This window comes from uncultured Methanobrevibacter sp., assembly GCF_902788255.1.
Taxonomy (GTDB): Archaea; Methanobacteriota; Methanobacteria; order Methanobacteriales; family Methanobacteriaceae; genus Methanocatella.
Genome location: NZ_CADAJR010000022.1, coordinates 1 through 42020, shown reverse-complemented (window position 1 = coordinate 42020; position 42020 = coordinate 1). Strand labels below are relative to the sequence as shown.

The window sequence follows — 42020 nt, the reverse complement described above, 5'->3', positions numbered from 1 at the left end:
ATAGAACAAGGACTTTTAACAAGATTCATGCTAAAACTAAATCATTGGAACATAAAAAATGAAAAAGAAAAAAATCACACAAGTTTTTGAAAGAGCCTAATTGAAACATTTAATAAATATTAATTGTAAAAATTAATAATGTAACAAAATCTTGTAAAAAGATTTTTGAGATAAATTTAAAATAGGAGATAATTAATGATTGTAGGAACACGCGGTAGTCAATTAGCATTGGCACAAACAAACCAAGTATGTGCTGATTTATCTAAAATAACCGGAGAATCAATAGATGTAGAAATTATCAAGACCAAAGGAGATAAAATTACTACATCCCAATTATACAACATGGATTCAAAAGGCCTTTTTACAAAGGAATTGGATATTGCCCTTCTAGAAGAGGAGGTTGATTTTACCGTCCATAGTTTTAAAGATTTGCCGACAGAATTAGATGAAGATTTGGAAATCGTTGCAGTTCCTAAACGTGAAACTCCTAATGAAGTACTTATTTCTAAAAAAGACTGGAATGAATTAGGTCCAGGTTCAAAGCTTGGAACCAGCAGCCTTAGAAGAGAAGCATTCTGTAATCATTACAATAAGGAATTTGAACTTAAACCTATCAGAGGCAACATTGAAACCAGAATTCAAAAGGCCCTTGAAAGTGATTTGGATGCAACCATAATGGCACAGGCAGGATTGAAGAGATTAAATCTGACAAAATATATCAAAAATGTATTTCCGCTAGATTACATCACTCCACCAGCAGGCCAGGGAGCATTGGCAATCATCACACGTAAGGATAGCGATAAAAAAGAAGTAATTTCTAAACTAAATGATTACATTTCAATGCAGGAAGTACTGGCAGAAAAGAAAGTTCTTGAAGAACTTGGCGTTGGCTGTCAATGGCCAATAGGTGCAATTGCACAAATGAATGACAATAAGTTTAATATTTATTCAATCTTATTAACCAAAGAAGGAGAAATCCTTAAAGAGCAAACTGAAAATGGATCCGTTAAAGATGCAGTTGAACTTGGCAGACGCATCGGAAAAATTTTCACAGATTACGTTTAGACGGAGGAATTAAATTGAAAACTATTAACGTAGGAGTTGTAGGAGTAGGTGCGATGGGTGAAAACCACGTTCGTGTCTACCACAAAATGGAAGAAGCTAATTTAGTCGCTGTAAGTGACGTAAGTGAAAGAGCCCTTAAGAAAATTGAAAAGAAATATGGTGCAAAAGGATTTACAGATTACAGTGAATTACTTGAAAACCCTGAAATAGAAGCGGTCAGCGTATGTGTACCAACCACATTCCACCATGACGTGGTTATGGAAGCCATTAAAAATGGAAAACATGTCCTGGTTGAAAAGCCAATAGCTTTTACCGTGGAAGAGGCTGAAGAAATGATTGCTGCCGCTAAAGAGGCAGGAGTTCTGCTTGCAACAGGACATGTTGAGAGATTTAATCCTGCTGTTCAAAAAGCTAAAGAACTTATTGATGACGGAGTTATTGGAGACGTAGTATCCGCTTTTGCAAAAAGGGTCGGTCCACTCCCACCAAGAATAAAGGACGTTGGTGTTTCAATAGATTTAGCTATTCACGATTTAGACATTATGAACTATTTGTTTGAAGAGGAAGTAACCCAGGTTTACGGTACCATGAACTGCAGTTTTGACGACAGTGAATTTGAAGACCATGCAGAGATTATGGTCAACTTTGACAATGAGTCAACAGGTATCATTGAAGTAAACTGGTTAACACCATACAAACGTAGAGAACTGGAACTTACTGGTACTGCAGGAATCATATCAGTCGATTACATCAAACAGAGTATCGAAGTGTACGGTAAGTTTGCCCAAGATATTCAAATTAAACATGAAGAACCACTTAAAAGTGAGTTAAACTCCTTCTTAAATGCAGTAATGAATAATGAAGAGCCAGAAATAACTGGTGAAGACGGACTTAAAGCTCTTAAAATGGTTATTGCTGCAAATCGATCCTCCAAAGAACATAAGCCAATCAGATTTGAAGAACTCGAATAAGGTGATAATGTGAAACAAAAATTAATAGAAAAAGCTCAAGAACTCAGACAACACGGTTTTACTACCGGTGAAATAGCTGATGAACTCAATGTAAGTATGGACACCGCAAGATGGTTAACCCTTCAAAAAGCAGCTGAAGTGAAAGCTGAAGCACCAGTGGATTTTGCTATTAATTGGAAAAGTATTGGAGGAAACTCAACCCGTTTGAATTATGTTTCCGGTGCTTTAAGTGACATGGCATTATCACATGGAGATGTCGACACAGTTGTAGGTGTTGCAGTAAGTGGAATTCCATTTGCAACCGTAATGTCTGATCTGATTGAAGACATGAGCGGTTTAGATACCTCACTGGCAATATTCCACCCTCACAAACACAGAAAAGATGCCGATGAAAGTGATGACGAAGGTACAATCAGTACCAACTTCGGCAGTGTTGAAGGCAAAAAAGTGGTAATCGTTGATGACGTAATTACCAGTGGAAAAACCGCAAAAGAAGTTATTCATACTGTAAAAGACTTAGGTGGAGAACCTACCTGCGTTACAGTATTGATTGATAAGGCAGGACTTTCAGAAATTGAAGGCATACCTGTTGAATCTTTAATTAAAGTAAGTAGATTATAATCTACTACATTTTTTCTTATTTTTTCGAACACCACACAATTTTTTCAAAAAGGATTAAAATGAATATTTTACTATTGCAAAATATGTCAATAATCCTTATTACAGCTGTAATAGTATTATTGATATTTAACAAACTAAAATTACCTACAATGATAGGGTTATTTATAACCGGAATTGTATTAGGATACGTAGTTAATGATACAAGTATCATATCCACATTTTCAGAGTTAGGTGTGATATTTTTACTGTTCATTATTGGACTTGAGTTTTCTGCAGAAAAATTCTCGGCAATCAAAAAGTATGCATTGATTGGAGGCATACTCCAGGTAGTGATTACTGCCGCCCTGATTTCAATATTGGGATTGGCTTTGAAACTTAGTTTAAACAGTGCGATATTTTTAGGACTGCTGGTTGCCTTTTCATCAACCGCTATTGTCATGAAGGTAATGCAGCAAAAACACATTACCCATTCAGTTCAGGGAAGGGTGAGCTTGGGTATCCTGATCTTCCAGGACATTGCGGTTATCATCGTTATTCTGATTACACCTCTTCTGGGAGGACAGGCCTTAGACCTGCATACATTACCCACATTACTGGTTAAGTTCATAGGACTAGGATTGATAATAATTGCCGGAGCAAAATGGTTTATACCATTAGCCCTAAGAGATGCGGCAAAAACTAAAAACCGAGATTTATTCGTGCTTTTGACATTATTCATCTGTATGGGTACAACATTTGCAACCAGCCTCATTGGAATCGGGCCGGAACTTGGAGCATTCATAGCGGGACTGCTCATTTCAAACACTGAATACTCCCATCAAACATTAGGTTATATCCAACCGTTTCAGGACGTTTTCATGAGCCTTTTCTTCATAAGTATAGGTCTAATGGTAAATCTGCATCTATTCTTATCAAACATATTTATCATCGTTGCGCTGACAATAATAATACTCCTGATTAATTTTGCTGCAACATTCATAACAGGAATGGCTCTGAAACTGCCTGTAAAAATATCAGTCAGCATTGCAATCCTCTTAAGCCAGATAGGGGAATTTTCATTTGTCCTTGCAAAAGAGGGTATGAAATATGGGCTTATGAACAATGAGTTTTTCAGCATATTTTTAGGAGTGAGCATACTCACCATGTCTGCAACCCCATTCCTAGAGAAACTGACTCCAAAAATCGTCAAGGAATTCGGTAAAATTTCCTACTTCAAAGTTGATGAGGAACTTAAAACATTGCCGGAAGAACTGGAGAGTCCAAAGGAAATCAAGGACCATGTTATTCTGGTTGGTATGGGACGTAACGGAAAGCAAATTGCAGAGGCATGTAAACAGTTCCATATTCCAATTCGCATTGTTGACATGAATCCCGTTATCGTTGAAAACCAGCAGGCTTTAGGTTTGCCAATAATTTATGGAAAGGCATCAAATGAAAGTGTATTAAAGGAACTAAACATCACTTCCGCACAGTGCATCGTCATTTCTGCCTCAACATATGAAGAGACAATGAAAACAATTGATGCCGCAAGGCGTCTGAATCCTGATATCCACATTATCGTGCGTACAAAATCCCTGAAAAGCATTGATGACGTTATTGGCGCCGGTGCAGATGAAGTCATACCTAAGGAATTCGAAACAAGTATACTTATGTTTACAAGAATAATGGATTACTACAATAAGGACATCGATGAGATTGCCGATGCCGTGAACGATTTGAGATCAGACAATTATGACGCATTCCGAACCGTTACTTCCGAGGACATTTCAACCTATCTAAACTACAAGTATACCGATTTGGAAATCGACTCCCTTAGAGTGGATGAAAATGCACATATTGATGATTTTCCTTTTAAAGAAAATAATTTGAAAGTAACTGGAGTTGTCAGGGGAAAAGACACATTCATTGAAATCAAACCGGATTTTAAATTCTTTGAAGACGATTTAATACTGTTTATCGGACATAGGGAAAACATTAATAACTTCTTTAACTCAATTTAATTACAGGTGATATGATGTTTATTACAGTGATGGCATTTAACAATTTTCATGGAGACAAACCGCTTAAACTGGGCGGAATCATAAAATTAGTAAAGGAACCAGACAACAAGCATGATACAGAAGCGATAGCCTGTGAAATGAGATATTTTGGAAAAATAGGCTACGTTGCAAACAGTACCAATACTGTCATTAAAGGATGCATGAGTTCCGGAAGAGTTTTTGACAAAATCACAGATGAATATTATGCCAAAATTAAATTCATCACAGGCAGTACAGTAATTGCCAAAATATTATCAGCAGATGAATTTATAAAGGAAATTGAAAATCCTGAAAGTGATGTTCACTACCTAAGTGAAAATCCTTCAAAAATAGATATCGAATACATTAAAAATCATTACATACCAGATGATGAAAATGATGAGTCTTGATAATGACATTGAGCTTTTAGCACCGCAGGTGCATGAAAACTTAGCAGTTATTCCTTTAAAAACACAAAGGTCATACATTGATATGCTGACCCTTAAAAAGGGCATGGAACTGGGATTGGTTGAAGTCAAGGAATGTGAAACATCCCAGGTAAACACAGTAATCGTTAAAAACAATGCAGTTGCACCACTGATTCTGATTGACGGTGAAGAGATAATCGGTGGTGACCAGAATCGTATCATCAATTCAACCATTCTACTCGAGGCAAACAGTGAAATGGCAGTCCCTGTAAGCTGCACAGAAAAGGGAAGATGGGCCTACAAAAGCGAGTTCAAGCAATCAGAATATATGGCAAACTACAATACCAGAAAAGCAAAAAGGTATGCTGAAAAAACCAGTCAACATACACAGGACGTAATCTGGTCATCAATCAACCAGCTTGAAGTTGAAAACAGCTTCGCATCACCTACAAGTGCAATGGAAGAGAGTTACGAGAACTTAAAAAGCACCCATGAATCAATAATCCATGAATTTGAAGTTGAAAGTGAACAGAACGGTGTTTTAATTATATTAAATGGGGAAATTCAAGGTTTTGAAATATTTCTAAATCCTGAAATCTATAGGGAATTTCACAAGAAAATCCTAAAAAGCTACATTATAGATTCAAAAATTGAAAACAACACATTTGCGGTAAATGTTGATGAAGCAAAAGACATAATTTCAAAAACATTCACCTCATCATATGAAAAAAGGGAAAACCTTGGTCTTGAGGAGATCTTTGAATTTGAAAATGATGACGGCATCGGCACAGTATATGCATATCAAAATAAGATCATACACATGTCCTATTTTCAAAAACTAAAAAAAGAGATTGAGGATGAAATCGACGAAGGCATCTCACTTGAATCTGATACCTAATTCATCCATCATTTTTTCAATTTTTATATCCAGTTCATTGATGTTTGAGTCAATTTCCTGCTTTTCAGCCACCAAATCATCAAGAGATATGAACTCACCGTCAAATGTATCCACATAACGTGAAACTGACAGATTGAACTGATTGTTTTCTATTTCATCAATGGAAATCAGATTGGAATATTTATCAATGCTTAACTTGTTTAAAAATACATTTTCCATTTTGGAAAGAGTTTCATCATCCAGAACCAGATTTTTTCTAAATAAACCAGGATAGGTCAGTCTGCTGCGCTGTGTTTCATAGTCTGATGACATGTCTATGAACAGAACATCACTATTTTGCCTGTTTTTCTTAAATACCATGACTACTTCAGGTCGTGAGCGTGAAAACTCATTTGGAACACGGATAACTGTATCGATATAATTCTTCTCTAATGTAAGATATTTCCTCAATATTTCAAGTGATGGTTTAAACAGGAAATTTTCTGAAATGCAGATAGTCATGATTCCATCGTTTTTAAGTGCTTCAATCAGATTAATCAGGAATAGAAACTCACTGTCCTGAAGTGATTCATATTGGCCTTTGAAATTGGAATTGGAATCATCTTCAAAGCCTATTTCTTCAACAAGATTTTCCAATGCCTGATTCAATTTGAGATTCTGTTTGAAAGAGTCCTCAGTTATATCCAATTTTTCAAGCAATAGATTTTCCACTTCACTGCGCTTGTTTCTTTTTGCAATTTCCATACTTTGATTGAAATTGGAAGTGTGATAGTTTTTTATTGAAATTGGAATTCTGGACAATATCGCATCAAAAGATCTTCCATTGAAATCGATTGAATCAAATGCATCTTCCCTTTTTAAAAAGACATTGTTTAGAGAAAAATTGCTGATAAAGAATTTTACAACATTGTAAACATAATTTATATTGTGAGAGTCCTTACCGTAGCAGTATCTCAATTCATATCCAATTTCCTCACGTAACTTCATTAGAGTGTCTCCATTTTTAATAAATGGATCATAAGCTGAATCAATGGACTTTTTCTCACAAACCACCAGTTTGGACAAAATTTGCGTAATCAATTCGGGATTTGAATTGACATGGACAAATCGTGAAGCTGAAACTATATCGAACACGTCTTCAAATGGAAACTCATCTCCAGTGACCTCCAGTCTTGAAATCAGCACGATTATTTCACACAAATCATTAACCTGTGAATCGTTTAATTGAGATATATCAATGCCCTCACGAATGATATTGAAAAAATCCTTGAAATATTTTAGATTATGATATTCTGAGTTGAATATGATATTTCTTGGAAAAACTCCTAAAAATTCTTCTAAAAATCTGCGCTTTGAGGTTTTGCTGTTAACTAATTCATCAATGAAAGCATCAGATTTTTTTATAAAAAAACCATTCATGTGCAGTGAATCAAACAGCAGCTGTTCGTAAGAGATTTTATTCCTGTAAGCCTCATCAATGGTCAGTTCCTTGTCCTTTAGTTCATCCATTAAAAAATCTTTTATAGAATCTGAGCAGTATTTGTAAAAGAATGCATAAAGAACGGCATAATTGGTGTTAAAATGGGATTCTGCCATTCTTAATTTGGACATGATGCGTTTTAAAATCTTATAATTTACAGGTTTTTTAGCAATCATCGTCTTCACCCCATAAATCATTTAAGATTGCTTCCTTAAGATGCCTGTCATAATCAACCTGGCGCAAATCTTCCATTATCTTTTCATCAATGGTGTTTAAAAGTTCCCCGTATTTGACTTGTGTTTTAAAATCAGGAACAGTAAGCATGAGCTGTTTTATTTCTTTAAGGGAAGTGTGCGGCATCTTACCGCTACCTCCCATTATATGGAGTTGTTTTTGAATATGAGCATTTGCAAGTAAATGAGTGATAAATTCCGGATCGTATCCATTTTTAAGCCTGATTATTGCGATTCTGTCACTTATCAGGAGATCCTTATCCTTTACACAGACCACCTCATAGGGATGGGTCATCTTCATCAGTATGTCATTTTCCTGTGTAAAATATCTTTCCTTAATATCGTGTTTAAGAGAGATTTCTTCAAAATCAGATAGTTTTCCATCTCCACTAAAGGATCTTTGAACTATGATTTTGAATTTATCCCCGTCATCATTCAGGTATCTCCTATAGGACAAGCCTGATATGATTTCCGCTATTTCTTCTAACATCACTTTTTGCATTTTAATCCCTTTCAAAGAAAGTTATTATTAATAATGGTGGTTGAATGAGCATTAGTTTTGGTGGTGAGCCAAAACTAAGCTATTGGTAAAGGCCTGCTACATCATCGAGCAGTGGTGTTTCATCAGGAACTTCTGATGGGTCGATTTTTTCTGCAGAAACGCCTCCAATGACGCCAACACTTTGAATGTTGTCCTTTAAAACTGCTGTGGAGGTGATTCCAGGTCCTTGTGGTGAAAGGACAAATAAATCCAGGAACACTTCATCTTCACCTACAATGAATGCAGGTTCGATTGATTCAGCAGATTTGGTTTGGACCTTAATCAAGATGTGTTTTGCTTCATTGTCATCTTCAATACCAATCTCTTTTCTTATAGTTTCGTCTAAATTTTTTACTTTTTCGCTCCAATTAATATTTGAGTTCATATCATTACCTCTTTTACTTTTTTTATATATCACCTTAAAATACAATGGTGTGGATTTGATTGATGCATTTTATGAAAAGTTATGCACTTTGTAATATAACATTAATTTTCATAGTATATAAACTTAACTGTTTAATGTATATTTTTTTGAAAATTACAGTTTTTTGGACTGCAATATAGTATTATAATTAGGATATATATAAAGTTTTTGTATTTTTTGAAAAAATACACAAAAATGAAAATGCATAGAAGCACAAATACACAAAGATTTATATTCTTTCAAACCCTATTTAGTTTATGGAAGTTAGAAAAAATTGTTGAATAACAATTTTACAATGTTTAAACCAAATATATACAAAAAAAGCATTACCAATGTAAACACCAAAAATACAAATGATTTATAACTTCCTAAATTAAGAAGTGAAAAAATGAGTGGAAGAGACATCAACAATATTGTTGAAATTATGAAAAAGGACTTTAAGGCAGCAATTTCAAATCCGATTGTTATAATCGTATTGCTTGTCATAATAATCCTGCCTTCCCTTTACGCTCTTATTAATATCCAGGCATGTTGGAACCCATATGAAAATACAAACGAAGTCCAGTTTGCAATAGCAAACCTTGACGAGGGAGCTTCATATGAGAATACAACACTGAATGTCGGAAACGAATTGGTTAAGGAACTGAAAAACAATGACAAGTTTGACTGGGTTTTTGTTACTGAAGATGAACTCCGGCAGGGCGTTCATGATGGAAAGTACTATGCGGGAATAGTAATACCAAAGGATTTAAGTAAAGATGTGACCTCAATTACAAGCGACAATCCAAAATCCGCAAAATTAAATTATATTGTAAACATCAAGGCAAATCCGGTAGCAAATAAATTAACTGACAGTGCTGCAAATGCCGTTTATACTACAATGAATGCAAAAATTGTTGAATTCATCAATTTGGCGGCATATGGCAGGTTAGGTGAACTGCAGGAAGGACTGGCTTCCGGAGCAGGTCAGCTTTCAAGTGGAGCAGGCCAACTATCCAGCGGAGCCGCACAGGTGTCTTCCGGTGCTAGTCAAGTATCTTCAGGAGTTGGAGATTTGAATGATGGGGCAGACAAGGTAAAATCCGGTGCATCACAAGTTAACAGTGGTGCCGATAAGGTTAAATCCGGTTCAAAAGCGGTTGATGACGGTGCAAGTAAAGTGTCTTCATCTGCGGACCAGATAAAATCCGGTTCCCAACAAGTCCAAAAGGGAGCAAGTGATCTGGAATCAAAGGCCAATCCATCTGTACTGCCAAGTCCAGTTAAAGAAGTTGTTGAGGGATCAGTGCAGCTTGCCAATTCAAGTTCACAACTGGCCGGAGGGTCAAGTGATTTGGCATCAGGTTCAGTGGAGCTTGCAAGCAGCTCATCAAAACTGGCAAATGGAGCAGGAGATGTTGCAAGTGGAGCCAATGATGTGGCAAATGGTGCAAGTGACCTTGCAGACGGTTCAGCAGAATTGGCCAAAGGTGCATTAAGCCTTGCAGCAGGTTCCGAACTGTTATCAAACTCAGCGGCACAGGCATTGTTTTCCGCAGCAAGTGCACTGTACGGAGCATCATCTTCACTATCCCAGGTAACCGGCGTTAACGAGTCTCAAGTTGGAGATTATATCTACTCTCCAATCCAACTGGAACGTGATGAAGTGTATCCTGTTGATGATTACGGATCAAATGTTGCTCCATTTTACATTGTACTATCAATGTGGGTTGGTGCAGTAATAACCTGCGTAATGCTCAGGCCAGGAACAAGTACCAATACCAAATACTCCCCACTGGAAATGTATTTCGGTAAATTATTGTTATTTGTAATAATGAGCTTACTTCAGGCTGCAGTTACTATCATAGGATTATTCATATTGGGAGTTGAAATAGTGAATCCTTTAACGTTCATATTTTCTGCGGCGCTGGTATCGGTTACATTCATGGTTCTGATGTACTCCCTAGTTTCCGCACTGGGACATGTCGGAAAGGGTATTGGAGTTATCCTTTTGGTACTTCAAATTTCCGGAACAGGAGGAATATATCCTATTCAGATTATGGACAACCTATTCCAATGGCTTTATCCATTTTTACCGATGACCTATGCAATTAATCTAATCAGGGAAGCACAACTAGGATTGGTATGGTCCAATTATCTGCCTTCATTGGCAATTTTAATTGCAATAAGCATCATAACCATCATAGTTGCAGTCATCATTAAAGAAAAAGCGGATGATGCATCCCATTACTTCGAAGAGCGTTTGGAAAAAACAGGTTTATTTTAAAGGGATTGAATCTTAAATCCTAAAGTCTAAATTAAAAAAATAGTAAAGTTGAGACAATTATGCCTCAGCTTTTTTCTTTTTATCTTTTTTATCTACAATTACCATCTTTTGTTCTTCTTCGTCAACTTCCATGACAATTGGATCAGCTTCCAAAGCTCCAGGGTCTTTTTCTACACATTCATTGATTTTTGATTGAATTGCTCCAATATCTTCTGTGTCAATCAAGTCAACAATTTCTAATTGTTGCTGGAATCTTTCAACACCCTCAAGAGGAACGTTTTCAACAAATGGAATCGCACCTGTAGCTCCGATGATTTTCTTCTTGTCGGGATCTGCTCCATTTTCATGCAATGCCTTGAAACTTTGACCGGTGATGTGACCTTGAACTTCAGCACCAGCCAGAATTAAGAATCTAATGTTCGGATTAGATATTATATTTGCAACTACCTTTTCAATTCCGAGATTTTCTGTCTTACATGGTCCTGCAATAGCCGCTCCAGATAATTCGGCTTCAATATGGGAAGCAAGAGTAGTTACTGCTACTGGACTTTCAGGATCTCCTACAATATAGTCTCCACTGATTACTGGCCAACCATCTGCAGGAGCTTTTTTATCAGCCATTTTGATTATCCTCCTAATTTAATGATTGTAAATATATTTGAATATAATTAAATACTTTTTGATTAATAGTAAAGTTCTGAAGGCTTGCCAATGTATTCGAAATCATCCTTATTTTCAAGGTATTTGACACCAATCACTTTTCCGTCAGGGAATTTTGTCACAACACTCATTCCATCGTTGACATCAATGAGAATCAATTTTGTATTCTTTTCTCCTTCAGCCTCTATTTTAATGATATCATCATTTTGAAGAAGTTCGGCATCCTCAAAATCATTGCTGATATCTGTTGAATACCAGTGCTGAGGCAATTTAACTCTTATATCTAAACCATCTAACAAATCTTTAACATGCATAATTTTTCCCCCATATTATCTATATAAAAATTTATTTGAAATGCTTATAAACATTTTGTAACTTGTTAAGGGTTAAAAGTAACTAAACTAGAAAATGTATCTTATTTTTATCAATGTCATCTATGCTGTGAGCCTTAGGAATATTATCCGAATGGCCCAAAGCAAGAATACCCACAATTCTGTAGTGATCGTCAATTTTCAGGATATCCCGAACAATCTCTTCTGAATCCCTGCCATCCTTACTTCGCAAGTGTATTTGAACCCAGCAGCTTCCAAGATCCAACTCAGTTGCCATCAGATGCATATGGGTAAGAGCAATGGAGGAATCCTCAATCCAAGTATCTGCAATCATAGTGTCTGCCACCACAACAATGGCCTTATCAGCACCTCTGATTAAATCCGCACCATGGTCTTTAGATTTTGAAAGTTCATCCAATGTTTCCTTTCTTTCTACCACCATGAAATTGCAGGGTTTTCTGTTCATGCTTGTCGGTGCAAGCAACGCCGCCTGCAGAATCTTATCCAGTTCATCTTTGGTTATCGGCTCATCGTTGAATTTCCTTGTACTTCTTCTTTTAAGCATCACATCAATTAGTTCCATGACAATATTTTTAGAAAATTGAGTAATTATATATTGTGATATAGATTACCTAAAATTAAAAATTAGAAATTATTCAACAAATTCAAATAATTAATAGTATACTGAATTAAAATATCATGGACAATAGAAATAGCATTTTAATTAATCGAAAATTGAATTAAAGTGATGGAAAAAATTGAGTGGCAGATGAAATTATAACTGGTTATAATATTCATCGCTTACAGGTTCCAGCCATTCGTTAGAGGTTTCCTCACCAGGTACCTCAACGGAAATATGGCTAAACCATGAGTCCTTTTGAGCACCGTGCCAATGTTTAACGTTAGGAGGAATTTCAACGACGACACCAGGCTTCAATTCCTGAACCTCACTTCCCTCCTCTTGGTAGAAACCTTTACCCGCAACACAAATCAAGAGCTGTCCACCGCCTTTTTTAGCATGATGAATATGCCAATTGTTTCTGCAGCCCGGTTCAAATGTCACATTGGCCACAAACAAAAGATTATCCTCCATATCCACCAACGGATTTAAAAATGACTTGCCTGTAAAATATTCATCAAACATTTCGTTGAATTCACCTTTTCCAAATATATTCTCATCATCAAAACTTGACATAATATCACACATACTGTTGCGATTTGCAACAATCAATCTTGTATAAAAAAATTTCAGAGTTGCGGCAGTGCAAACTCTGAAATTAAAATTTTTCACGACTTGTTAATCAGTCACTTTAATAATATTACTTTCATCATTTATAAAGTAAATGGTTTTAAAAAATAATCAGAAAAAATTAAAATAATACAGAAATCACTAAAATTGAAACGGGAAAAATAGATTTAATTTACTGAAAATTTAAATGACAATTATCACCAAATATAAATTTAAAGATTATGTAACAGTCAAATTTGAAAAAAAATAACAATCCTCCCCATTTAAAATCTTAAAAATTGTAAAAAATATCCAAAAATTGGATTGAATAATTATTACCTGACCATTCACAAAATCGACCATTTAAAAAAAATTGAATTTTTACAAGTTAAAAACAATATTGATAACACTTTATTTTCTCTATAAGTTCCCAACAATATTGTAATCAATAAAAACATAACTTTAAAAGCAATAAGAAAAATACCAACCTATTACAAAACGAATTGGTGAAAAATATGGAGAATAAAACAGATACTAATATTGAAAATATAAGACGAATGAATGAAATTGCACGAATCTATGATGCAACAAGGCAAAGGGAAAAATCTGAAATGTATCACAGAGCCATACTAAATCTCTGTGATGAAACACCAAAAAGCGAGACCGCCCTACAGTACAAAATCCATTCACTCAACTGTTTGAATAAACCATACAAATCCCTAGAAACCACAGGAGAACTATTAAACCTAAACCCAAATAACCTTATGGCATTAATCAACATTGCGAATTTCCTTAAAGGAGGATCAAATGTTTAAAAAATCAAAAATCACCAAAATCATTGAAAAGGGAAACCAGCATTATGAAAAAGGTGAACTGATTGATGCAAAAAAGATGTACCTGAAGGGCCTAGCGATGGAACCTGACAATATTGTGATTATTAATAATCTCGCCGAAATCCATAGCCGTTTAGGTGACGATTCCAAAACAAAAGGATACAGCAAAATTCTTTTAAAAAATTGCAACAAGCTTTTGAGCCACAAAAAGACAAAGGAACTTCTGATTATCAAGGCAATGCACTATTATATCTTGAAAAGGGCAATGAGATAAACGAAGTTCTGGACGAAATACTTAAAATCGACCCTGACAACATGACCGCCCTCTTTCACAAATCCCACCATCTGGAAAAAAACAGACAACACCGGGAAGCATTAAAATACAATGAAAGAATCCTAAAAAAGTATCCATATGACATCATTGCACTCCTTTCAAAGGGCCGAAATCTCGTTGAGCTAAACGAATTTGACGAAGCGGAAGTGTGCTATAACATCATCCTTGAAATAGATCCTAAAAACAAGGCGGCAATAAATCTTAAATCGACATTATTTAAAAAGAAGAACAATTGGACAATAACTGCCCATGATCTGATGTTCAAGGCCATCGAAAACTTTGAAAGGGAGCATTTCAGCACATCGGAAACCTATTTCAAACAGGCAATCGAGATGAATCCGAATTTCGATGAAATCTGGTTTGCTCAGGGAGAGCTTTTCATCCGAACGGGAAAAATAAACAAGGCCATAGAATCATTTGAAAAGGCATTCGAAATCAATCCGACAAGCGGCGGAATAAAAGATAAAAAGAAGTTATTCAAATTGTTAAATTTCATGAAAAAAGTAAATACATTATTAGGATATGAAAAATAGTCATATCCTATAATTTAAATCCGGTACCGATGAATTGGGCAACGTCACGGCCAGTGTCATCGGAAATGTCAACATTAATTATTGAGGAGGTTCTTCCGTTTTTTCTGCAGGTTGCCTTTGCAATCAGCTTTTCACCCTTAGGAGCGGATAAATAGTGAATATCAACCTGTTGAGCAACAGTCAACTGATGAATCTGGTTTGACAGAACCGCAAAGGTAAAATCTGCCAATGTAAACATTACACCACCCATAACTCCACCATAGGCGTTTTTGTGGTCATCTGTAATCTCAAGTGAGCAGATCGCTTCGTCTTCTGTCAGCTCATCCAATGTCACTCCAGTCATTACCGCATATTTGTCTTTGTAAAAGAATTCTCTTGCACTTTCGATATCTTCAAAATTTGCCATAAATATCTACCTAATATTAATTAGTTGTTCATCTATTATAAGTTTTTGAACAATTTTTTCAAAATTACAGTGTTCGTTTATTCCTTCTCATTTCGGCAAGTCTTTCAAAGTCCCCATGCTCAATCTCATTGGCCAATGTGGAAACTATACTGTCCTTTCTTTCAAGGAAATTAGGGCCTGACAAACTTGCGGAAACTGTATGATGTGTGATGAATGAACAGTCACATGTCAAATGTTCCACAAATGTTTTTAACTCAACAAGCATTTCCTTTTCACTGAGTGGTGTGAATTCACCCCTTTGAGCCTCCTCCAATAGAGGAGTTCCAGGAAACAGGGCCAAACCTCCAGTTCCAACAAGCATCGGGTCGCACTGGCTGAATATTTCAGCCGAATTGACTGCATGGTCATGGCTGTGTTCACGACCCGCAACACCATTTAAAAAACTCATCCAGAAATCGATTCCTGCATCCGTCAATTTCCCGCATTGCTCGATGATGTCTTCGGAAGCATATCCCTTATTTACCCTTTCAAGTGTCCAGTCATCACCGCTTTCAACACCCAGAGAGATTTCCCTTAAACCCAATTCCTTCAGATGTTCAAGTTCCTCAACGCTTTTATTTTTTAAATCAGACACCCTGGTTGCAGCATAGACATATTCCATTTCCGGCAAATACTCATTAATCTTTTCAAGTATTGGCCTTAACTTGTTATAAGTCATGACCAATGGGTTTGCTGACAATAGCTGAATGGTTTTTGAATGAGGGGCCACCTGAGCCAATTCCTTCAAGTCCTCCCCTATGATTTCCATTGAATGAGGTCTGAACCTTACATCCTTATACATTGTGCAGAACTTGCATCTGTTATGGGTACATCCCTGTGTAACCTGCAACAGAGGAAAGGTCGGCCAATAAGGATTTCTATATACTGGATCTGTAAAATGCATAATTATCACCTAATGTTTTTTAATGAATTCCTTTACCGCTTGCGCAACTTCATGAGGCATCTGCCTCCAAAGCGCATGAGTGGTGTTTGGAAAATCATCTTCAAGTACAAATATATCCTGAACGTTTTCTTTAATGTACTTGACTGCCTCAATTGAATACAACGGATTGTCAGGCATCAAATACAGGAAAGGTACTGTTATCTTTGACATTGCCGGACGCTGGTCCTGTCTGAAAAGGGAATACCAAAAACTTGCCATTGTAAACGGATTTATGGATTCGGCATAAAGTTTAGCCAGTTCATCCTGTTTTTCGGGAGGCAAATCTTTAAGGGCAGGGTCCATGATATTTTTTGTGATGTGAAATGCCGCTTTTCCGACATCATCATACATCCTGTCAAAGTCCCTCATGAAATCCTCATCACTCCATTTGCCCTGCGCAATGCCACCTTTCCAACCGTCATTTCTCATGTATGGGGACATGTCAGAGGCAACAATTCTTTTAAGGTTTTTGCATCCGAATTGATTAACATAACTGTAGATTGTGGCGGCACCCATGGAGTGGCCGATTACAGTCACATCATCAAGATTAAGGGATTCTATGATGCATTTCAAATCCCGACCCAATCTTTTGATGTTCATATGCACGGTTGACTTGTCGGAATCCCCATGACCTCTCTGGTCATAGGTTATGACCCGATATTCATCCCTGAATTCATCATAAAAATCCATATTATTCAAACGGTTGGAGTTAAGGCCATGTGCGAATATCAGTGCTTCACCTTCACCCTCATCATCAAGGCACAGTCTTATCCCATCGTCCACTGTCAAAAATTCCATACTTTAAGTTTATATCTTGTCTAAAAAATACTTTAGGAAATCTTTTAAAAGTCAAAGGCCAACATAAATACATGAGCGAATTAACATTTAAGATAGCCGAAAGAAATGATTCCGGTTTGATTCTGGAATACATCAAAAAGCTTGCAGATTATGAGCATCGCCTGGATGAAGTCATTGCAACCGAGAAAGATATTGAAAAATGGGTTTTTGATGAAAAGCAGGCGGAAGTGATTTTTGCACTTCTTGACGGAGATGTTATCGGTTTTGCACTTTACTTTTTAAGCTTTTCAACCTATATCGGCAATGTCAATATGCATTTGGAGGACCTTTTCATTGAGCCGGAATATCGCGGTAACGGCTACGGCAAGGCTCTTTTAAGGGAACTTGGAAAGATTGTTCTAGACCGTGGCTATGGTCGCTTTGAATGGACATGCCTTTCATGGAACAAGCCAAGCATTGACTTTTACTTAAGCATTGGAGCCGAGATGAAGGATTGGGAACTCTTCCATTTTAAGGGTGAAGCCCTCGAAAAATTCGTCAATGAACAATAATACTTAACAATCGTTATATTTATATACTAGTTTTTAGAACATAATTGTATCGAACAATACTAGTGAAAACCATGGACAAAAAAACAGGACTATTTTCAAATGCAGTAATATGGTTTGGAACAGCAATATCAGTATCCGAAATAGAAGCGGGAATAGGAATCGGAGCTGCATCATCACTAAACTCTCTATGGGTGCCCCTGGTACTTGGCCACATTTTGGGAGGAATCCTGCTATTTCTAATCGGATACATCGGAGCATCCGTCAGGCAAAACGCAATGGAGGTCACCTCAACAACCTACGGCAAATACGGAGCCAAGTTCTTTGCAATACTTAATGTGATGCAACTGGTTGCCTGGGTGGCCGTTTTGAACGCACAGGGCGCAACGGCACTAGCCAGTTTAAACCTGCCAATCTCATTTCCAATAACCTGCATAATGCTCGCCGCACTGATAGCATTATGGGTATATCTGGGCCTTCAGAGAGTATCAAAAATAACAACAGTAGTGATGACAATCCTTACGGCACTGCTCATAATAATTTCATTCCGCTTTTTGGGATTCGGTTCAAATGCAGCAGGCACACTAACCAGCAATTCCCTAGGATTCTGGAACATCTTTGAAATCTCAATAGCCATGCCGATTTCATGGCTTCCTGTAATTTCAGACTATACAAAGGATGTTGAAAAGCCTGTAAAGGCAACATTAGTATCCGCAATAGCATACAGCCTTGCAAGTCTCTGGATGTACTTTATAGGAATAGAAATTGCAAACATCGGAGCAAACTACACAATTGCACAGGCAATTCTGCTTGCAAATCTCGGAACAATCGGAATAATCATTGTAGTACTGTCAACAGTGACAACAAACTTTGTTGCGGCAAATTCCGCAGGAGAGTCATCAAAGGTAATCTACAACAAACTGAATCCGAAAGTCATAGGTGTAATCGTAAGTGCTTTAAGTGCAATTTTGGCAATTTCCGGAATAATGGACCACTACATTGATTTTCTCTATCTGATAGCTTCAGTGTTCGCCCCAATGGCTGCGGTACTGCTTGTAAACTATTACATTACAAAGGAAAATAATGAGGACAAAAACATAATGTACTGGAACATGTTTTCATGGCTGGCCGGTTTTATCGTTTATAATCTGACCGTCAGTCTGGACTCAATATTCTTAGGTCCCACACTGCTTGCAGTTATCGTGTCAGCGGCGCTTGCCTATGTTCCGGCATTAAGTAAAAGGTTTCATAAATAGCCTTCACTTTCAAAGTGTTGCTTAACTTTATCATAGAACTCCTGAGATGAAAAATCGAAATCCTGATTGAAGGATTTGTATGCCAACTCCGAATCCTTCTTTAAATCAAATTCAAAATCCGGACATTTGGTGAAAAATTCCTTAAAGGAGGTTATGGAATCCGGAAGCAAAGAAACCTCATCAAATGAAACCTTCTCTATAATCATTTTCAGAGCCATTGAAAGTACAGAAAACTGAAGGGAGGTTGCATAGGCATCATAATACCTTTCATAATCCATATTCACATTGAAATAGATCATGAAATTCATCAGAACATGTGAAAGCCATATTATGGAGTTTGGCTCGAACTTGTCCAGCTGCAAATCAGTGAACTTGAAAATAAGACTTTCCAGGTCTTTTTGAGAGTTATCCTCACAATATACTGCAAACTCCTCAAAGGAGTAGTTGGTCAAATATTTCTTGTAGGCTTCCTTAATCTCCTCATCACAAGGATATTTTTCTATTTTTTTCAAATCTTTTTTCCTTAACACTTTCGGATAATTCAACATTTCATTAACTCACAGAATTGATTAAAAGTAATTATCTAATAATCTATAAGTACTCATTAAAATTTTTTTACAAAAAAAGTAAATAAAAATGTGAAAACAACCCTATAACTAAATAGGGTCATTTATCACATCTAATTTTGTCATACATTTTATTGAAATCAAATTTCAAATAAAAAGGCATATGTCCCACCCGCCTAACCCTAAAAGATAATGAAAAAAACTTTTCATTATACTTGTGTTAACCAATCATTTGAATATGCACATTGTCTCATCCCGGTTCATGTCATGATACAGTTCGGACTTATCCTTATCAAAGTCGACTACATGCACCATTTCATAGATTTCCTCTCCCAAATTAGGATTTATATCCTTCAGTATGTTCGGACGGTCAAAGAGCATGTCTTTGTTGAATTCCAGTCTTTTCTCGTTTTCAAATAATGCACCGTAATATATTTCAGCCTCAACCAAATCCTGGAACATGTGACTTCCAAAGGACAATTCAGGCATATATCCGATTTCACTATATGATTCCTCAATGATAGCATTGAAATGACTGATATCCGCAAATACCACAGGAATACCCAATTCAGGTGAAGAGGTACCTATTCTTCCCGGAACTATTAGAATAGCCGTTTTATCATTATCCTTCAAATAGGCATTAACATCACTGATGATTCTTGATATCGAGCTTTTCTGAGCATAAGGGTACTCGTAATACCTGTGAGGATCAACATAGCAGATCGTATCTATTTCGACTTTTCGTGACATTCCCATTGACGCCTCCTTGATATGGAAGAGTACATCTTCACCTTCAGGCATTTCAATCGATTCATTATTTGTTGAAACCTGAAGGGGACGGCACTGCAGAAGATTAATATTGAATGACTTGTCCTCACCTACATTGACCGTATACTCAATGTCAACAGGATAATCATATGCAGTTTCCAAAGTGTTTAGAATCAACTTCATGTCATCAATGAACTCCTGATTCTTGACAAGACCCTCACAGTTGACAAAGACGATTTCACGGCGTTGTCCACGGTCACGAAACATTCTTTCGGCTTCACGGTCATGTTCAACAAGAACATTTTTGGCATACCTTGGAACCACACTCAAACCGTCTTCAACAGGAACATCATGAAGACTAATGTTTTTCAGGTCAATGACATCCAGGTAGTGTTGTGAATATCTGTGTTTTTCCTTAATGTCCTTATTCATTGTCACTTCAGGCTTATCAAGATTTATGATTCTAGGATAATCCTTTTTGGTCCTGTCAACCGCCTTTGTACCAAGACCCATTACAAGTCTCAGCATTCCTTTGCTGTTGTCCATGTCCGGAAGCGGAGAATATGGACTGTATGAAAATCCAACACCCGCAGCTGTTGGGAAGAAGTAATCACCGCAATAGGATCCTGAAACCCTCTGAACCAGAAGCGCCATCTGTTCGTCCGTATCATCCAAACCGTTCAGTTTCCTATATTCCAAAGCAGAGATGTTCATTGTACTTGAATAGACAATTTTCACCGCTTCCTCAAAGGCCTCAAGACGCTCTTCAAGGCTTCCTCTGTTTACACAGAAAACAGATTCATATTTTCCGGCAAAAGCGTTACCGAAACCGTCTTCAAGAAAACTACTTGAACGGACAATGATAGGGTTTTGTCCAAAATAATCCAGTATCTGTATGAATCCCTTTTTGATTTCATCGGAAAAAACACCATTCTTAAGGGCTTCCTCCAGCTTTTTACCGTATTCATAATAGCCTTCAGGAGTTCTCTGATTTACCCTCAAATCCCACAGGTCATTTGAAACAATATAAGTATAGAACAAGTCTGAACCTATATAAAATGAATCATCCGGTTCAAAAGTTTCATTATATAGTTCAGGACAGTTCTTTTCAATGATTTTTCTTGCAAGAAGCATACCACAGGTCTTACCACCCACCAGTCCGCTTCCTATACGACGGTCATAAATTGTGAGATAATCTTCAAAGGTAAAGTATTCCTTGATTTTGGAAAGCATCCTCTCATCCTTGGTCATCATAAGCTCACAAATCTTATCGCATTCCTCATCAATATTTTTGCCCTCAGCATATTCCCGTCTGATTTGAAGCATGTATCGCTCCCAACTGTCCAGAGTTTGTCCGTTCTGATAGATTTCTGAATTGATGGTCTTGTAATATCTGCTGAGTTCCTGGCCATCCTGAAGCACCTTAACCGAACCGGTCTTCAGATTTAACTTATGTCCTAAAAACATGGTCTGGGAGTACCGGTTCCATACCTTCAATGGAGAGAAATAGACCTCATCAGGAGAATTGGAGTACACATTCAAGAACAGCTGTGTTGTTTCACGAATTTTGGCTATAGCATCATAAGAATGTCTTCCACGGATGATTGGGAAGTATGCTATGGTATCCAGCTGGAACAGAAATGGGCAGGTAACCTTAAAGAAATTACCCATCATCAAATCTGTTGACCATACCGCCTGAAGATCACTTAGGCAATCGAAAACATAAAATGCATCATACCCTTCCTTTTCAATGATTCTGTGAACTTCCAGAGTGAATGTTTCAAATTGATTATATGGATTCACCTTATAGATCTTAATCCCGTCACGCTCAATCATGGAAAACTCATTGTCAGGATTGTTTTCTTCAATCTCAAGCAATCTGAAATCTTCGTCAGTCATTTCTATCAGAGGATGATGATTAGCGAACCGAATGTAAATCAAGTTCCTGTTATCTTCCTTTGCCTGTTTAACATAAGGGTCAACAAAATAGGAAAACTCGTTTAAATTTGTAACATTCCACACTACATTGTCCCCTAAACGAATATTGTCTAAAGCCTTATCAAGACCGGGAATTCCTGATTTGGCCCTTTCAAACGCTACCATACTACTTTCTCCTAAAATTGTTTTAATTAACCTCTCACCATTGGCACACCAGTTAACTGTGAAGCCTCCATAGTCAAAGCAACAAGGTCCTGACGTTCAAGGTTTTCTATATCTGTATTACCTGCCTGCTGAGTCAGGAAGGTCACTTCCTGAGTCATGGCCTCAATATAATTTGCCACCTGCTGACCTTTTCTTATAGGGTCCAGTCTTCTTCTAAGCATTCTGTCCTGTGTTGCAATTCCTTTAGGACAAATGCCCTCGGAACATGACTGACAAACCTTACAACCTATTGAAATCAAAGCGGAAGTTGCAATGTATACTGCATCAGCACCTAAAGCAATAGCCTTTGCCACATCAGCACCGGACCTTATGCCTCCTGCCGCTACAAGACTGACCTCACTTCTAAGATTAATGTCCTTTAAAGCATCATCTGCCTTCACAATTGCCTCTATGGTAGGGATACCTGCATGTTCAGTAACCACTTCAGGTCCTGCACCGGTTCCTCCCTGCATTCCATCAACCACAATAATGTCTGCACCTGCCTTAGCTGCAATCTTGACATCCTGTTCCACCCTACCGGATGCAAATTTTACAATTATCGGAACTTTCCAGTCAGTGATTTCCCTTAACTGGTCGATTTTCATTCCCAGATCTTCAGGACCGACAATGTCCATGTGTCTTGCAGGACTTAAAGCTGAAGTACCTTCAGGAATATTACGAACACGGGCAACCTCTGCAGTCACCTTATGGGAAAGAAGGTGTCCTCCCATACCGGATTTTGCACCCTGACCTATTTTTATTTCAACAGCTTCGGCATTGTTAAGGTAACTTGCAGAAACACCAAAACGACCAGATGCATATTGTGCAATCAGCTTATCAGCATAATGACGCTCTTCGGGAAGCATTCCTCCCTCACCGGTGTTGGTGATTGTACCTACTTTACTGCTTCCAATTGCCAGTGCCATCTTTGCCTCTTTGCTTAATGCACCAAATGACATTGCCCCAATCATGATTGGAGTATCAATCTCAATTGGGTTTTCAGCAAACCTGTCACCAAGAACAACTGAAGTCTTGCAGGTTTCCCTGTAGGAATCAATAGGAGGTCTTGACACCTGTGCCGGAAGTAAACTCAAATCATCGAATGATGGAATTTTCCTTGTCAATCCGCAACCACGCACCTTATATGACCCGCTTTGGCTTTTACGTTTAATTTCAACCATTGTTGAATTTGACCATATTCCTCTTCCCTCATCTGCAAGAGGCCTGACGTATATTGCATGTGTGGGACACATCTCCTCACAGATTTTACATCCAACACAGTTTTCCTGATACAGTGGTAACGGCTCGTCATTGATTACCTCATAAACATCGTGAGGACAATTTGAATAGCAGCTGTAACAGTTTTTACATGCATCGTGTTTAGGATTGTCACATAAATACCAGCAGCAACCCGGCCTGTCATTACTCTGTTTACATATCTCAATCTTTCTTTCAACAGTAAATGACATTATTCCACCTCCCTTAATGCTTTAAATACCGGACAAACAGAATATTTTGTTCCTCCAGATTTAATAACCTCATCAATACCGTTGGTTATCTTTGCATAAGGTTTCCAGGCCAAATGATCATGCTTATCAACAATGAGCGCATCAGTTACGATTTTATTAGTGAGAAGATAATCGAGTAATGTGGTGACAATGGAACCGTCCTGACCCTGAGTATGTTTCAGGGATTTGACTGAAAGAACTTTAATGTAATCACCAATTACTTTTGAATTGTCATTTCTCAAATCTTTCGGTATGAATGTTCTTGGACAAACTGCAAAGCATGCATGACAGTCATCTGGACATTCTCCTTTCATTATTGGTTTTGTATCATCGATTTTTATCAGATTTTCAGGACATGCATACTCGCATGCTCCACACAGTACACATGCTCCAACATCGATGACGTTTGATTTCAAATCCAAGAAATGGGATTGGGAAATCTCACTTGCAATTGAATCATCGGATTTTTCCCTTTGATATAAAACAGGCCTTGCCAAAAACTCCCTTCTTTCAACATATTCAAGATTCTTGTTTATTTTACTCTCAGCAATTCTGTTTAACAGCTTGAATTGTGATTCGCTGAATTCTTTAGATTCAATGAATTCCTGCTTTAATGCTCCCTCAACGATTTCAGCGCCTTTTTTGCTTCTTACAATCAATGTGGACCATCCCTCTTCTGACCCGATTGACCCAATTGAAATGTCTGAGGTTTCAGAGGTTAACTCAACACATATATTGCAGTTTTTCCTGATTATCCTTTTGGCAACGGAAAGGGGAATTTTAACAGTTTGTTTGGTTTTCAGTGTTAAGTCCACAAATCCCTTTTCAATCCTGAATTTATCAATATCATCCATTGTCAAGTCATACTCCTTCAGGAGATTGACGAAGTATTTATATGAAAAGTTCTCCATACAAAACAGACCCAGTTTAACATCAATAGGGCTATCTGTATATGACTGTAGTTTGGATGCTGCCATAATCTCACATGGTGTTCCAACCATTGCTATTCTACGTTCACTCATTTTCACTAGCTCCTATTGCATATTAACGATTTTTTTGAAACTTGTATAATTCTCATCGGTTAGGTCAAAACCATATTCGGTTAAAATTTCTTTTAACTCATTCAAATCTTCGGGAGTGGTTTCTTGCATAACCGCATTTTTTCCTAAGCTTTTAACGTCTCCAAGAACAAATATTGTTCCTCTCATGATTGATTCACCAACATCATCGGTTACATCGCCCAGGATTATTAGTCTACCGCCCATCATGAGCAGCCCGGTCATATAACCACTGTTACCACCGATTATCACGGTTCCGCCTTTCATGATTCCCCCAGTTCTTGAACCGGTGTTTCCTTTAACAATTACGGTTCCGCCATAGATGCCCTGTCCTGCACCGTCACCTGCGGTACCTTCAATGATCAGTTCACCCTCAGTCATGTTGTCTCCGGCAAACCAGCCTGCATTACCTGTGATGTGTATTCTTGGACCATTAACCATTGTTCCAACAAAATAGCCTGCAGAACCGTTAATTTCAATATCAACATCTTCGCTTAAACCTGCACAGATATTATGCTCTGATTCTGGATTGTCAATAATGAGTTTATCATTAGAGATTGCATGTTGTTTTATGGTACGGTTTAACTCCTTTACATCCATTTCTTTAGCATCAATAACATATTCATCCATGAACAATCCCCCTATATTGTGTAAGCCCTTGTTTCGCCAGGAGCAATTTGTTCAATCTCATCTGAATCTGTAACATCATGCAATGCCATTTCCTCTGAAGCAACTGCAAAAATATCTTCAGTTTCCACCATTACCCCTGGCCTTAAACCAAGCTTGTCCTTTGCAATGCCTATACCGTTAGGTGTTCCCACCAATATTGAAAACGGTCCATCCAAATCGATCACTGCCTGCTCCAGTGCCTCTTCCAGTTTATATCCTTCATTAAGTTTGTCTGCCATATAATGAACGATGCACTCTGTATCGTTGAATGATTCAAAAGTATGGCCTTTGCGCTCTAGTGGATCCCTGATTTTCCAGTAGTTGGTGATTTGACCGTTATGGACAACAGTGATATCCGGAATAATATAGCTTTGATAAGGGTGTGCATGGTAGCGATCCACTCCGCTTTCGGTTGCAAAACGTGTATGTCCGATTCCATGTGTTCCCATCCTGCTTGAAACATCAAAACGTTGGGCGATGTCTTTTACTTTTCCAACATCCTTTATCATTTCAAAAGAATGGGAACCGTTGATGACCCTTACATTATCCAGCTCATCAATCTCCTCTATGCATGGTTTTAAAAGGGAATACTCATCCAATGCAATTTTACACTTATATACATCTGAATCCCCTACAGACTCAACTAGTTGCTCTTCAAATACCTGTGTAATCTGATTTAACAATGATTTTAAATTTTCTAATGTGCCTCTTTTCCTTTCAACTTGAATGTTTAACTGATAATAGTTATCAGGGAAATCTAAACTCCCATATAATGCATAACCTGCTGAATCCGGACCCCTGTGTTGTAATGATTCAAGCATTGAGGTTAATGATTCGCCTATCGGGTGAGTTTTTTTGTCCTTGTATATTACACCTGCTATTCCACACATTTTTTCTACACCTCCAAAATTGGGAATATCATCATATGCCTTTAATAATGATTAAAATTGTACCATATGCCATTTAATAAATAAAAATCTTGAAAAGTTATACTATATGCCTAATAAATTACATCATATGCCTTTTAAAAATATAATTTATAATTTCAAATAAGTTTCATCAATCTCTGAAAGTTTAAATTAATTGACGGTCAAATAAATGATTGACCGCCAATATACTCAAAGAAATAATCTAAACATTCAGGTACTCATCTCTTTCATAGTCGAATACCTGTATTCTGTAAGCATCCCATTCCGCTCTTTTGATATTGTAGAATTGATTGAATACTTTTTCTCCTAAAGCATCTTTAACTACTTCATCTTTCTCTAATGCATGGTATGCTTCCCAGAGACTTGTCGGTAAACTGTTTATTCCTTTTTCTGCAATTTCATCTTCAGAAAATGCAAAGAGGTTCTCTTCAGTAGGTTCACCAGGATCTATTTTATTGTCCATACCGTCCAATCCTGCTTCAAGAAGCACTGCAAATGCAAGGTATGGATTACATGATGGGTCAGCGGATCTGCATTCGATTCTTGTTCCTAATCCACGGGATGCAGGAATTCTTAGTAATGTTGACCTGTTTTTAAATCCGTAAGCAATGTAGCATGGTGCTTCATAACCTGGCACGAGACGTTTGTATGAGTTTACTGTTGGAGACAAGATTGATGATAATGCAGGAGCATGTTTTAATAATCCTCCAATGAAGTATAATGCTTCCTGTGAAATTTGAGTCTCAGTGTCTGGGTCGTAGAATATGTTTTCCCCATCTTTAAATAGACTTTGGTTACAGTGCATACCACTTCCGTTGATTCCAAGGAAAGGTTTTGGCATGAATGTTGCTTTGAAACCGAGGTTGTTGACTACAGCTTTTACTGCTTCTTTAAATGTAATTACTGCATCTGCTGTTTTTAATGCATCTGCATACTTGAAGTCCACTTCATGCTGACCTGCAGCCACTTCGTGGTGGCTTACTTCCACATCGAAGTCAAGTTTCTCTAAACCTAATACGATTTCCCTTCTGATATCGGTACCTTTGTCTAATGGTTCAACATCGAAGTATTCAGCCTCATCCGCAGGCACGTAATTGCCGTTTTCATCTTTTGTTATAATAAAAAATTCTGGTTCAGGACCCATGTTGAACTGGTATCCTCTTTTTTCTGCTAATTTTAATGATTTTTTAAGTATTCCCCTTGGGTCTCCATCATATGGTTTTCCTTCTGTTGTGAAAATGTCACAAATAAATCTACTAGTACCTTTTACTTCAGGTCTCCATGGTATTGTTGAAAAGGTGTCAATATCTGGTTTTGCCAGTAAGTCACTGTCGTTAATTGAAGCAAGTCCTGCAACGGATGATCCGTCAAATAATAATCCGTCATTTACTATGTCTTCAACGTCGTCTGCTTTTTTGAGTGGTACTGCCATGCTTTTCGGTAGTCCATGTAGGTCTGAAAATTGTAGTTTTAAAAATTTTATATCATTTTCATCGATTGTTTTTATAATTTGGTCTAATTTTTTGTCTTTTGTGGACATTTTTTCACATCCCTTTGAGTATTTTTTCCATTTTACTGAAAAATTGGAAAAATGGAAAACCATTTTGACTAAATTATTTCAATAAAATATTTAGTCGGAAGGAAGTTTCCTTCCTACTACTAAATATTGACAATAGAATATATAAATGTTTTGAAAAACATGGAAATATGTAGACTAATTTGAACGTTTACTATTATTATAGAAAAAATTATCAGATTAGTATAGAAAAGTACAAGTGAATCATTTAAAAAAAAATAGAATGATGAAACCCCCAATGAAAATCATCCTTTAATCTTAGTTAGAATTCCACTAAACAGAAGAATTACAACCATTATAATAATATATACCATCATTTCAAAAGTATTTATCTCAATAAATAGATTATATATTCCAATCAACCATATCATCATTAAAAAGCAAGGCAGGACATATTTAACTATGAGTTTCCAGGTTCTACCTATTTTGAATCGGCTGTTTTCATTGAGTTTAGCTATCAACAAATCAACATCATATAACCATGTGAAGATGATACATTGAATCACAATTAATAACATTATTCCAAACTCATTCACAAAAGTGTCAACAACATCAAGAAGATAACTGCTGATTCCTGTTGTAAAAATTAATGAAAGTGCACAGCCTATTACTGAAAGAAATGTTACGGTTTTCTTACGTGACCAATTCAATTTTTCTTCTGTTGAACTTACCATAGGTTCTATTATTCCAACGGCAGATGTGATTCCTGCAAACAATATTGCCAAAAACAGCAAGGGTGCCAAGACATGCCCTATCGAACCCATTACATTGAAAATTGTTGGGAAAACAATAAATATCAGTCCGGTACCCTCACTAACCAGCTGAACCATTGGAATTCCTGTTGTAGATGACATGAACCCCAAAATTGAAAATATTCCAAATGCAGTGAAAACCTCAAATGCCGAATTTGCAAAAACAACCAGCAGCACATTGTCGATTATCTTTGAGTCTTCAGGCAGGTAACTGGCATAAGTTAACGCAATTGCCTGACCCATACTCAATGAGAAAAGAATCTGGGAAAATGCCGCAAGCCAAATATTGATGTCGGTTAATTTGGTCCAGTCCGGTTGCAGCAATGCTTGAATGCCGACGCCGGCTCCAGGCAGAGTAAATGCATAGATTACAATTCCTGCCATGAGAACAAATAATGCAGGTATTAGAATCCTTGAAATTTTACCGATTCCCTCGTTTAAGTCCCTGTGAGATATGAACCATATAATCGCCCATATTACAAAAACTCCTATTGCAGTAGGAACTATGAAAGATCCCAAATTTGACAGATTGGAACTTCCACCAACGTTATTGACAAAATACAATGCGGAATCCATTGAAGCTTTTGCTAAAAAAGCCAGTGAACTTGGAGACATAAAATATTACATACACACTGCAGGCGCATCACCAAACCAGGCAAGCCCAGAACATATCATAAACCTTGATCTTGTTGCAACATCAGTTGCAATAGACATATTCGGAAAATACATGGCCAAAGGTGGTGCGGGACTCATCATATCAAGCCAAACCGGATACATGATGGACATTCCGGCAGAAATAGAAAATCAAATCGCATTAGCATCAACTGATGAGTTAAAAGATTTGGATTTCATTAAAAATGATGCAATGGTCAACTCAGGTGTTGCATATGTGGTTGCAAAAAGAGCAAACCATCTGAAAGTCAGAACCGCAGCCGCAACAACATGGGCAGACAGAGGCGCCAGGATAAACTCCATCTCACCTGGAATAATTGTCACTCCACTTGCTTATGATGAATTTGCATCAGCAGGAGATGCATATCAGGAAATGATCAATTCTTCCCCTGCAAAAAGAGTGGGAACATCAGAAGAAATTGCAAGAGCCGCAGAATTCCTATTAAATGATGATTCATCATTCATTACCGGAATTGACTTATTGGTTGATGGTGGAGTAATAGCTTCACTGTCAAGCGGAAGATACTCATTAGAACTTCAATAGATTTAAAAAATAACATTGACCGTCAGGTTGATGTTAATTTACACTTTTTCTTTTTAAAATTAAATAAAAAATTCTTTAATTATAGCAAGTATCTGAAAAAAATAAGAATTTGCTAATAATTATATAACTAATTATTAGCCGTTAAAACTAAAAGAAACAAGGAAATCTATACGATTCCTTGTGCGTTCATTGCGTCAACTACTTTCTTGAATCCTGCGATGTTAGCTCCTGCAACATAGTTTTTGTCCATGTCATATTCAGCAGCAGCTTCAGCAACATTTGCGAAGATGTTTTCCATAATTCCTTGTAATCTGGAATCTACTTCTTCGAATGTCCAGGATAATCTTTGTGAGTTTTGTGACATTTCAAGTGCGGAAGTTGCTACTCCACCAGCGTTGGAAGCTTTACCTGGTGCGAATAATACACCGTTTTCTTGTAAGTATTCGGTAGCTTCGATTGTGGTTGGCATGTTTGCTCCTTCTGCAACTGCTACAATACCGTTAGCAACTAAGTTTTTAGCATCTTCTAATTGTAACTCGTTTTGGGTTGCACATGGTAGAGCGATGTCAGCTTTTACAGTCCATACACCTTTACCTTCGTGGTATTCAGCGGATGGTCTTGCTTCAGCATAAGCAGTTAATCTTTCACGTTTTACTTCTTTTACTTCTTTGAGTAATGCTACATCGATTCCTTCTGGGTCGTAAATCCAACCGGTGGAATCGGAACAGGTTACAGGTTTACCACCTAATTGTTGTGCTTTTTCGATAGCGTAGATTGCTACGTTACCTGCACCGGAAACAAGGATGGTTTTTCCTGCAATATCAATATCATTAGCTTTTAACATTGCGTTTGTGAAGTATAATAAACCGTAACCGGTTGCTTCGGTTCTTGCAAGGGATCCTCCGAAGGTTAATCCTTTACCAGTCAATACTCCTTCGTATAATCCTCTAATTCTTTTGTATTGTCCGAATAAGAAACCGATTTCTCGGCCACCTACACCGATGTCCCCTGCAGGTACGTCAGTGTCTGCTCCGATGTATTTGCATAATTCGGTCATGAAACTTTGACAGAATGCCATGATTTCTCTGTCTGATTTTCCTTTTGGATCGAAGTCTGATCCACCTTTACCTCCACCAATTGGAAGTCCGGTTAAGGAGTTTTTGAAGATTTGTTCGAAACCTAAGAACTTGATAATTCCGACATTTACTGAAGGGTGGAAACGTAATCCTCCTTTGTATGGTCCGATTGCTGAGTTGAATTGTACTCTGTAACCGGTGTTTACTTGTACTTGACCGTTGTCGTCTACCCATGGAACACGGAATTTGAATTGTCTTTCTGGGTTAGTTAATCTTTCAAGAAGAGCGTTTTTTCTGTATTCTTCTTCGTTTTCTTCAATTACAACCCTTAAGGATTCTAAAACTTCACGTACTGCTTGGTGAAATTCTGGTTCTGAAGGGTTTTGTGCTATTATAGTTTCAATTACTTCATCTACGTATGACAAAATTATTCCTCCAAATCGAAATTTGAATTAAAATTTTTAATTATATCATTAAAGTTTTAACAATATAGTTAATTATTTGCATCTTATCATATTTAAATATTATTCAATTTTTAGTTAAAATTAATTAATATTATTCATAAAAATTAAGAAAAATATTATACACATTATACAAAAATTAAGAAAACCCTATTATATTTTTAAGTGTTTTTTAAAAATTTTCTACAATTAACAATAAAAATTCACAAATCATAAACAAATGTCGGAAAACCATTTCCACCAAAATGTTTCCGAAGGTTGAAAAATCAAAATGTTCGAAAAAAATACTTGACCCTCTGAAAAATCCGAACAAAAAATGTATAATGACAAAATACTTTAAACAAAATTATATCAAAAATAAAAAGGCCTATTCTTTTATATACCATAATTAACATATTAATATTAAAAATACATCAAATTTTTAATTTATATAAACAAAATGGTAAAAAATTATGATTTCCAAAAGTCAATATCAAAACCTAAAGGAGAACTACCTTGCAAAAAATAGGAACATGCACTCACTCTATGTGGAATTGAATAAAGAAAAGACTGTGCCAAAACAAATTTTTTTCCAATTAATCAACCAGATCAGACAGGAAGAAGGATTAAACAAATTTTATACAAAAAAAGAAAAAAGAAAAAGTGATATCATAACACATTTGGACAAGTCTCCAAAGTGTTACAATCAGTAATCAACATAATACCTTAAGACTGCAGCTATTCCACCGAAAGCTCTGAATATTTGCATACCCTCTTCAGTTTCAGTAGAAATGAACTCAACATCAGTATTCATCTCTTCAGCAAGTTCAACAAACTCATCATCCAAATCAATGGATTCCTGTTCTTTTAAATTTTCACCACAGTTAGGGCATTTTTTGTGAAGGTTGTCGGCTTCAGCCTGGGACTTGACAGTGATGTTTTCCTCATGACCGCATCCCTGGCAAACGAATTTCTTACGCATGCTTGAGAGGTCTTCGGATAAAAGCAACACATCAACCGCACCCATAATGAGGTTTCTTCTGACCTCATCCTCACCATAGGAAGCAAGGCCTTTCTCCTTGATAAGTTCCTTGATGAACCTTTGAACGAGTTTCTTCTCATGCATTACGTCAAGGTTTTCCAAATCATCAGCGGATTTTGTAATTACCTCACGAATACCTTCCTCACCGGTGTATGATGTGTCAACAATGGATATGACCTTGTCTTTGAGTTCATACTGAAGGTAATCCCCATCATAGAAATCTTTTTTGGTAAAACCAGGTCCACCGAGAATGATACCTTTCAAATCGTCCTTGAGAGGAAGATATGCCTCATTCATATGTTCCCCGATACGTTTAAGGAATTGGTGAGCAAGATCCTCAATAACACGGTCAAACCTTCTTTGGGATTGACCCCCTGCCTTATGCTTACCCGGAACACCACTGGTTAAATGTCCAAGAATTGTTTCCTTTTTACCTTTTAAAGTACCGTAGGTAGCTTCGTTTCTGTCGATAACGGCAACACCGTAAACGTCATGCTCCTCAATCATGTACTCCAATGGCTCGAGGAAGAACTCATTGTTACACTTATACCAATAGGTCTGGACAGGTTCAGGTGGTTCGAGAACATATTTTTCCATCTTTTCTGTACCCGGACCTCCTTTAGGAATCATACCCACAAACAATACCAAACCGTTTTCAGGAGGTTGTCTGTATAACTTGATACTTTCCAAAATAACCGCAATTGCAGACTGTACATTTTTCCTTGTTTGTTTACTCTTGATGTTAGCACTCTGACCCATTTCATCTCTCATGTGCTTACCAACATCACTCAGTTGCTTTGATGGTGGAATGTAAACGGAAACAAGCTCGGTACCTCTGCCTCTTTTATTTGATAATTCTTTTATTGTCTTTTTAAATTCATATAATTCTTTTGATGATACGCTAGCCATGTTATCCCATAAAATTAAATTAATATAATAGATATAATTATATAATTACAAATATAAATAATTAATGAAAAAACAATGAAATTCAGCATAATTTAATGTGACCGACATGAAATGGAAAATTGGAAATGTGAAGATAGACAATCAGGTGGTCCTTGCACCTATGGCAGGAATTACAGATTCCGCATTCAGAAGAATTGCCAAGGAAATGGGATGCGGACTGTTGTCTACTGAAATGGTGTCAGACAAGGCATTGATGTATGACAACTGGAAAACAAAGGAAATGCTTTACATGACAGAGTATGAAAGGCCAATTTCCCAACAGATTTTTGGAGCGGGCGTCGAATCGTTCAAGATAGCTTCAGCATACATTGAAGAGAACATGAAGCCTGACATCATCGACATCAATATGGGATGTCCCGTGACAAAGGTTGCAGTAAAGGCAAAGGCAGGAAGTGCACTTTTAAAGGATCCGCAAAAGGTTTCAGACATCGTCAGTGCGGTTGTGGATACCGTTGATTTGCCAGTGACCGTCAAGATCAGAAGCGGATGGGACAACCGTTGCATAAATGCACTGGAAATCGCAAAAATCATTGAGGACTGCGGAGCTTCAGCAATAACCATCCATCCGCGTACACGTGAGGACAGATACGGCGTCAAGGCAAAGTGGTCAATCATTAAAGAGATAAAGGACAACGTGTCAATACCGGTAATCGGCAACGGAGACATATTCACATGCTATGACGCTAAAAGGATGCTGGATGAAACAGGTTGTGATGCAATAATGATCGGTCGGGGCGTGCTTGGAAATCCGTGGCTGATTAAACAGTGCATCGAATATTTGGACAATGGAACCGAGCCCGAAAAGGTGTCACTGGTTGAAAAAATTGAAATGCTTAAAAAGCATACAGAGTATCTCAGTGAAATCAGACCTGAAAAGGTTGCAGTCCACAAGATGAGGACACATGCCGCATACTACCTTAAGGGACAGTACCGCAGTGTGGAAATAAAGCCAAAACTCTTTAAAATGAATTCCAAAGAGGAACTCTTTGCACTTCTTGACGAGTATGTTGAGATGGTTGCATATTAACCGGTTAATTTCTCAGAACCGAACTTATCAAACAGTTCCAGATCTCCTTCAGCGATAGTGTTTATCTCAAGCAGGTCCATACCGGAAATGTCCAACACTTCACGTGCCAGATGAACATAAGTGTCTGGATAGTCATTATAGCCGAAGATATGCCAGATTACATCATTTTCAAAAACCATTTCCAGATACCAGTCATAACCCTCCAAATCATCAGGGTCACGGGCATTAGATTTTTTATGATATTCATCGAAAATCCACATGTAAACATGGTATTTTTCCAGAAGCCCCAAAATCAGTTCCTTATTTTCCGGAGTCATTTCCTTATCAATATATCCATCAATAGTGTTTTTATCAAAATTGACAATCAGGCGAGGGTTCGGAAGTTCATAGGGATATGTCCTGTAATGGCCAAACTCGATACTCCTCAAATCCAATTTACCATCATGATAAATACCATCCTTTCTAATGTCATAGTACAGAGGTGTCGCCAGCTGCCTTTGATAGTTGAGGTGAAGGACATCAAAATTGAATAACTCCTTTAAAATATCACCGAATTGAATCCAATCGGCAGGATAATTGTTCTTGAAACTGTATTCCTCATAGTTGTCGGTTGAATAGATTATTACATTGCATGAGTAGACCAATTCAATCTTTTCAAAATAGGAGAACTCCTCGGATTGAAAATCCTCGAACAGTTTCAGTTCATTGAAGTCATGCAAAAATTTATCTGCCTGCGAATCGGAAAACCTATGAATTTCACTGGTCATATTGCGCCTCAAGTCGACAAGTATTGAAACCCAAGTGTCATCGCAAAGGGGATTTTCACTGACGAATTTATCACCGCTGCCCCTCTCGGAGATTTTATAATAAGCATTTTTGTTGACCAAATCTATTGTAAAGCATTCATAATGACGATTCAGCCTTTTAAAATTGAACCTCTGGGTAATCTCAATTTTTTCAATCATTATATAATCATATGTTTGATTATCTAATATAATTATCGAAAACAAAAAAGAAAGCATATCATTTAATCTACTTTTTGACAAATGGAGTATTCAGTGAATTATATTATAACTAATGTCAATTCCAAAACAAACATTTATTAATAATCACAATTTAACTAATTAACAAAGTGATATTATGATGAGAAGATGCCCACAATGTGGTAGTACAACAGACGACATGTATGGTTTTTGTATAAAATGCGGATACGAGTTTCAAAAAATCGAAACTAACGAGGACACCTGTCCACTATGCGGATTTCACAATCCTCAAGAGGCAGACTACTGTGTGAAATGCGGAACACCCCTAATTTTTAAACAACAGTTCAAGGGCGACCCAAACAGCAATATGAATCCTATCGTTATCAAAAAAGAGATTTCAAACAACGCTGATAACTACAGACAGTCCTCAACAAGCAAATGGCTCATAGTATTCGGTTATATCTTCTCAATCCTTGGAGGCATTCTTGGTCTGCTTATTGCAATATACCTGTCAACACGCAAGGATCCCGTTGCAAGAAAACATGGACATATCCAACTGGCCATTTTCATATTCTATGTTACACTGATTGCGATAATGTACCTAACAGGAAACATTCCGGCTGATGCATTAACCCAATACCGTCAGATGCTTTCAGGAAACATTACTTCTCCTTAACGGCAGATACATAATTATAGCCGCATCACCATCCTCATAATATCCCGGAACAACCCTGTCCACCTTGAAGTTGAATGTCTTGTAAAATTCGATCGCTTCAGTGTTGTTTTCATTGACTTCCAGATATATTGCATCTATTTTTAGCATTGAGAGAATGCCGATTGCCTTAATTAAAAGTTCTGTTCCTGCCTTATGGCGACGGTAGTTTTTATCAACGGCAATTGAGATGATGTGGCCCTGATTTTCATATTTTATCCAGAAAATGACATACCCTATTACATAGCCATCCTCTTCAGCCACAAGAAAGCCCACACCCATATCATACAAACCCAGAAATACATCGATTCCATAGGACTGGTTAAAGGACATGCTTTCTATTTCATGAACTCTTTTTAAATCGTTGGGAGTGAACTTTCGAATAATCATACTATCATACATTATTAAAAACAAGATATTTAACTCTATCTAAAAATATATATTGAAAAATTTGTAATATATAATTTAATTAACTTTAATACGAATATTAATTTGATGATAAAATGTGGGACGATTTTGCTGAGTACATCTTAAATGAAGTTGGAGACGATACCGTCAAGATTGCGGAAATTGGTGTGGGAAAATTCGATAAGATCGCTGAAACACTATCCAATAGAGAAAATATCACTATAATCAAAACGGACATTATCCCAAAAGACTCGACTGTAATCAAGGATGACATCACAAATCCGAATCTGGAACTGTATGAGGACGTCGACATCATCTATTCAATAAGACCTCCAAGCGAGCTTCAGCCCCATCTGGTTGACCTTGCAAGAAAAATTGATTCCCAACTGATTATTAAACCGTTGACAAATGAGGATTTGAACACTCCAAAAGCCAATATGAAATTAAAAAATTACAATAGAGCAAGTTTCTATATTCTAAAGTGATAAAATGGATAATTCTAATGGATTAACAGCAACGGAAGTTACAAAAAGACAGGAAAAGTACGGCCCGAACAAGCTTGATGAAAAAAAGCCAACACCATTAGTCATACTGTTTCTATCCCAATTTGTCGACATCCTGATAGGACTTCTCTTGGTTGCTGCCGTTGCGGCATATGCCCTCGGGGACGTAATTGATGCCTGTGTAATCGTTCTGGCAGTATTATTAAATGTCATAATGGGATTCATTCAGGAATACCGATCAAGAAAAGCAATGGAAAGCCTTAAAAATCTAATAGTAAAGACTGCCGTTGTAAAAAGGGATGGCGAAATCCAGGAGATTAATTCTGAAGAGTTAACCGTTGACGACATTGTAATTTTAGAGGAAGGAAGCAAGGTCCCTGCCGACTTGACACTGATTGAAGTAAATGACCTGAGCTGTGATGAATCATCCCTCACCGGAGAGTCAGAGGCAATCAGAAAAGAAGCAGATGATGAAGTATATATGGACTCAAATGTCATTTCCGGTAACGGAGTTGGAATTGTCAAAAGCATTGGAATGCAGACAGAAATCGGTAAAATTGCCCAGATTGTCCAGGAAGATGACGAGGATACCCCTCTTAAAACCAAGGTAGGCAATCTCGGAAAGACACTGTCATTAATTGCAATCGTCGTTTGTATTGCCATTTTCATACTGGAACTGTTTAAAGGAATTCCACTGGTTGAAACATTTATGACCGCAGTTTCACTGGCCGTTGCTGCAATACCTGAAGGCTTGCCTGCAGTTTTAACATTGACACTGGCACTTGGAATGTCCCAGATGGCAAAATCCGATGCACTGGTTAGAAAATTGCTGTCCGTTGAAACCTTAGGTTCCTGTACAATCATATGCAGTGACAAGACAGGTACACTGACCGAAAACAGGATGACCGTGGTTGAAAGTTTCTTCACAAACGAGTCAAAAACATTGGAGATTGGAAAACTCTGTAACAATGCAGTCATCAGAAACGGAGAGGTTATTGGTGACCAGACTGACGGTGCGATTTTAAAATTCTCAAACAGCTCAAAAATTGACCTTGAAAGAATCGATGAAATTCCACTTGACAGTAATCGTAAAATGATGACTACCATACATATCCTAAACAAGGAAAGTAATATCATTTTAACAAAAGGCGCTCCTGAAATAATTCTAGACAAATGTAAACATGTAGATAATGATGGAAGTATTGAAATTCTTGATGCTGAAACCAAGGAAATGATAATTAAAAAAATTGACGAAATGAGTGACAGGGCATTGAGGGTAATCGGTTTTGCATACAAGACAGAGGACGAACATGACCCTGAGGAAAACCTTATTTTCACAGGATTGATGGGACTGATGGATCCTCCAAAAGAAGGTGCAAAGGAAGCCGTAAGTGACTGTTTAAAGGCAGGAATCAAAGTAAAAATGATTACCGGAGACTATGAAAAAACAGCCCAGGCAATTGCAAAAGAATTGGGAATACTCACAACAGGAAAAACAATTACCGGAGAAGAACTGAGCAAGCTCACAAAAGAGGAATACCTGAAAATTGCAGATGACATCCAGGTTTATGCAAGGGTAAAGCCTACACAAAAAATGAGAATTGTGGAGGCACTTAAAGAATCAGACAATGTCGTTGCAATGACCGGAGACGGTGTTAATGATGCACCCGCACTTAAAAAGGCATCAATAGGTGTTGCCATGGGTGACGGTACAGATGTTGCAAAAGAGTCTGCAGACATGATTTTACAGAACAACGACTTTACAACAATAGTGAAAGCGATCAGGGAAGGACGTAAAATCTATGACAACATCAAAAGGTTCGTCAAGTTCCAGGTTTCAACAAATGTGGGAGCAATACTGACAATTGTCGGAACTTCACTATTGAATCTGCCTTTACCATTCAATCCGGTACAGCTTTTATGGTTGAACATTGTAATGGACGGCCCTCCTGCACAGACACTTGGTGTTGAAGGGGCGGAAAGGGATTTGATGGAACGCCCACCGGAAACAGGAGATATCCTAACCAAAAAGACCATGACAGAAATATTGCTTTCAGGTCTTGTAATGGCCATTGGAACAATTGCAGTGTTCCTGTACCAATTAAACATTTCACATTCAGAGCAGAAGGCGATGACAGTTGCATTTACATTATTCGTAATGTATCAGCTTTTCAATGCATACAACAGAAAGGCCAATTCCGAAAGCTCAAGCAAATACCTGTATCTTGCAATTCTCCTTTCATTTGTACTTCAGGTGTTAATCATATATATTCCTCAATTACAAATTATATTTAGAACAACATCAATCAATTTGGTTGATTGGGTGATGATTATAATCGTATCATTTACTATAGTCATTGCAGATAAATTGATGAATAAAGTGATAAAATGAAGATATTTCTGCTTGGAGGAACCAAGGATTCCATTAACATAATCAGACACATCAAAGATAATTATGATTCATACATTCTGACAACCACCACCACAGAATATGGTGCAAGACTGGCCAATGAAGGCGGAAGCGATGAGACAATAGCCCGCCCACTTCCAAAAGATGAAATTATCCAAATAATCAAGGATAATGACTATGATATTTTAATCGATGCAACACATCCGTTTGCATCACACATCACACAGACCAGCGTAAGCATCGCACAAGAGATGAAAATACCATATATCCGCTTTGAAAGACCCACCACAGACTTCAATGATATTGATACATCACACATCCATTACGTAAATTCATTTGATGAAGCAGGAAAATTGATTCAAGATGAATTTGATGAAGGTAATGTGCTGCATTTTGCAGGAGCAAACACCATGGCAGACATCCTGAAGTATGTTTCAGTCGACAGGTTCTATCCAAGAATCCTGAAAGTTGAAAGCTCAATTGAAAAGTGTGAAAAACTGGGAGTGGATCCGGACCATATCATTCCAATGAAAGGTGCCGCAAGCCTTGAAGAAAACATTGAACTGATTGAAAAGTATGATGCAAAGGTAATGATTACAAAGGAAAGCGGTGAAATCGGTGGAGTGGTTGAAAAGATTGAAGCTGCAGGCAAAAAGGATGTTGCGGTCATAATGATTCAAAGACCTAAAATTGATGATTTGAATGAAAATGATATAGTGTCTAACCTTGATGAACTGGACACTAAATTAAAAAGCTTTTTTTAAAAAACGCCGAGACTGGGATTTGAACCCAGGCGAGGAAAACCTCACAGGATTTCAAGTCCTGCGCCTTACCAGACTAGACTATCTCGGCATAAGAAAAGGAATATTTAGAAGGATTCTAAATATTTATCCTTTAAGTTCAATTTCAATACTTACATTATCAGGAACGTTAACTTTCATGACTTGTCTCATAGCACGTTCATCAGCTCCAATACCGATTAAACGTTTATGAATTCTGAGTTCCCATTTTTCCCAAGAAGCTTTACCTTCTCCATCTGGAGATTTTCTTGTAGGTACTACTAATTTTTTAGTAGGTAATGGAATAGGACCAGATAAGTCAACACCAGTTCTTTCAGCAATTTTTTTAAGTTGATCGCATACGTATGCTAATTTTTCTGGGTCAGTTCCAGTAAGCTTAATTCTTGCTTGATTCATTTATTCTCCTCCAAAAAACAAAAAGATAGAAAGTAAAGAATACTTTCTAATTATTGTTTACAAACTTATTTTGCTGGGGTAATGTTAAGACATAAACCTGCTGCAACAGTTTGACCCATATCTCTGATAGCAAATCTACCCATTTGTGGGATTTCTTTTGCGTTTTCGAGACACATTGGTTTGGTAGGTTTAATTTTAACAATAGCTGCGTTACCGGTTTTTAAGAAGTCAGGGTTTTCTTCGTCAACAGCACCAGTAGCAGGGTTTAATTTTTTAGATAATTCTAAGAAAGTACATGCTACTTGGGAAGTGTGACAGTGGAATACAGGAGTGTATCCAACGGTGATTACACCAGGGTGTTGTAAAACAACAATTTGTGCATCGAATTCTTTTGCTACGGTAGGAGCAGCGTCAGTGTGACCAGCTACGTCTCCTCTTCTGATATCGTTTTTACCTACACCTCTTACGTTGAATCCGATGTTGTCACCAGGTTCAGCGATTTCGAATTGTTCGTGGTGCATTTCGATAGATTTAACTTCTCCGGAAGCTCCTGCTGGTTCAAAGATAACATTTTCTCCTTTTTTCATTACACCAGTTTCTACTCTTCCTACAGGTACGGTTCCTACACCAGTGATTGAGTAAACGTCTTGGATAGGAATTCTTAAAGGTAAGTCAGTAGGTTTTTCAGGTGGAGTTAATTTGTCTAAAGCGTCAATTAAAGAGTCACCTTTATACCAGGAGGTGTTAGGAGATGCTTCTTTAATGTTGTCCCCTTCAAATGCAGATAATGGGATGAAAGGTACGTCAGCAGGGTTGAAACCTACGGTTTTGATTAAGTTTGAAACTTCTTCTTTTAATTCGTTGTATTTGTCTTCTGAGTAATCAACTAAGTCGATTTTGTTGATAGCAACGATTAATTGGTTGATACCTAAAGTTTTTGATAAGAACACGTGTTCTTTGGTTTGAGGCATTACACCGTCGTCTGCTGCAACTACTAATACACCAGCGTCTGCTTGGGAAGCACCGGTGATCATGTTTTTAACGAAGTCTCTGTGTCCAGGACAGTCTACTACAGTGTAGTCGTATTTTTTGGTGGAGAATTTTTGGTGAGCTAAGTCGATAGTTACTCCTCTTTCTCTTTCTTCTCCTAATTTGTCCATAACAAATCTGAATTTGTTTTCTCCGTCATCTAATTGTTGTTCAGCGATTGCACCA

At 37.3% G+C, this 42020-nt stretch carries 42 protein-coding genes, 1 tRNA gene and 1 pseudogene; 19 read left to right on the top strand and 25 right to left on the bottom strand.

Annotation, left to right across the window (positions count from 1 at the left end; genetic code table 11):
- Nucleotides 1-195 precede the first annotated feature (195 nt).
- The 6 genes from hemC to QZV03_RS07050 all read left to right on the top strand — a co-directional run bounded on the left by hemC (nt 196) and on the right by QZV03_RS07050 (nt 6001).
- Entirely contained in the window at nt 196-1065 is an 870-nt protein-coding gene (gene hemC / locus QZV03_RS07075) for a hydroxymethylbilane synthase (RefSeq protein ID WP_296875303.1), read from the top strand.
- 14 nt (nt 1066-1079) lie between these two features.
- Nucleotides 1080-2036 (top strand): Gfo/Idh/MocA family protein, encoded by a 957-nt coding sequence (locus QZV03_RS07070; protein WP_296875301.1) that lies wholly within the window; start codon nt 1080-1082, stop codon nt 2034-2036.
- 9 nt (nt 2037-2045) lie between these two features.
- Nucleotides 2046-2657: an orotate phosphoribosyltransferase-like protein gene (locus tag QZV03_RS07065; protein ID WP_296875299.1), complete on the top strand. Its 612-nt coding sequence runs from the start codon at nt 2046-2048 to the stop codon at nt 2655-2657.
- Nucleotides 2658-2740: 83 nt separating this feature from the next.
- Nucleotides 2741-4657 (top strand): cation:proton antiporter, encoded by a 1917-nt coding sequence (locus QZV03_RS07060; RefSeq protein WP_296875298.1) that lies wholly within the window; start codon nt 2741-2743, stop codon nt 4655-4657.
- An 11-nt stretch (nt 4658-4668) separates the two neighbouring features.
- Complete coding sequence (locus QZV03_RS07055; protein WP_296875296.1) at nt 4669-5085, top strand: HIRAN domain-containing protein; 417 nt, start codon at nt 4669-4671, stop codon at nt 5083-5085.
- Nucleotides 5072-6001 (top strand): ARPP-1 family domain-containing protein, encoded by a 930-nt coding sequence (locus QZV03_RS07050; protein ID WP_296875294.1) that lies wholly within the window; start codon nt 5072-5074, stop codon nt 5999-6001. Before QZV03_RS07055 ends, QZV03_RS07050 begins: the two co-directional genes overlap by 14 nt.
- Here the strand turns inward: QZV03_RS07050 and QZV03_RS07045 are convergent.
- The 3 genes from QZV03_RS07045 to QZV03_RS07035 form a co-directional block, all read right to left on the bottom strand.
- Nucleotides 5981-7657: an N-6 DNA methylase gene (locus tag QZV03_RS07045; protein ID WP_296875292.1), complete on the bottom strand. Its 1677-nt coding sequence runs from the start codon at nt 7655-7657 to the stop codon at nt 5981-5983. The two genes, QZV03_RS07050 and QZV03_RS07045, sit on opposite strands and share 21 nt — an antisense overlap.
- Nucleotides 7647-8216 (bottom strand): restriction endonuclease subunit S, encoded by a 570-nt coding sequence (locus tag QZV03_RS07040; RefSeq protein WP_296875290.1) that lies wholly within the window; start codon nt 8214-8216, stop codon nt 7647-7649. The genes QZV03_RS07045 and QZV03_RS07040 overlap by 11 nt, the downstream gene beginning before the upstream one ends.
- Nucleotides 8217-8295: 79 nt before the next feature.
- Entirely contained in the window at nt 8296-8640 is a 345-nt protein-coding gene (locus QZV03_RS07035) for a hypothetical protein (protein ID WP_296875288.1), read from the bottom strand.
- Between the two features lie 427 nt (nt 8641-9067).
- Here QZV03_RS07035 and QZV03_RS07030 point away from each other — a divergent pair, with 427 nt between their 5' ends.
- Nucleotides 9068-10945: a YhgE/Pip domain-containing protein gene (locus QZV03_RS07030; RefSeq protein WP_296875286.1), complete on the top strand. Its 1878-nt coding sequence runs from the start codon at nt 9068-9070 to the stop codon at nt 10943-10945.
- Nucleotides 10946-11062: 117 nt separating this feature from the next.
- Here the strand turns inward: QZV03_RS07030 and mtrA are convergent.
- The 4 genes and pseudogenes from mtrA to QZV03_RS07010 form a co-directional block, all read right to left on the bottom strand.
- A pseudogene (gene mtrA / locus QZV03_RS07025) lies at nt 11063-11566 on the bottom strand (tetrahydromethanopterin S-methyltransferase subunit A); the annotation flags it as partial.
- A gap of 62 nt (nt 11567-11628) precedes the next feature.
- Nucleotides 11629-11919, bottom strand: coding sequence for a hypothetical protein (locus QZV03_RS07020; protein WP_296875282.1), 291 nt, complete (start codon nt 11917-11919; stop codon nt 11629-11631).
- An 82-nt stretch (nt 11920-12001) separates the two neighbouring features.
- Nucleotides 12002-12520, bottom strand: coding sequence for a nitroreductase family protein (locus QZV03_RS07015; RefSeq protein WP_296875280.1), 519 nt, complete (start codon nt 12518-12520; stop codon nt 12002-12004).
- 192 nt (nt 12521-12712) lie between these two features.
- Nucleotides 12713-13132 (bottom strand): cupin domain-containing protein, encoded by a 420-nt coding sequence (locus QZV03_RS07010; RefSeq protein WP_296875278.1) that lies wholly within the window; start codon nt 13130-13132, stop codon nt 12713-12715.
- A gap of 548 nt (nt 13133-13680) precedes the next feature.
- Here QZV03_RS07010 and QZV03_RS07005 point away from each other — a divergent pair.
- The 3 genes from QZV03_RS07005 to QZV03_RS06995 are packed head-to-tail and all read left to right on the top strand — an operon-like array spanning nt 13681 to nt 14865.
- Nucleotides 13681-13980 carry a hypothetical protein gene (locus QZV03_RS07005; RefSeq protein ID WP_296875276.1) on the top strand — a complete coding sequence of 100 codons (300 nt, stop codon included), beginning with the start codon at nt 13681-13683 and terminating at the stop codon, nt 13978-13980.
- On the top strand, nt 13973-14272 hold the full coding sequence (locus QZV03_RS07000) for a tetratricopeptide repeat protein (protein ID WP_296875273.1): 300 nt from the start codon (nt 13973-13975) through the stop codon (nt 14270-14272). The genes QZV03_RS07005 and QZV03_RS07000 overlap by 8 nt, the downstream gene beginning before the upstream one ends.
- Nucleotides 14182-14865 (top strand): tetratricopeptide repeat protein, encoded by a 684-nt coding sequence (locus tag QZV03_RS06995; protein ID WP_296875271.1) that lies wholly within the window; start codon nt 14182-14184, stop codon nt 14863-14865. The genes QZV03_RS07000 and QZV03_RS06995 overlap by 91 nt, the downstream gene beginning before the upstream one ends.
- A 7-nt stretch (nt 14866-14872) precedes the next feature.
- Here the strand turns inward: QZV03_RS06995 and QZV03_RS06990 are convergent, their stop codons facing one another.
- From QZV03_RS06990 to QZV03_RS06980, 3 genes are all read right to left on the bottom strand, one after another.
- Entirely contained in the window at nt 14873-15271 is a 399-nt protein-coding gene (locus tag QZV03_RS06990) for a PaaI family thioesterase (protein WP_296875269.1), read from the bottom strand.
- Nucleotides 15272-15335: 64 nt separating this feature from the next.
- The gene (locus QZV03_RS06985) at nt 15336-16214 is read right to left on the bottom strand and encodes a radical SAM protein (protein ID WP_296875265.1); all 879 of its coding nucleotides are present in this window, start codon (nt 16212-16214) and stop codon (nt 15336-15338) included.
- Nucleotides 16215-16223: 9 nt separating this feature from the next.
- Nucleotides 16224-17051 (bottom strand): alpha/beta fold hydrolase, encoded by an 828-nt coding sequence (locus QZV03_RS06980; RefSeq protein ID WP_296875263.1) that lies wholly within the window; start codon nt 17049-17051, stop codon nt 16224-16226.
- 71 nt (nt 17052-17122) lie between these two features.
- Between QZV03_RS06980 and QZV03_RS06975 the strand changes: the two genes are divergently transcribed.
- Together QZV03_RS06975 and QZV03_RS06970 are read left to right on the top strand one after the other, a co-directional pair.
- On the top strand, nt 17123-17602 hold the full coding sequence (locus QZV03_RS06975; RefSeq protein ID WP_296875261.1) for a GNAT family N-acetyltransferase: 480 nt from the start codon (nt 17123-17125) through the stop codon (nt 17600-17602).
- Between the two features lie 71 nt (nt 17603-17673).
- Complete coding sequence (locus tag QZV03_RS06970; RefSeq protein ID WP_296875259.1) at nt 17674-18855, top strand: cytosine permease; 1182 nt, start codon at nt 17674-17676, stop codon at nt 18853-18855.
- Here QZV03_RS06970 and QZV03_RS06965 read toward each other — a convergent pair.
- The 8 genes from QZV03_RS06965 to QZV03_RS06930 form a co-directional block, all read right to left on the bottom strand.
- Nucleotides 18846-19403: a hypothetical protein gene (locus QZV03_RS06965; protein WP_296875257.1), complete on the bottom strand. Its 558-nt coding sequence runs from the start codon at nt 19401-19403 to the stop codon at nt 18846-18848. The two genes, QZV03_RS06970 and QZV03_RS06965, sit on opposite strands and share 10 nt — an antisense overlap.
- Nucleotides 19404-19649: 246 nt before the next feature.
- Nucleotides 19650-22292, bottom strand: coding sequence for a PEP/pyruvate-binding domain-containing protein (locus QZV03_RS06960; RefSeq protein ID WP_296875255.1), 2643 nt, complete (start codon nt 22290-22292; stop codon nt 19650-19652).
- A gap of 26 nt (nt 22293-22318) precedes the next feature.
- Nucleotides 22319-23800, bottom strand: a complete 1482-nt coding sequence (locus QZV03_RS06955; RefSeq protein ID WP_296875253.1) for a glutamate synthase-related protein — start codon at nt 23798-23800, stop codon at nt 22319-22321.
- Nucleotides 23800-24861: a Coenzyme F420 hydrogenase/dehydrogenase, beta subunit C-terminal domain gene (locus QZV03_RS06950; protein ID WP_296875251.1), complete on the bottom strand. Its 1062-nt coding sequence runs from the start codon at nt 24859-24861 to the stop codon at nt 23800-23802. The genes QZV03_RS06955 and QZV03_RS06950 overlap by 1 nt, the downstream gene beginning before the upstream one ends.
- A gap of 12 nt (nt 24862-24873) precedes the next feature.
- Nucleotides 24874-25527: a tributyrin esterase gene (locus QZV03_RS06945; RefSeq protein WP_296875249.1), complete on the bottom strand. Its 654-nt coding sequence runs from the start codon at nt 25525-25527 to the stop codon at nt 24874-24876.
- 11 nt (nt 25528-25538) lie between these two features.
- Entirely contained in the window at nt 25539-26456 is a 918-nt protein-coding gene (locus QZV03_RS06940; RefSeq protein ID WP_296875248.1) for a glutamine amidotransferase, read from the bottom strand.
- Between the two features lie 241 nt (nt 26457-26697).
- Nucleotides 26698-28035, bottom strand: a complete 1338-nt coding sequence (gene glnA, locus QZV03_RS06935; RefSeq protein ID WP_296875246.1) for a type I glutamate--ammonia ligase — start codon at nt 28033-28035, stop codon at nt 26698-26700.
- Between the two features lie 281 nt (nt 28036-28316).
- A complete protein-coding gene (locus tag QZV03_RS06930) occupies nt 28317-29399 on the bottom strand; it encodes a sodium-dependent transporter (RefSeq protein WP_296875244.1) in 1083 nt (360 codons plus the stop codon).
- Between QZV03_RS06930 and QZV03_RS06925 the strand changes: the two genes are divergently transcribed.
- Nucleotides 29329-30039 carry an SDR family oxidoreductase gene (locus QZV03_RS06925; protein WP_296875242.1) on the top strand — a complete coding sequence of 237 codons (711 nt, stop codon included), beginning with the start codon at nt 29329-29331 and terminating at the stop codon, nt 30037-30039. The genes QZV03_RS06930 and QZV03_RS06925 overlap by 71 nt on opposite strands.
- A gap of 166 nt (nt 30040-30205) precedes the next feature.
- Here QZV03_RS06925 and gdhA read toward each other — a convergent pair whose 3' ends face one another.
- Entirely contained in the window at nt 30206-31540 is a 1335-nt protein-coding gene (gene gdhA / locus QZV03_RS06920) for an NADP-specific glutamate dehydrogenase (RefSeq protein WP_296875240.1), read from the bottom strand.
- 488 nt (nt 31541-32028) lie between these two features.
- Here gdhA and QZV03_RS06915 point away from each other — a divergent pair, with 488 nt between their 5' ends.
- Entirely contained in the window at nt 32029-32268 is a 240-nt protein-coding gene (locus tag QZV03_RS06915) for a hypothetical protein (RefSeq protein ID WP_296875238.1), read from the top strand.
- Here QZV03_RS06915 and prf1 read toward each other — a convergent pair.
- Nucleotides 32262-33506 (bottom strand): peptide chain release factor aRF-1, encoded by a 1245-nt coding sequence (gene prf1, locus QZV03_RS06910; RefSeq protein WP_296875237.1) that lies wholly within the window; start codon nt 33504-33506, stop codon nt 32262-32264. The genes QZV03_RS06915 and prf1 overlap by 7 nt on opposite strands.
- Before the next feature lie 106 nt (nt 33507-33612).
- Here prf1 and dusB point away from each other — a divergent pair, with 106 nt between their 5' ends.
- Nucleotides 33613-34593 (top strand): tRNA dihydrouridine synthase DusB, encoded by a 981-nt coding sequence (gene dusB / locus QZV03_RS06905; RefSeq protein WP_296875235.1) that lies wholly within the window; start codon nt 33613-33615, stop codon nt 34591-34593.
- On the opposite strand, the gene QZV03_RS06900 is transcribed toward dusB, so the two are convergent.
- Nucleotides 34590-35558 (bottom strand): hypothetical protein, encoded by a 969-nt coding sequence (locus QZV03_RS06900; RefSeq protein ID WP_296875233.1) that lies wholly within the window; start codon nt 35556-35558, stop codon nt 34590-34592. The genes dusB and QZV03_RS06900 overlap by 4 nt on opposite strands.
- Before the next feature lie 175 nt (nt 35559-35733).
- Here QZV03_RS06900 and QZV03_RS06895 point away from each other — a divergent pair, with 175 nt between their 5' ends.
- Nucleotides 35734-36252, top strand: coding sequence for a zinc ribbon domain-containing protein (locus QZV03_RS06895; protein ID WP_296875231.1), 519 nt, complete (start codon nt 35734-35736; stop codon nt 36250-36252).
- On the opposite strand, the gene QZV03_RS06890 is transcribed toward QZV03_RS06895, so the two are convergent.
- Nucleotides 36229-36678, bottom strand: a complete 450-nt coding sequence (locus tag QZV03_RS06890; RefSeq protein ID WP_296875230.1) for a GNAT family N-acetyltransferase — start codon at nt 36676-36678, stop codon at nt 36229-36231. The genes QZV03_RS06895 and QZV03_RS06890 overlap by 24 nt on opposite strands.
- Nucleotides 36679-36791: 113 nt before the next feature.
- On the opposite strand from QZV03_RS06890, the gene QZV03_RS06885 reads away from it, so the two are divergent.
- The 3 genes from QZV03_RS06885 to cobK are packed head-to-tail and all read left to right on the top strand — an operon-like array spanning nt 36792 to nt 40373.
- Nucleotides 36792-37181 carry a UPF0146 family protein gene (locus tag QZV03_RS06885; protein WP_296875228.1) on the top strand — a complete coding sequence of 130 codons (390 nt, stop codon included), beginning with the start codon at nt 36792-36794 and terminating at the stop codon, nt 37179-37181.
- Between the two features lie 4 nt (nt 37182-37185).
- On the top strand, nt 37186-39591 hold the full coding sequence (locus tag QZV03_RS06880; protein ID WP_296875226.1) for a calcium-translocating P-type ATPase, PMCA-type: 2406 nt from the start codon (nt 37186-37188) through the stop codon (nt 39589-39591).
- Entirely contained in the window at nt 39588-40373 is a 786-nt protein-coding gene (cobK, locus tag QZV03_RS06875) for a precorrin-6A reductase (RefSeq protein ID WP_296875224.1), read from the top strand. The genes QZV03_RS06880 and cobK overlap by 4 nt, the downstream gene beginning before the upstream one ends.
- Nucleotides 40374-40377: 4 nt before the next feature.
- Here cobK and QZV03_RS06870 read toward each other — a convergent pair.
- The 3 genes from QZV03_RS06870 to tuf all read right to left on the bottom strand — a co-directional run.
- Nucleotides 40378-40461 (bottom strand) — tRNA-Ser (locus QZV03_RS06870).
- A gap of 35 nt (nt 40462-40496) precedes the next feature.
- Entirely contained in the window at nt 40497-40805 is a 309-nt protein-coding gene (rpsJ, locus tag QZV03_RS06865; protein ID WP_042691424.1) for a 30S ribosomal protein S10, read from the bottom strand.
- A gap of 65 nt (nt 40806-40870) precedes the next feature.
- On the bottom strand, nt 40871-42020 hold a 1150-nt coding region (gene tuf, locus QZV03_RS06860), incomplete at its 5' end, for a translation elongation factor EF-1 subunit alpha (protein ID WP_296875223.1).

Coding starts and splice junctions, on each gene's coding strand:
- hemC (WP_296875303.1), top strand. CDS start 196: ATGATTGTAGGAACACGCGGTAGTCAATTAGCATTGGCACAAACAAAC.
- QZV03_RS07060 (WP_296875298.1), top strand. CDS start 2,741: ATGTCAATAATCCTTATTACAGCTGTAATAGTATTATTGATATTTAAC.
- QZV03_RS07055 (WP_296875296.1), top strand. CDS start 4,669: ATGATGTTTATTACAGTGATGGCATTTAACAATTTTCATGGAGACAAA.
- QZV03_RS07050 (WP_296875294.1), top strand. CDS start 5,072: ATGATGAGTCTTGATAATGACATTGAGCTTTTAGCACCGCAGGTGCAT.
- QZV03_RS07045 (WP_296875292.1), bottom strand. CDS start 7,657: ATGATTGCTAAAAAACCTGTAAATTATAAGATTTTAAAACGCATCATG.
- QZV03_RS07040 (WP_296875290.1), bottom strand. CDS start 8,216: ATGCAAAAAGTGATGTTAGAAGAAATAGCGGAAATCATATCAGGCTTG.
- QZV03_RS07035 (WP_296875288.1), bottom strand. CDS start 8,640: ATGAACTCAAATATTAATTGGAGCGAAAAAGTAAAAAATTTAGACGAA.
- QZV03_RS07030 (WP_296875286.1), top strand. CDS start 9,068: ATGAGTGGAAGAGACATCAACAATATTGTTGAAATTATGAAAAAGGAC.
- QZV03_RS07020 (WP_296875282.1), bottom strand. CDS start 11,919: ATGCATGTTAAAGATTTGTTAGATGGTTTAGATATAAGAGTTAAATTG.
- QZV03_RS07015 (WP_296875280.1), bottom strand. CDS start 12,520: ATGGAACTAATTGATGTGATGCTTAAAAGAAGAAGTACAAGGAAATTC.
- QZV03_RS07010 (WP_296875278.1), bottom strand. CDS start 13,132: ATGTCAAGTTTTGATGATGAGAATATATTTGGAAAAGGTGAATTCAAC.
- QZV03_RS07005 (WP_296875276.1), top strand. CDS start 13,681: ATGGAGAATAAAACAGATACTAATATTGAAAATATAAGACGAATGAAT.
- QZV03_RS07000 (WP_296875273.1), top strand. CDS start 13,973: ATGTTTAAAAAATCAAAAATCACCAAAATCATTGAAAAGGGAAACCAG.
- QZV03_RS06990 (WP_296875269.1), bottom strand. CDS start 15,271: ATGGCAAATTTTGAAGATATCGAAAGTGCAAGAGAATTCTTTTACAAA.
- QZV03_RS06985 (WP_296875265.1), bottom strand. CDS start 16,214: ATGCATTTTACAGATCCAGTATATAGAAATCCTTATTGGCCGACCTTT.
- QZV03_RS06980 (WP_296875263.1), bottom strand. CDS start 17,051: ATGGAATTTTTGACAGTGGACGATGGGATAAGACTGTGCCTTGATGAT.
- QZV03_RS06975 (WP_296875261.1), top strand. CDS start 17,123: ATGAGCGAATTAACATTTAAGATAGCCGAAAGAAATGATTCCGGTTTG.
- QZV03_RS06970 (WP_296875259.1), top strand. CDS start 17,674: ATGGACAAAAAAACAGGACTATTTTCAAATGCAGTAATATGGTTTGGA.
- QZV03_RS06965 (WP_296875257.1), bottom strand. CDS start 19,403: ATGTTGAATTATCCGAAAGTGTTAAGGAAAAAAGATTTGAAAAAAATA.
- QZV03_RS06960 (WP_296875255.1), bottom strand. CDS start 22,292: ATGGTAGCGTTTGAAAGGGCCAAATCAGGAATTCCCGGTCTTGATAAG.
- QZV03_RS06955 (WP_296875253.1), bottom strand. CDS start 23,800: ATGTCATTTACTGTTGAAAGAAAGATTGAGATATGTAAACAGAGTAAT.
- QZV03_RS06950 (WP_296875251.1), bottom strand. CDS start 24,861: ATGAGTGAACGTAGAATAGCAATGGTTGGAACACCATGTGAGATTATG.
- QZV03_RS06945 (WP_296875249.1), bottom strand. CDS start 25,527: ATGGATGAATATGTTATTGATGCTAAAGAAATGGATGTAAAGGAGTTA.
- QZV03_RS06940 (WP_296875248.1), bottom strand. CDS start 26,456: ATGTGTGGAATAGCAGGTGTAATATACAAGGACAAAAAAACTCACCCG.
- glnA (WP_296875246.1), bottom strand. CDS start 28,035: ATGTCCACAAAAGACAAAAAATTAGACCAAATTATAAAAACAATCGAT.
- QZV03_RS06925 (WP_296875242.1), top strand. CDS start 29,329: ATGAAAGATCCCAAATTTGACAGATTGGAACTTCCACCAACGTTATTG.
- QZV03_RS06930 (WP_296875244.1), bottom strand. CDS start 29,399: ATGGATTCCGCATTGTATTTTGTCAATAACGTTGGTGGAAGTTCCAAT.
- QZV03_RS06915 (WP_296875238.1), top strand. CDS start 32,029: ATGATTTCCAAAAGTCAATATCAAAACCTAAAGGAGAACTACCTTGCA.
- prf1 (WP_296875237.1), bottom strand. CDS start 33,506: ATGGCTAGCGTATCATCAAAAGAATTATATGAATTTAAAAAGACAATA.
- dusB (WP_296875235.1), top strand. CDS start 33,613: ATGAAATGGAAAATTGGAAATGTGAAGATAGACAATCAGGTGGTCCTT.
- QZV03_RS06900 (WP_296875233.1), bottom strand. CDS start 35,558: ATGATTGAAAAAATTGAGATTACCCAGAGGTTCAATTTTAAAAGGCTG.
- QZV03_RS06895 (WP_296875231.1), top strand. CDS start 35,734: ATGATGAGAAGATGCCCACAATGTGGTAGTACAACAGACGACATGTAT.
- QZV03_RS06890 (WP_296875230.1), bottom strand. CDS start 36,678: ATGATTATTCGAAAGTTCACTCCCAACGATTTAAAAAGAGTTCATGAA.
- QZV03_RS06885 (WP_296875228.1), top strand. CDS start 36,792: ATGTGGGACGATTTTGCTGAGTACATCTTAAATGAAGTTGGAGACGAT.
- QZV03_RS06880 (WP_296875226.1), top strand. CDS start 37,186: ATGGATAATTCTAATGGATTAACAGCAACGGAAGTTACAAAAAGACAG.
- cobK (WP_296875224.1), top strand. CDS start 39,588: ATGAAGATATTTCTGCTTGGAGGAACCAAGGATTCCATTAACATAATC.
- rpsJ (WP_042691424.1), bottom strand. CDS start 40,805: ATGAATCAAGCAAGAATTAAGCTTACTGGAACTGACCCAGAAAAATTA.